44 protein-coding genes and 1 riboswitch (1 of these 45 only partly in view) are annotated in these 57,671 nt (G+C 43.4%); of the genes, 14 read left to right on the forward strand and 30 right to left on the reverse strand.

All coding sequences use genetic code 11. The features are described 5' to 3' along the window. Positions 1–447 precede the first annotated feature (447 nt). Positions 448–648, forward strand: a riboswitch (cobalamin riboswitch). A gap of 183 nt (positions 649–831) precedes the next feature. The 6 genes from DXA54_RS14215 to DXA54_RS14240 all read left to right on the forward strand — a co-directional run bounded on the left by DXA54_RS14215 (position 832) and on the right by DXA54_RS14240 (position 7,970). Continuing rightward, complete coding sequence (locus DXA54_RS14215) at positions 832–2,874, forward strand: TonB-dependent receptor plug domain-containing protein (protein ID WP_008648718.1); 2,043 nt, start codon at positions 832–834, stop codon at positions 2,872–2,874. A 23-nt stretch (positions 2,875–2,897) separates the two neighbouring features. Next, the gene (locus DXA54_RS14220; protein WP_032852546.1) at positions 2,898–4,871 is read left to right on the forward strand and encodes a YncE family protein; all 1,974 of its coding nucleotides are present in this window, start codon (positions 2,898–2,900) and stop codon (positions 4,869–4,871) included. Positions 4,872–4,907: 36 nt separating this feature from the next. Beyond that, entirely contained in the window at positions 4,908–5,693 is a 786-nt protein-coding gene (locus DXA54_RS14225; protein ID WP_008648720.1) for a DUF4465 domain-containing protein, read from the forward strand. 288 nt (positions 5,694–5,981) lie between these two features. Further along, on the forward strand, positions 5,982–7,355 hold the full coding sequence (locus tag DXA54_RS14230; RefSeq protein ID WP_008648721.1) for a tryptophanase: 1,374 nt from the start codon (positions 5,982–5,984) through the stop codon (positions 7,353–7,355). A gap of 80 nt (positions 7,356–7,435) precedes the next feature. Next, on the forward strand, positions 7,436–7,738 hold the full coding sequence (locus DXA54_RS14235) for a GNAT family N-acetyltransferase (RefSeq protein WP_008648722.1): 303 nt from the start codon (positions 7,436–7,438) through the stop codon (positions 7,736–7,738). Then, on the forward strand, positions 7,719–7,970 hold the full coding sequence (locus DXA54_RS14240) for a (4Fe-4S)-binding protein (RefSeq protein WP_243647656.1): 252 nt from the start codon (positions 7,719–7,721) through the stop codon (positions 7,968–7,970). The genes DXA54_RS14235 and DXA54_RS14240 overlap by 20 nt, the downstream gene beginning before the upstream one ends. A 161-nt stretch (positions 7,971–8,131) precedes the next feature. Here DXA54_RS14240 and DXA54_RS14245 read toward each other — a convergent pair whose 3' ends face one another. From DXA54_RS14245 to mutY, 4 genes are all read right to left on the reverse strand, one after another. Next, positions 8,132–8,764: a 4'-phosphopantetheinyl transferase family protein gene (locus DXA54_RS14245; protein ID WP_004311252.1), complete on the reverse strand. Its 633-nt coding sequence runs from the start codon at positions 8,762–8,764 to the stop codon at positions 8,132–8,134. Further along, positions 8,742–10,097, reverse strand: a complete 1,356-nt coding sequence (locus DXA54_RS14250) for a gliding motility-associated protein GldE (protein ID WP_004300642.1) — start codon at positions 10,095–10,097, stop codon at positions 8,742–8,744. Before DXA54_RS14250 ends, DXA54_RS14245 begins: the two co-directional genes overlap by 23 nt. A 77-nt stretch (positions 10,098–10,174) precedes the next feature. Beyond that, positions 10,175–10,654: a single-stranded DNA-binding protein gene (locus DXA54_RS14255; protein WP_004304191.1), complete on the reverse strand. Its 480-nt coding sequence runs from the start codon at positions 10,652–10,654 to the stop codon at positions 10,175–10,177. Between the two features lie 91 nt (positions 10,655–10,745). Next, positions 10,746–11,795 carry an A/G-specific adenine glycosylase gene (mutY, locus tag DXA54_RS14260; RefSeq protein ID WP_008774655.1) on the reverse strand — a complete coding sequence of 350 codons (1,050 nt, stop codon included), beginning with the start codon at positions 11,793–11,795 and terminating at the stop codon, positions 10,746–10,748. A gap of 211 nt (positions 11,796–12,006) precedes the next feature. Between mutY and DXA54_RS14265 the strand changes: the two genes are divergently transcribed. Then, on the forward strand, positions 12,007–12,282 hold the full coding sequence (locus tag DXA54_RS14265) for an HU family DNA-binding protein (protein ID WP_004300646.1): 276 nt from the start codon (positions 12,007–12,009) through the stop codon (positions 12,280–12,282). Positions 12,283–12,565: 283 nt separating this feature from the next. Next, on the forward strand, positions 12,566–14,140 hold the full coding sequence (locus tag DXA54_RS14270) for a ribonuclease E/G (protein WP_004304193.1): 1,575 nt from the start codon (positions 12,566–12,568) through the stop codon (positions 14,138–14,140). Between the two features lie 41 nt (positions 14,141–14,181). On the opposite strand, the gene DXA54_RS14275 is transcribed toward DXA54_RS14270, so the two are convergent. From DXA54_RS14275 to DXA54_RS14285, 3 genes are all read right to left on the reverse strand, one after another. Beyond that, the gene (locus tag DXA54_RS14275; protein WP_008648727.1) at positions 14,182–15,741 is read right to left on the reverse strand and encodes an ATP-binding protein; all 1,560 of its coding nucleotides are present in this window, start codon (positions 15,739–15,741) and stop codon (positions 14,182–14,184) included. 448 nt (positions 15,742–16,189) lie between these two features. Then, the gene (locus tag DXA54_RS14280; protein WP_008648728.1) at positions 16,190–19,192 is read right to left on the reverse strand and encodes a hypothetical protein; all 3,003 of its coding nucleotides are present in this window, start codon (positions 19,190–19,192) and stop codon (positions 16,190–16,192) included. A 373-nt stretch (positions 19,193–19,565) separates the two neighbouring features. After that, positions 19,566–20,510 carry a tyrosine-type recombinase/integrase gene (locus DXA54_RS14285; protein WP_008648729.1) on the reverse strand — a complete coding sequence of 315 codons (945 nt, stop codon included), beginning with the start codon at positions 20,508–20,510 and terminating at the stop codon, positions 19,566–19,568. Positions 20,511–20,712: 202 nt separating this feature from the next. Here DXA54_RS14285 and DXA54_RS14290 point away from each other — a divergent pair, with 202 nt between their 5' ends. Beyond that, entirely contained in the window at positions 20,713–20,982 is a 270-nt protein-coding gene (locus DXA54_RS14290; RefSeq protein WP_004300655.1) for a DUF4248 domain-containing protein, read from the forward strand. Between the two features lie 237 nt (positions 20,983–21,219). On the opposite strand, the gene DXA54_RS14295 is transcribed toward DXA54_RS14290, so the two are convergent. Beyond that, complete coding sequence (locus DXA54_RS14295) at positions 21,220–21,375, reverse strand: hypothetical protein (protein ID WP_232284337.1); 156 nt, start codon at positions 21,373–21,375, stop codon at positions 21,220–21,222. Positions 21,376–21,509: 134 nt separating this feature from the next. On the opposite strand from DXA54_RS14295, the gene DXA54_RS14300 reads away from it, so the two are divergent. From DXA54_RS14300 to DXA54_RS14320, 5 genes are all read left to right on the forward strand, one after another. After that, positions 21,510–22,133 (forward strand): hypothetical protein, encoded by a 624-nt coding sequence (locus DXA54_RS14300; protein ID WP_008648734.1) that lies wholly within the window; start codon positions 21,510–21,512, stop codon positions 22,131–22,133. Positions 22,134–22,180: 47 nt separating this feature from the next. Beyond that, positions 22,181–23,560 (forward strand): replicative DNA helicase, encoded by a 1,380-nt coding sequence (gene dnaB / locus DXA54_RS14305; RefSeq protein WP_165863247.1) that lies wholly within the window; start codon positions 22,181–22,183, stop codon positions 23,558–23,560. Between the two features lie 189 nt (positions 23,561–23,749). After that, entirely contained in the window at positions 23,750–24,244 is a 495-nt protein-coding gene (locus tag DXA54_RS14310; protein ID WP_115484021.1) for an HU family DNA-binding protein, read from the forward strand. A gap of 121 nt (positions 24,245–24,365) precedes the next feature. Further along, entirely contained in the window at positions 24,366–24,659 is a 294-nt protein-coding gene (locus DXA54_RS14315) for a hypothetical protein (protein ID WP_120079795.1), read from the forward strand. 72 nt (positions 24,660–24,731) lie between these two features. Beyond that, on the forward strand, positions 24,732–25,181 hold the full coding sequence (locus DXA54_RS14320; protein WP_004314316.1) for an N-acetylmuramoyl-L-alanine amidase: 450 nt from the start codon (positions 24,732–24,734) through the stop codon (positions 25,179–25,181). A 127-nt stretch (positions 25,182–25,308) separates the two neighbouring features. Here the strand turns inward: DXA54_RS14320 and DXA54_RS14325 are convergent, their stop codons facing one another. From DXA54_RS14325 to DXA54_RS14430, 22 genes are all read right to left on the reverse strand, one after another. After that, the gene (locus DXA54_RS14325; protein WP_120079797.1) at positions 25,309–26,664 is read right to left on the reverse strand and encodes an ATP-binding protein; all 1,356 of its coding nucleotides are present in this window, start codon (positions 26,662–26,664) and stop codon (positions 25,309–25,311) included. A gap of 275 nt (positions 26,665–26,939) precedes the next feature. Next, a complete protein-coding gene (locus DXA54_RS14330; RefSeq protein ID WP_120079832.1) occupies positions 26,940–29,507 on the reverse strand; it encodes a zinc-dependent metalloprotease in 2,568 nt (855 codons plus the stop codon). A 42-nt stretch (positions 29,508–29,549) separates the two neighbouring features. After that, positions 29,550–30,506 carry a fimbrillin family protein gene (locus tag DXA54_RS14335; RefSeq protein ID WP_004311311.1) on the reverse strand — a complete coding sequence of 319 codons (957 nt, stop codon included), beginning with the start codon at positions 30,504–30,506 and terminating at the stop codon, positions 29,550–29,552. Between the two features lie 55 nt (positions 30,507–30,561). Next, positions 30,562–32,202 carry a PKD-like family lipoprotein gene (locus DXA54_RS14340; protein WP_120079799.1) on the reverse strand — a complete coding sequence of 547 codons (1,641 nt, stop codon included), beginning with the start codon at positions 32,200–32,202 and terminating at the stop codon, positions 30,562–30,564. A gap of 9 nt (positions 32,203–32,211) precedes the next feature. Next, positions 32,212–32,937: a DUF4843 domain-containing protein gene (locus DXA54_RS14345; RefSeq protein WP_120079802.1), complete on the reverse strand. Its 726-nt coding sequence runs from the start codon at positions 32,935–32,937 to the stop codon at positions 32,212–32,214. Positions 32,938–32,949: 12 nt separating this feature from the next. Beyond that, complete coding sequence (locus DXA54_RS14350) at positions 32,950–34,509, reverse strand: RagB/SusD family nutrient uptake outer membrane protein (RefSeq protein ID WP_120079804.1); 1,560 nt, start codon at positions 34,507–34,509, stop codon at positions 32,950–32,952. Positions 34,510–34,517: 8 nt separating this feature from the next. Next, on the reverse strand, positions 34,518–37,655 hold the full coding sequence (locus tag DXA54_RS14355) for a SusC/RagA family TonB-linked outer membrane protein (RefSeq protein WP_120079806.1): 3,138 nt from the start codon (positions 37,653–37,655) through the stop codon (positions 34,518–34,520). Between the two features lie 219 nt (positions 37,656–37,874). After that, positions 37,875–39,047 (reverse strand): iron-containing alcohol dehydrogenase, encoded by a 1,173-nt coding sequence (locus DXA54_RS14360; RefSeq protein ID WP_004314277.1) that lies wholly within the window; start codon positions 39,045–39,047, stop codon positions 37,875–37,877. A 133-nt stretch (positions 39,048–39,180) separates the two neighbouring features. Beyond that, a complete protein-coding gene (locus DXA54_RS14365; protein ID WP_120079808.1) occupies positions 39,181–40,191 on the reverse strand; it encodes a lysylphosphatidylglycerol synthase transmembrane domain-containing protein in 1,011 nt (336 codons plus the stop codon). Positions 40,192–40,321: 130 nt separating this feature from the next. Next, positions 40,322–41,239 carry a phosphatase PAP2 family protein gene (locus DXA54_RS14370; protein ID WP_004304215.1) on the reverse strand — a complete coding sequence of 306 codons (918 nt, stop codon included), beginning with the start codon at positions 41,237–41,239 and terminating at the stop codon, positions 40,322–40,324. Between the two features lie 138 nt (positions 41,240–41,377). Next, complete coding sequence (locus DXA54_RS14375; protein ID WP_009040796.1) at positions 41,378–42,028, reverse strand: CDP-alcohol phosphatidyltransferase family protein; 651 nt, start codon at positions 42,026–42,028, stop codon at positions 41,378–41,380. Positions 42,029–42,131: 103 nt separating this feature from the next. After that, positions 42,132–42,599: a GtrA family protein gene (locus DXA54_RS14380; RefSeq protein ID WP_004304217.1), complete on the reverse strand. Its 468-nt coding sequence runs from the start codon at positions 42,597–42,599 to the stop codon at positions 42,132–42,134. Positions 42,600–42,613: 14 nt separating this feature from the next. Beyond that, positions 42,614–43,093, reverse strand: a complete 480-nt coding sequence (locus DXA54_RS14385) for a phosphatidylglycerophosphatase A (RefSeq protein ID WP_120079810.1) — start codon at positions 43,091–43,093, stop codon at positions 42,614–42,616. 162 nt (positions 43,094–43,255) lie between these two features. Beyond that, the gene (locus tag DXA54_RS14390; RefSeq protein WP_004300682.1) at positions 43,256–44,545 is read right to left on the reverse strand and encodes an inositol-3-phosphate synthase; all 1,290 of its coding nucleotides are present in this window, start codon (positions 44,543–44,545) and stop codon (positions 43,256–43,258) included. A 108-nt stretch (positions 44,546–44,653) separates the two neighbouring features. Further along, positions 44,654–47,206, reverse strand: coding sequence for a DUF5686 and carboxypeptidase-like regulatory domain-containing protein (locus tag DXA54_RS14395; RefSeq protein ID WP_120079812.1), 2,553 nt, complete (start codon positions 47,204–47,206; stop codon positions 44,654–44,656). Positions 47,207–47,303: 97 nt separating this feature from the next. After that, positions 47,304–48,596, reverse strand: a complete 1,293-nt coding sequence (locus DXA54_RS14400) for a sensor histidine kinase (RefSeq protein WP_087318754.1) — start codon at positions 48,594–48,596, stop codon at positions 47,304–47,306. A 54-nt stretch (positions 48,597–48,650) separates the two neighbouring features. Then, the gene (locus DXA54_RS14405; RefSeq protein ID WP_087318753.1) at positions 48,651–50,000 is read right to left on the reverse strand and encodes a sigma-54-dependent transcriptional regulator; all 1,350 of its coding nucleotides are present in this window, start codon (positions 49,998–50,000) and stop codon (positions 48,651–48,653) included. Positions 50,001–50,301: 301 nt separating this feature from the next. After that, positions 50,302–51,780, reverse strand: a complete 1,479-nt coding sequence (locus tag DXA54_RS14410) for a TolC family protein (RefSeq protein WP_015532970.1) — start codon at positions 51,778–51,780, stop codon at positions 50,302–50,304. 129 nt (positions 51,781–51,909) lie between these two features. Continuing rightward, positions 51,910–54,519 carry a PAS domain-containing sensor histidine kinase gene (locus DXA54_RS14415; protein ID WP_120079814.1) on the reverse strand — a complete coding sequence of 870 codons (2,610 nt, stop codon included), beginning with the start codon at positions 54,517–54,519 and terminating at the stop codon, positions 51,910–51,912. Between the two features lie 84 nt (positions 54,520–54,603). Next, positions 54,604–55,857 carry an ABC transporter permease gene (locus DXA54_RS14420; protein WP_120079816.1) on the reverse strand — a complete coding sequence of 418 codons (1,254 nt, stop codon included), beginning with the start codon at positions 55,855–55,857 and terminating at the stop codon, positions 54,604–54,606. A 29-nt stretch (positions 55,858–55,886) separates the two neighbouring features. Further along, the gene (locus tag DXA54_RS14425; protein WP_120079818.1) at positions 55,887–57,176 is read right to left on the reverse strand and encodes an ABC transporter permease; all 1,290 of its coding nucleotides are present in this window, start codon (positions 57,174–57,176) and stop codon (positions 55,887–55,889) included. 32 nt (positions 57,177–57,208) lie between these two features. Then, on the reverse strand, positions 57,209–57,671 hold the final stretch of the coding sequence (locus DXA54_RS14430) for an ABC transporter permease (RefSeq protein WP_008648748.1). 806 nt of this gene lie beyond the right edge of the window; the window shows 463 of its 1,269 coding nt (coding positions 807–1,269); its start codon lies beyond the right edge, outside the window; its stop codon occupies positions 57,209–57,211.

Genomic DNA, 57,671 nt, shown 5'->3' on the forward strand with positions numbered 1-57,671 from the left:
GTAACGTACGTTTGTACGTTAGGTAAATTCTATATTATTTCACGGGCTACCGTTTCAATACTTGTTTGCTAAAGTATCATTTGCTTCAAAACCATACCGAAATGAATTAGTTCAAAACCGTGCAGTAAGGAACAAAATAGGTGGATACCGCTGCATCCACCTATAAAAAACGACCAATTATGTTTCAATAAATCTGTTTCATACGTCCAACGTTGGACATAGACAAAGATACTTTTTAAAAGCTAATCTTATGTCAAACAAATAAAAAAAGGCGGGCAACTCAATACCCGCCTCTAAAATCCGCTAATTTGGTAAATTTTGTAATAAGTGACAGTCTCATTTACAAAAATACAGAAAATATCGAAGAAAACAAGTTGGTTCTTTCTCTTTCGTATCAGGACGAAAGAAAAAGAATATCCCCCAACTTGGAAAAAACAAATAAACTCCCTATCTTTGTCCCGCATTGGTTTGCGACTCCCTTACGGGGGAAGCAATTAAAAGGGAATCAGGTGTAAATCCTGAACAGTCCCGCTGCTGTAAGTTCCATGCATGTTACAAGCAATTCACTCATTGCCACTGGAGAATAATCTGGGAAGGCGTTTGTAACAGGAATAAGTCAGAAGACCTACCATGCAATTATGTTTCACTGCTTTCGAGGAAAAAGCGTTGAGTCTAATGAACCGGACAAGTCGTCTATCATTTCATTCATCACTCTAATTCAGAGAAAGTGTGTTAAAACGAATAAACTCTGCCAAGTTTATTTATGCGTGTCCGGTCGAAGGGATTTCGCCCGGACACTTTTAAATAGCAACAGACTGAAATAAGGAATAAATGAAAGAGAGAACATTTAAGAAAATGATCTTTGCAGTATTCTGCTGCCAATTCTTATCCATACCACTTTTTGCACAACAGCAAAAGGTAGATACGACACATACATATTCTATTCCTGAAATAACAGTATCAGATATCTATCAGACTCGCGAAGTACGTTCTACCGCTCCCCTGCAAGTATTCTCCAAAGACGCCCTGAAAAACCTGCACGCCCTGCAAGTATCCGACGCAGTGAAACACTTTGCCGGAGTGACCGTAAAAGACTACGGAGGTATTGGCGGACTAAAAACAGTATCCATACGAAGCCTGGGAGCACAACATACCGCTGTTGGCTATGACGGGATCACCCTAACCGATTGCCAAACGGGACAAATCGACATCGGGCGTTTCTCGCTTGATAATGTTGACCAACTCTCTTTAAGCAATGGTCAAAGTGACAACATTTTCCAGCCCGCCCGCTTCTTTGCAGCAGCAGGTATCTTGAATATCCAGACACTTACCCCACAGTTCACAAAAGACAAAAAGACCAACATAGCAGGAGCTTTCAAAACAGGTTCCTGGGGATTAGTCAATCCCTCCCTCCTGCTGGAACAACAATTCAATAAAACATGGCGCATGTCAGTCAATGGCGAATGGATGTCTTCTGACGGACATTATCCATATACACTGCGCTATGGAAGTGCAGAAGGAGATCTGTCCTCACGTGAGAAACGGAAGAATACAGACGTACAAACATTCCGTGCTGAAGCCGGACTTTACGGTAACTTCTCCGATAAAGAACAATGGCGGTTGAAAGCCTATTACTTCCAATCCTCCCGGGGACTACCCAAAGCTACCACTTTCTACAACGACCATTCTACCCAACACCTGTGGGATAAAAACACTTTCATACAAAGTCAATACAAGAAAGAATTCAGCCAACAATGGGTATTCCAAACCTCTGCCAAGTGGAATTGGAGCTATCAACGTTACCTAGACCCCGATACAAAGAACTCATTAAAGAAAACAGAAAACAGCTACTACCAGCAAGAATATTACCTTTCCGCTTCTGTACTATACAGACTGTTGAACAACCTCTCATTCTCTCTTTCCACCGACGGAAGCATCAACACCATGAACGCCGATCTAAACAACTTTGTACAACCCACGCGCTATTCATGGCTAACGGCATTCGCCGGCAAATACGTGAATGACTGGTTAACAATCTCCGCATCCGCATTAGCAACCATTATCAATGAAGATGTAAAGAAAGGCGGCAGTGCCGGCAATCACCGTAAATTAACCCCTTATGTAAGTGCCGCATTCAAACCTTTTCATAATGAAGAATTCCGTGTACGCTTCTTCTATAAAGACATTTTCCGCCTGGCAAGTTTCAACGACTTATATTACGAAGAAGTAGGAAACACACAACTAAAGCCGGAAAAAGCCAAACAATACAATATCGGACTGACATACAGCAAGAATGTATGTCCGTTCCTACCCTATTTGTCAGCAACCGTCGACGCTTATTATAATAAGGTAACAGATAAAATCATCGCTTACCCTACCAAGAACCTTGCAGTATGGAGCATGAAAAACCTGGGACAGGTTGACATCAAAGGCATTGATATTACAGGAAGCCTCTCTCTCCAACCTTGGGAAAAAATCCGCATCAACCTCTCGGGTAACTATACATACCAACGAGCATTAGACGTTACCCCCCCCGATCCAAACACGTATGAATCAACATACAAACACCAGATAGCCTACACTCCCCGCGTCTCCGCTTCGGGGCAGGCAGGTATCGAAACACCATGGATCAATCTGTCCTACTCATTCCTATTTTCAGGAAAGCGCTATGCGTTGGGACAAAACATTGCCGAAAACAGATTAGATAGTTATAGCGACCACAGTATTTCTGCAAGCCGTGATTTCCTGATAAGAAAAGTCACCACCTCTTTCAGCTTGGAAGTACTGAACCTGATGGACAAGAATTACGAGATTGTGAAATACTTCCCAATGCCCGGACGATCTGTAAGAGCAACAATAAAAATAAGATATTAAATATTATAAAATAAGATATTGACGTGAAAAGGAAATTAATATATATATTCTGGTGCTGGCTGTCATCGATCTTGTTATTCATGGCATGTGATGACATGGAAGACAAACCTTTCACATCAGGCATTATGGGTGATCCGACAGAAACAGGTACCGCTGAATTATATGTATTATGTGAAGGACTGTTCAATCAGAATAACAGCTCATTAGCACGTTTCTCTTTCGGTAATCAACAAATGGTTCGTGATTACTTCAAAGCAGTCAACCACCGGGGATTAGGAGATACAGCCAACGATATGGCTATTTATGGAAGCAAGGTGTATGTCGTAGTCAACATCTCCAGTACAGTAGAAGTGATAGATTTTCGTACAGGAACCTCAGTGAAACAAATTCAGATGCAGGCAGAAAATGGGAGTTCCCGCCAACCACGCTATATCACTTTTCATAAAGAAAAAGCATACGTATGTTCCTATGACGGAACCGTTGCGCGTATAGACACAACTTCCCTCTCCATAGATGCTATCACAACAGTGGGACGTAACCCTGACGGCATTTGTGTACAAAACGAAAAGCTATATATTTCCAATTCCGGCGGATTGGATTATTCATCAGGGCTGGGTGTAGATAATACAGTATCCGTTGTCGATATTGCCACATTCAAAGAGAGTAGCAAAATTATAGTAGGCCCGAATCCCGGTAAAATAATAGCAGGTCCGGATGAAACCGTCTATGTAGCCACCCGTGGCGGAGATATAGAAGCCGGAGATTATAATTTCGTCAAGATAGACTGCCGGACAAACAAAGTCACTCAATGTAACGAGAAAGTGCAAAACTTCGCCATCGACGGAGACATAGCCTACCTATATAATTACAACTACACCACACAGACTTCTTCTATCAAGATGTTCAATCTGAAAACAGAAGAAACAATCCGTGAGAATTTCATAACCGATGGAACTGTGATAAAGACACCTTACGGTATCAATATCAACCCTTACAGCAACAATGTATATATCACCGAAGCACGCGATTACACCACTTACGGCGACTTACTTTGTTTCAACCAACAAGGACAACTCATGTTTCGCCTAAACAACATCGGACTTAACCCGAATACCATCGTATTCAGTGACAAAGCCTCACAAAGCAATATTGACGACAATGACGATGACACGGAAAACCCTCTAGCTTTCGCCAATAAAGTATGGGAATACCGCCCTGCTCCCGGACAATTTATCAATACTACCACATCAGCATACAAGGATGGATTTACCTACGATGAAATATTGGAAGAAGCAACCCGCAGAATCCAGCAAAAATCGCTTATTACATTAGGAGGATTCGGTGGCTACATTGTTTTAGGATTCCCACAGCCCATTCCGAATGTAACGGGAGAATATGACTTCAAAGTAAGAGGTAATGCTTACTACAATTCCAAAACCGGAACAGGAAAACTGGGAGGAAGTGCCGAACCGGGAATTGTATTCGTATCCAAAGATGCAAACGGTAATGGAAAACCTGATGACGAATGGTATGAACTGAAAGGCAGCGAATACGGGAAAGATACAGAAACCCGAGAATATGAAATAACCTATTACCGTCCGAACCTAGCCAACCAAAATGTTTTCTGGAAGGATAATAAAAAAAACGAAGGATATATTCTCCGCAACAGTTACCATAATCAGGAATCCTATTATCCACTTTGGATAGAAGATGATGAAATCACATTTCAGGGAACACGCCTAAAAGATAATGCTGTCTTAGAAAATGGATTATGGGTAGGATATTGTTATCCATGGGGATATGCAGACAACCATCCCAACACCAAGGAAGGCAGTAATTTCAAGATAGATTGGGCTGTGGACAGTAACGGCACACCAGCCGACTTGGATCAAATAGATTTCGTTAAGATTATGACTGCAGTTAACCAAGACGCAGGACAAATGGGTGAAATATCAACCGAAGTCACAACCGTTGAAAACTTACATTTCAAAAAATAATCAACAATTTATTAATAACTAAAATTAGAAAAGAACATGAAAAAATTATCCTTATTATTACTATTATCAGTATTTATATTTTGTGGCTGTAGCGATGATGACGATACAAAAACATACATACTTAGCTTGCCTAATTACGAAACTCATACACTCGACATGGGCGATCAAGAAAATCCGGATGATTCATGGTCAGTAAGTAGTGAGTGGGGAACAACTAACTATAAATACAATCTGTTAACTGACGCAAGTGGAATCTTTGAATTTGACTGTGTATCTTCAACATACGGTTTCTATTCAGATAGCTTTGCATTTACGAATTGTACAGTAGAAGATTGTCCAGACTTCGCAAGCTATGATTATCGCGCTATCACCCAAAAAGGGGTAATCAATAATACATACGTTATCGTTGGAGCTGCCGGATATAAAATCGGAAAGAATTCTGATAAAGAAGCCGCAATACGATTCAGAGATCACGACAACCCTAATGAACTGGAAGACTATAGAGTAAAAGGACTATATGTAACAAACAGTGTCTATGCTTATAGCAGTATGAAAGAAGGAACTGGATATTATGGTGAAGAAGAAATATTCGGAAGCAACGACTCATTCAAACTTACTATCTACAATTATGATAAAACAATGCACGTAGATTGTTATTTGGCAGAAGGAACCAATCTCCTCGATCAATGGAAATGGGTAGATCTAACTTCATTGGGAGAAACGAAAGGACTAAAATTCTCATTAACATCTACCAAAAAGAATGAATACGGTCCATTGACACCGACCTACTTCTGTCTTGACGGTATCACTATCGAAGACTAAATAACCACTGCTCGATTGACCTCAACCTATTATATATTTATTTTTAATCAGCCTATTGATTACCAATAATCAAACTTATAATCATACTCAATCGAATGCATAATTTTAAAGAGCCGGATATCCTTTTAAGGGATCCGGCTCTCTTTATATCTTCTTACCACAAATTGATATATCACTAGCCTACGGAGAAATAATTCCATCAGCCACAACTTACAAAAAGTCATCATATATTTGTTAATCACGCAGATTTTAGCTACATTCGTCGACCTAAACTATAAATCTACAACAATGAAATTACCTTTTGCTGAATCATGGAAAATCAAGATGGTAGAACCCATCCGGAAAAGCACACGTGAAGAGCGTGAGCAATGGATTAAAGAAGCACATTATAATGTCTTTCAACTCAAATCAGAACAAGTTTATATCGATCTCATCACCGACTCCGGTACCGGAGCGATGAGCGACCGTCAATGGGCGGGAATGATGCTAGGTGATGAAAGCTATGCCGGAGCGACCTCATTCTTCAAGTTGAAAGAGATGATTACGAAACTAACAGGATTTGAATACATCATACCAACCCATCAGGGACGTGCCGCTGAAAATGTTCTTTTCTCTTATTTGGTACATGAAGGAGATATTGTGCCCGGCAACTCACATTTTGACACCACCAAAGGCCACATCGAGGGACGTCATGCCATCGCATTAGACTGCACCATCGATGCAGCCAAACAAACCCAACTAGAAATACCGTTTAAAGGAAATATAGACCCTGATAAATTACAGAAAGCCCTCACAGAATACGCTGAACGGATTCCTTTTATCATCGTCACCATCACCAACAATACAGCCGGAGGACAACCCGTCTCTATGCAAAACCTGTACGAAGTACGTGCCATCGCCGACAAATATGGCAAACCCGTACTTTTCGACTCTGCACGTTTTGCCGAGAATGCCTACTTCATCAAAATGCGCGAAGAAGGTTACCGAGACAAAACTATCAAAGAAATCACACGGGAAATGTTCTCTCTTGCCGATGGCATGACAATGAGCGCCAAGAAAGACGGAATCGTCAATATGGGCGGATTTATTGCCACGCGGCGTGCAGACTGGTATGAAGGTGCAAAAGGCTTCTGTGTACAATACGAAGGCTATCTTACCTACGGAGGCATGAATGGACGGGATATGAACGCCCTCGCCATCGGACTGGACGAAAACACCGAATTCGACAACCTCGAAACACGTATCAAACAAGTGGAATACCTGGCAAAGAAACTGGATGAATACGGAATCCCTTACCAACGTCCGGCCGGAGGACACGCCATCTTCATTGATGCGCCTAAAGTGCTGACACATGTTCCTCAAGAAGAATTCCCGGCGCAGACGCTAACCGTAGAGCTCTACCTGGAAGCCGGTATCCGTGGATGCGAAATCGGTTATATCCTTGCCGACCGTGATCCGGTGACCCATGAAAATCGCTTTAACGGCCTTGACCTACTTCGCCTCGCAATCCCCCGCAGAGTATATACCGACAATCACATGAATGTAATAGCTGCCGCCCTCAAAAATGTATATGAACGCAGAGAAAGCATCACTCATGGAGTACGTATCGCCTGGGAAGCTCCCTTAATGAGACACTTCACAGTTCAATTGGAAAGATTATAAACTTGGAGAATATTTGTTCGCGTAAAACAAAAGTGTTCCCCAAGTGTTTATATTATAATCGAACTTAATACGTAAAAATTATGGCAGAAGATTATAAATTAATAGACAACGAAGAAAAACATCGGTATGAGTTTCAGATCGATGGCAAAATAGCTGAAATAGACTATATCAAATCAAGCAATGGAGAAATATACCTTGTACATACCGAAGTACCCGCCTCATTAGGCGGCAAGGGAGTAGGCTCACAACTTGCGGAAAAAGCATTGGCAGACATCGAGCGACAAGGTCTACGCCTGGTACCGCTTTGCCCGTTTGTAGCCGGATATATTCACAAACATCCGGAATGGAAGCGAATTGTAATGCGTGGTATTCATATTAAATAAATACATATATGGGAAAAAAAATGAATATACCAATGGTGAACTGACCATTGTGTGGCAGCCTGAATTATGTCAGCACGCCGGAATATGTGTAAAGATGCTACCCAATGTTTATCATCCCAAAGAAAGACCCTGGGTGCAGATTGAAAATGCGACAACAGAAGAATTAATTGCACAAATCGGCAAATGTCCGTCAGGAGCATTGAGCTATCGACTTAATAAAAAAGAGAAATAACCCAATAGTGAAAGACTTCGCTTGAAAGGCTTTGAATTCATAAAAATGAGATTGCTTCAAAATAAAAAAATGAGGCAGTCTCATTTTTCGTTTTAGAAAGACACTACATTCGGACAATGATAACACACCGAGAAAAGAGCCTCACACATTTCCTCGTCCGTTCAATTCAATGTCCACGTCAATACAAAGTCCGGACAAATACGATAACCGACAGAATAAAGTTCTTGCTGCGCCGTAACTAACTCCTGAACCTGAAACGTCCCCTCCTCTTGAGGAATAAAATGCGTCAGCCGGAGTTTACGAAGATCAGCATCCGCATTTTCCATCCGCTTGAAAACAGCTTCCTTTGCCGACCAATGCAATAACAGCCCCCAAGTTATATCTCCCTGATAAGATTCTACTTGCTCGTCAGGACGGACATAGCGGTCGCATACCTTGTGAACCCGTTGGGCATATTGTTCAATGTCAATGCCTACCGGAACCGAAGAAGCAAGCATCACCGCCACATAACCTTTCGTATGAGAAATACTGATAAAAAAAGAATGATCTGTGAGATAAGGTTTCCCCTCGGGAGAGTAACCGATTTCCTTATCCTCCTGCAACATGGAATACAACAGAACACGAACCGACAACCATTCCATCTTACGACGTTCGGAGACAAAGCGATTCAATTCCTGCTCACAGAAAGCTCTTCGCGCACCGGGCAAAAGAAGCAATAAAGCATCCAAAGACTCTTCCATCTTCCAGACAGCCCACTGTATGCCATTCGTCTTATACTGCAGAAACGACGCCATCTTCCATTTCTTTCGGCAGAATTGTAAACTTAACTTTCAATATACGGCGACTATCCATTTCGAGCACTTCAAACTCATAATTGTGATACGTCACTTTCTCATGCAGCGCCGGGAATTCACCTTTAATTTCGAGCAACATACCTGCCAATGTATCTGCATCACCCACCACCTTTTCAAATTCGTCTTCGTCTACTTTTGCAATCTTATAGAAATCCGTCAATTGCGTTTTCGCTTCAAATATCCAGGTATGGTCATTCAAAACAACGTATGTACGCTCTTCATCATCGTATTCGTCGTGAATCTCACCTACAATCTCTTCGATAATATCCTCCATCGTTACCAGCCCGGAAGTTCCTCCAAACTCATCCACAACGATAGCAATATGAATCTTATTCGCCTGGAAGTCACGCAGCAAATCATCAATCATCTTCGTCTCCGGCACAAAATAAGCCGGGCGAATCAATGACTGCCAACGGAAATTATCCCCCTTATTGACATGAGGCAGAAGGTCTTTAATATACAGCACCCCTTTAATATTGTCCCGTGAACCGGAATAGATAGGAATACGTGAATAAGCATTTTCAATGATACATTGCATCACCTCCTTGAAAGATGTACGGATATCCAGATCGACCATATCCAGACGTGATGTCATCACCTCCTTCACGGTTTCCCCACCGAAACGGATAATTCCCTCCAGAATATTGTTCTCTTCAGAAAGCTCTGCTTTATCCGTCAGTTCCAACGCGTGCGACAGTTCATCCACAGAAATATTGTGGCTCTTCTTCACAAAATGCTTATTCAGAAAAGTTGTCGAACGCACAAGCACAGTAGCTATCGGACGGAATACCTTTTCCAGAAAGTAAATTCCCGGTGCCGAAAAACGGCAAAAGGCCAATGTTTTCTGTGCCGAATAAATCTTAGGCATAATTTCACCGAACAACAACAGGAGGAAGGTCAGGATGACGGTCAGTATCAGGAACTCTGCCAACGGAGAATGGAAAACAAACACATTCATAAAGAAGAAATTGCAGAGCATGATAATGGTCACATTCACAAAATTGTTCGTAATCAATATCGTTGCCAAGAGACGTTCGGTGTCCCCAAGAAGAGCACTTATTTTATCGTCGGAAGGATGATTGCGCTCATCAATATCATTCCGATCAGAAGGAGATAGCGAGAAAAAAGCTATTTCGGAAGCCGAAGCAAAACCGGAAGCAAGCAGGAGCACACCTGCCAGCGCTATGGCAATAATAGCAGAGATAGAAGGAGTGTTTACGGTAATACCGTTGAAAATGTCAGCCAATTGGCTTAAATAACCATCTGAGTCCAAAGAGTTTATATTTTAGTTAAACAAAAGATAATGTGCCAATGAGTTAGAAAAAATCGATTGGCACACTATCACATTATTTAGAACGGCAAATCATCTGCCGGATTATCTTGTACAGGTTGCGCCTGCGACTGCTGCGTTTGTTGCGGCTGGCCGGCAACCGGTTGTTGCTGCTGTCCCATAGCAGGCTGTCCGGAAGCAGAAGCTCCCGCACCCGGGTTGGCTCCTTTCGGAGACAACATTTCCATATTATCCACATAAATTTCGGTGATATAGCGCATAGCACCCGACTGGTCACTGTAAGAACGCGTTCTTATCTTCCCTTCCAGATACAGCTTGTCACCTTTGTGCACATATTTATCTACAATCTCCGCCAAACGGTTAGATGCAACGATATTATGCCACTCTGTTCTTTCGGGAATCTGGGTTCCATTAGCCAACGTATATCCACGATCCGTCGTAGCCAATGGGAAAGTTGCTACTGCCGAACCTGTATCGAAGTATTTCACCCGAGGATCTTGTCCTACATTTCCTACCAATATCACTCTATTTACTGACATATCTGTATCAAGTTTATGATTCTTAAAATTAAATCTGCTGCCAAAATTAAACAGAATAACAATAGGATGCAAGAATTTTAAGTATTAAAACTTAATACTTGCCATTTAGTGCTTGCAGCAGAGTTTGCACCAGCCTTGAAATAGCGTACTGCTCCAGTTCCTCCACTTTTATTTTCTGGAAATCACCGAAAGAAGTCAAATTTTCAGATAATGTTACTTCATACAGATTAGCATAAATCACCCGGTGAGACAACACATGCTTCACTTCCCTGCAAACAGAACGCACCACCGGCACTTCCCCCGATGCAAAGAATGTACGGAATTCCGGCAAAGCAAGAAACTCTTCCTCCGAAAGAGCCGTCGGAGTCTCTATCAATGGCAATTCGAACAGATTCTTCCAAATATCATTTCCTGTTCGTTTATTTATAAAGGTATACGCGCCCGCACGTACATAAATATAATTGAAGTAACGGTTGGTAGTCTTTGTTTTATGCTGTTTCACCGGAAGCTTTGTCACTAACCCCTTCGAAAGTGCCGAGCAACCGCCTGCCAAGGGACAAAACAAACAGTTGGGCGACTGCGGAGTACACTGAATCGCTCCGAAATCCATTATCCCCTGATTGTAAACAGCCGGATGCTTCTTATCCAACATCTCATCTGCCAATGCTGCAAAAAGTTTCTTTCCTTCCGTCGAATCAATCGGAGTATCTATACCGAAATAACGTGAAAGCACCCGATACACATTACCATCCACCACCGCATAAGGCATACCGTAAGCAAACGAACAGATAGCTGCCGCCGTGTACCCCCCCACTCCTTTCAGAGCCAGCACTTCCGGATATGTTTTCGGGAAAACACCATTCATGCTTTTAGCGGCAGCATGAAGATTGCGGGCACGCGAATAATACCCCAACCCCTGCCAATACTTCATCACCTCGTCCTCATCCGCAGCAGCCAAAGTCTGTACATCGGGAAAACGCTTGATAAAGCGAAGAAAATAATCATACCCCTGCGCCACCCGCGTCTGTTGAAGAATAATCTCCGAAATCCAGATCAGATACGGATCGGCAGACTCCCTCCAGGGCAGTTCACGTTTATTCTCTTCATACCACTCTACAATCGTTTTCGTAAACTCGTTCATATCCTCATTCCTAATGTATTATCTAACATTTATCTTGTATATCCTACTCAAAAGGCACACAAAAGTAACTCTTTTAGCTCTAAGAAAACCCTATGCCACTATTTTTTTAGAAAAATGTGCAGAATATATTTTTTTAGGAGCTTAAAAAGCTATATATTTGCAGTCCAAAAAATTAGCAATAACATAGTAATAATATTTTTTTTAAGGAAAAATGACTAAAGCAGATATTGTAAACGAGATTACAAAGAAAACTGGGATTGATAAGCAGACAGTTCTTACAACAGTTGAGGCATTTATGGATGCAGTAAAGGATTCACTGTCTAACGATGAGAACGTATACCTGCGTGGGTTTGGTAGTTTCGTAGTAAAGAAAAGAGCACAGAAAACTGCTCGTAACATTTCTAAAAACACTACGATCATTATTCCGGAGCACAACATTCCGGCTTTCAAACCGGCTAAGACATTTACAATTTCAGTAAAGAAATAATAAACAAGAGTATTAACCCATAAAATGTGAAGCTATGCCAAGCGGAAAAAAGAAAAAAAGACATAAAATGTCTACGCACAAGCGTAAAAAAAGACTAAGAAAGAACAGACATAAAAGCAAAAAATAATTTTTAAGTCTGGATCACACAGAAATAAAGAACAAACTTGCGAAGCTAATGTCTTTCAAGTTTGTTCTTTGTTTAAGTAGCTAACCCAAAATGAACAATTTGTCAAAAAAGTTGTTCATATAAACGAGATTCAATCAATAATAAGGAAACAAAACAGTGACAAATGAACTAGTAGTTGACGTACAGCCCAAAGAGGTCTCCATCGCCCTTCTCGAAGATAAGAGCCTGGTGGAACTTCAAAGCGAAGGAAGAAATATTTCTTTCTCTGTGGGCAATATGTATTTGGGACGTATCAAGAAATTGATGCCCGGACTAAATGCATGCTTTGTAGACGTCGGTTACGAGAAAGACGCTTTCCTTCATTATTTAGACTTGGGTCCTCAATTTAACTCACTCGAAAAGTTTGTAAAGCAGACTTTAAGCGACAAAAAGAAGCTGACCTCCATCAGCAAAGCAACCCTGCTTCCCGACCTTGACAAGGATGGAACTGTATCCAACACCCTCAAAGTAGGACAAGAAGTAGTGGTGCAAATCGTTAAGGAACCGATCTCCACTAAGGGACCGCGACTGACGTCCGAAATTTCGTTTGCCGGACGCTATCTCGTACTGATCCCTTTCAATGATAAGGTTTCTGTTTCACAAAAAATTAAATCGAGCGAAGAGCGCGCCCGCCTTAAACAACTGCTGATGAGCATCAAGCCTAAAAACTTTGGTGTCATTGTCCGCACGGTAGCCGAAGGCAAACGCGTAGCCGAACTCGACGGAGAGCTTAAAGTTTTGGTTAAGCATTGGGAAGATGCGATGGTAAAAGTACAAAAAGCCACCAAGTACCCGACGTTGATTTATGAAGAAACCAGCCGCGCCGTAGGTTTGTTGCGCGACCTCTTCAACCCATCATTTGAGAATATTCACGTCAACGACGAGGCTGTGTACAATGAAATTAGGGATTACGTATCACTGATTGCGCCCGACCGGGCTAATATCGTGAAACTGTACAAAGGCCAACTTCCCATTTACGACAATTTCGGTATCACCAAGCAGATTAAATCATCGTTTGGTAAAACAGTCTCTTACAAGAGTGGTGCCTATCTGATTATTGAGCACACTGAGGCGCTTCACGTAGTAGACGTGAACAGCGGTAATCGCACCAAGAATGCCAACGGGCAGGAAGGTAACGCACTCGAAGTAAATCTGGGAGCCGCCGACGAGCTGGCCCGCCAACTGCGATTAAGAGACATGGGTGGTATCATTGTCGTGGACTTCATCGATATGAATGAAGCCGAAAACCGTCAGAAGCTTTATGAACGAATGTGTGCCAATATGCAGAAAGACAGGGCACGGCATAATATTCTGCCGCTTAGCAAATTCGGGCTAATGCAGATTACACGCCAACGTGTGCGTCCGGCAATGGACGTCAACACGACCGAAACCTGCCCTACTTGCTTCGGCAAAGGCACTATCAAGTCGTCCATTCTTTTTACGGACACTTTGGAGAGTAAAATTGATTACCTGGTCAATAAACTGAAGGTTAAGAAATTCTCGTTACACGTCCATCCGTATGTTGCCGCTTATATCAATCAGGGACTCGTTTCTCTGAAACGGAAGTGGCAAATGAAATACGGATTCGGTATCAAGATTATTCCAAGTCAAAAACTCGCATTTCTGCAATATGTGTTCTATGATACACATGGAGAAGAAATCGATATGAAGGAAGAAATCGAAATCAAATAGACAGAAAAGGCGGCCCGGTCAAAACGAGTCGCCTTTTTGTTTTATCTATTTTCTTCAACTATCCATTTTTCAATATTACGGGTTTCCGCACTGAAGTTCACTCCTATTTTAAAGAGTTTCCGTTCATCCATCTCGAAAGGAAGAGCATAATGCTTGTCATTTATCTGCTGCAAGGCTTCTTCGGCCATACCATTCAGTTTAAATTCCATGATATAAATGAATTTGTCTGTCTGCAAGACAAGATCGATGCGCCCTTCGCTTGTATGATATTCCACTTTGGCATAGAAGCCGACCAGTTTAAAGACAATGAAAAGCACATTCTCGTAATGCAATTCCTGATCGCGAATCACTTCGTAGGTGGTATCTGCAAAGAAACTTTGCAGACGACGGAAGAAAGAATTATAATCCCCGGAACGTACTTCACGAACAAATTTCTGAATTTCAAACGGAGATTCTACCTTATTTACATTCGCATAATAAGGAAGCAGGAAACGGACAAATCCTTCTTCTACTTCACGATTCGGGAAACCTAACCGATACATTCCAAATTCTTCATCATACCCTTTAATAGTGAGATAACCACTCTGATAAATCACCGGAATGGGATTAGTAGATTCAGAGTCTATGCTATTCAATACTTGGGCGTCGGTTTCTTCATGCGTCATCCGCTCCAAGTCATAATGATGTTTTTGCAGCAATTTCACCAGATAGGTCGGTGTGCCCGTTTCAAACCAATAGCTGCCAAATTCTCTATACTTAAAAGCATTGAGCAAACTAAACGGATTGTACATGCCGATTGAATTGTGTGTAAAGTGATAGCCGTCATAACATTCTTTCAATTCTGCACAGAGTTTATCATACGTCACACCGCGTACGTCCGCAAATTCATGAAGCTCGGCATCCAAAGTATCATGAAGTTCCTGATCGCTAACCCCACAGATTTCAACATAATCTTTTCGCATGGATATATCGTCCAAGTTGTTCAAGTCACTAAACACACTGACTTTGCCAAACTTTGTCACACCGGTAAGGAATGCAAACTTGATGCAACCGTCCATTGTTTTAAGCGCTCCATAAAAAGGCTTTAATGTATTCCGAAATTGCTTTTGCAATTCTTCATTACCGATGGCTTGCAACATGGGTTTGTCATATTCATCGACAAGAATAACCACACGTTGCCCCGCCAACTTACAGGCGCGCTCTATGATACCGGCAAAACGCAAAGAAAACGAACGTTCGGACGGCTCGGCACCATATAGTTTTTCCCATGCTGTCAGCGATTTATCAAGTATATTATCCAGACTTTCGGATGTATCATATTTCTCGATATTAAGGTCCAGATGCAGTATAGGATATTTTATCCAGTCCTTTTCCAGTTTTTCCACAGCCAGCCCTTCAAACAGTTCTTTCTTTCCTTGAAAATAGGCCTCTAAGGTGGAGACGAGCAGACTCTTTCCGAAACGGCGCGGACGACTCAAGAAGTAATAACTTCCAGTCTTTACCATTTGATACATCAGTGCTGTCTTATCAATATAGAAATAACCGTCATTACGAATTTTTTCGAAATTCTGAATGCCGATCGGATAAATTTTATGGCTCATATTCTCTTCTTTTATTAATCAATGCCTTTCTTGCAAAGATATATATTTTTAATAGAACTCTTTGTCATAGCAGGTTAAAAGATTCTTTTCAATCATTCATTCTGCACATTTCCCCGGAAACTTAGGGACGATAAAATAAGGGGATGATGACTGCACAAAATTACGAAAAGCCCGGACTTTCGCAAGCTCGGGCTTTCTGTATCTTGGGGACGCCTCCTTTACCTATAGGGAAATGGGCGACTAGCAATTGATTCTAGTACAACAAAAAAAGACGTTCCAAGAGTAAAGATAAAAGGGATACCAGTGGGAAATGTGGGGAGGCATCCCTTTCTTTTGATAGGAACAAAGATGGAAGGATGGACTTTCACAAGCTGTGTCCTTCGCTTTGTTCCGGGGTAAAAAATATCTTTTCACACATAGGTGAAGAAGGGTTTATTTTCAATCTCTATTATTGAGCACCTTTCTTAAAGGTCACTGTAAACTCTGTTCCATTACCGGCTACATCTCCCCATTTAGAAGTTGCTTTCAGAACAACCACTGCCGAGATGTCACTACCAATAATTTCCTGTGCGGCAGTAGTAGTATTCAGTTTCACTTTACCGTTATTCTTCAATTCATCAGCATCAAAATACTTCTTGAAGTCATCCGCAGATTTCGGTTCGAAACTGATAGACAGGCCGTATAACGCAAGGGCATCTTTAGCAGTAGAAACATCAAATTGACCACTAGCATTAGTCGGCCACATTTCTTTACCTCTCGAGTCTTTCCAAGTGAAATTGTAACCATCCTTTTCACTTTCAGTCTGTGGATTGAAAGCTTTTGACAATTCTATTTCATCAGCCTTAGTTGAAGTTTCTTTAAGACGAATCTTCGGAAGAGTTAATGTACCATTCAATTCATCAACAGGCATAAGCATATTTACTACATTCTTGTTATCAGCAGGAGCAATTGATTTACCATTAGATGTCACACCAAATGTCACTGAAATCGGATTTGCTTTACCTTCTTTCTTATAAGAATAGTTAACAGTACCAGCAGTAATAGTATAAACGTAGGAACCACCATCTACACTTCCTACACCTGCCGGAGAAATTGCAGGTGCAATAACAATCTCACCGGCAGTTTTTCTCTTGTTAAGATCCGTAAAGACTGAAGCCTCATAAGCCTGTGTCAAGTTTCTTGTTAATTTCACAGATGACACGTTATCACCACCTTCACGTGACATAATCATCATTTCCTGACCCGGAGTAGAGTTCAATAAGTTCCAATCCCAAACGAGTTCACTAGCTGCAGTTGCGCTGACCTTAATATCGGCACTAACTGTTACAGTCTTGTTATCCTTTGTCAGGATTACAGATACTTTATCGATGCCATTTTCACTAGTTGTCACATAATTTGCAGGCACTTTGATTTTAACGGCATTACTTTCCAGTATCATGCAAGGTGTTACAGCGTTATCAGCAGGATCAGACACACTGGTAGCACTATTCAAATCTGCAACAGGTGATCCTGTTGTACCAAGTGCTGCTAAAATAGCACTTAATCCAGCCAGATTATCGGCACCGGTACCATCAGCTGTAAGCGTGTATACCTTTGCAGCGCTGTTCCATTTCAGTTTATCGAATGTGAGAGCTACAGGAGCACCCTTACTTGTTAGAGTAACTTGAGCATAGGTAGTACCAGTTAAGTCTGTTGTTCCGCCATCACGAGTAACTGTAATAGTAGGAGTAACCTGACATACATTACCAACCGCTGCATCTGCTTTAGCTTTTAAAACACCTTCTGTTAAAGTGAAATTACCTTCATTCATTCCAGATTTAGCATAGGTAACTTTAAACTTAGACAAGTCAATACCCAGTTCGTCTACTGTTTTCTCTACTTCATTGGTAGATGTTCCGTCAGCGTCTGGAGTTACAGTAAACACATAAGCACTTCCTGCCGCATAGTCGATCTTATCATCTGCGTTTTCTTTTATAAGGCTGTTCGGTTCAGTACCACCTGCCCATTTATAATCAATCTTATTGATATGAAGTGTCTGTTGAGTCATTGCAAAATAATCAGAAGAGATATCTGAATATTCTGTTTTATCATCCTTACCTATCACAGTCAGAGCTACGGCAAACCCTTTGCCTTCGATAGCGCCTGCTTTTTTCAAAGTCACCTCTATCAAATTAGGTTCATTAGCTACTGCTTTTACAGCACCTACCGTGAATACACCAGCGGCACGAGTCAACACTTGAGCATCTGTAGTAATTGTATATTTACTATCCGCTTTAGTCAGCTCTGCAACTGCTGAAGCCGGAGATACACGGAATCTTACTTTCTTTTCAAGGGTATTACCTACTTCGTGCCAAGTTTGGGCAGTATTAATTCCCGTAGTATATTGAGATGTTTCAGCGACTTTCAATGATGTAAATTCTACAATTCTGTCTGCTGATTCCGGCACATACACAATGCTCTGAATCATACCTTTGATAGCGTCGATTTCTTTCTGAAGAGCATCTTGCATCTTCTTCAATTCGCTATCTTTTGTTTGCAATTCAGTAGCAATAATATCCTGCACCTTTTTAGTCAGAGAATTATCACCAGTGGGTGCAAGCAATGCAGCCAAGTCGTTCTTTGTATCATTAATTTGCTTGATAATGGCAGCATAGTCTGCATATTTACCTTCTCCGATGCCTACGTAAGCATCGATAGCTTCCAGCAATTCGTCCAATTTACCGAAGTTAGCCGCTACAGCATCACGGTCTTTATATATATCATTATATATGGTAGTAATGATAGTCTCCAACGACTGTTCTGTACCGAACGGGAATTTGACATCCTTAACCGTTGCGGCGATCTGTGACTTGATAGCTTCCGATACATACGTAGCTAACTCGCTCGGCGTACCCCCTGTAGTGAAAGCATCCCTTATCTGTTGGTTTACCAACTTTACCAAACCCGTCTCTTCATAACCGGCTAGCGACCCGTTTGCTGCAAACTGTTTTTCCGCAGTAATCAAATGATCCAATGTTGATTTAGCAGTTTCGAGATCAGTAATCTTCTGTTTCAATTTAGCAATGTAATCATCACCTCCTAAAGCTTCTTTCAAAACTTTCAACTCATTTTGAGCAGTAGCCAATTTACCTGCCAAGTCTGCCGCATTTTCACCTACAGCAGTTTTCAACGACTCTTTCAAATCTGCAATCTGCTGCGTCAATGATGTTTCGGAAGACGGATCATTCACGAGTTTTTCCAGTTTCGCCAATTGGTCTTTCAATTCCTTGCTTGCTTTATCAACAGCCGCATTCATGTCTTCTGTGCTCACAGGACTGGTCGATGTGATTTTATCAACCTGCTCCTGCAAGCCTTTAATGTCATCATCGTAATCTTTACAACTCGTTACAGTTGTACTGACTGTAAGCGTCAATGCCCCGAAAAGCATTACCCTAACAAAATTTTTCTTCATAACTACTTAAAAATTACATTAATAATATATTATTAAACACTAAGTTTCAATAATAGACCGCCCGTTACTTCGTAGGTAACGGAGAAACCTTTGTTCCTGCTCTTTTGGAGTAGTCAATACGGAAAAATGAAACAATATGCGATTACATTTTTTACCCCTGCTTCTTAGAAGCGGCAGAGGGGCGGGAGACCTTTTGCAAAATTTAGAAGTTAACAAAGCCCTAATACAAAGAATCCGCTTGTTTTATTTGGTTAATTCCTGTTTTGAGTAGTTTATTAGAAAAAATGTATGATTTCGTTTGGTTGTTTTAAGAAATATGCTCATATTTGCACCGATATTTCAACCCGTTACCTACGAAGTAACAGGATAAAAATCAAGCACTTAGACCTACCACAGATCGTTTTACAAAATCAAGTACTTGTATATTTGCTTCATCAATTTTCTTATTTCGGAAAGGCTTCAAATAAGTTTCCGTCACAGTGATAGACGAATGTCCCATCGCTTCGGAGATAATACCCGGATGAATTTCGCAATAATACGCAGTCGTAGCCCAGGTATGGCGGGCGGTGTACGAGCTCAACCGGTCTTTGAGTCCCAATGCCTTTCCTAATAATTCCAACTGATAATTAAAATTGCGCAATGCCAGTTGATATTCCCTATACGCCTTTGGCGAACCTTCGTCACTATGAAGAATCGGGAACAAATAAGGCGACTGTTCCTCCCGATTCATATACTTTTGCAAAAGAAACATCGCTTCCGTCGTCAACGTCACAGACAACGGACGCCCCGTTTTACGACGACGATAACTAATCACATTTCCCCGCAGATCACTCTTACGCAAATAAGCCAGGTCGACAAAAGGCAATCCCCGAAGCAGGAACATAAGAATGAACAACTCCTGCGCACCCTTCATGGCAGGAGTGATGGCGTCCGACTGCAACAGACGGGCAAACACCTTCTTCATATCCTCCATATCCAGTGCCCGGCGGCGGTCTGCCCACGTACCTGTATATACGGAGCGAAAAAGATGCGGTACGTATGATGCCTTCCGAAGATCGACAGCGCGATTGTAAACCGCACGCAACGTGCGAAGATACGTAGACACCGTATTCCAACTACACCCACGTGCACGAAGACTACCCTCAAAATGCTTCAGCCACTCCGGAGTGATTTCCCGAAACGACAAACGATCGGAACCCTGAAAAGTAAGAATCGCATTCAACGTACTTCTGTATACATGAGCAGTCCCTAAATTTCCACTCTGCTGCAAATCAACAGCCACTTGTTTCATAAACAAAGTAAAACTTTCCTTTTTCATTAAAAATAAATTAATAATTAATATTTACTTTTCCCACATTTTACTTTAGTAAAATACAAAAATATATCTTCAAAAATTTACATACATAAAATCTAAAAAATAAAAACTAAAACATTTACATTAATCATCAAAGTAAATTTCATACATTTGCACAATTTTTCAAACAATATATTATTTTAACCATTTAAAGTATAAAAAAATTATGAACAACAATGAACCAGCTGCCGAACGCTACAGCATTAATGGATTCAAGTATTTCTCCGAATTGGCGAAGGAGTATTTTCCCGATCTGGCAAACGCTTCTTCCGCCAGCAAAAAAATGCGCAAACGCATTAAAGCAAACAAAACATTGAACGAACAACTGGTTGCTGCATATTACACCAGCCAAACAATCGATGTCAGTCCTGAAATGCAGCTAATCATCTACCGACACTGGGGACCTCCCCACATTGACTTGCCGACAAACGTTTAGCGCGTAACAGAAAACGAAAACACGGACAAGAAATAAAAGGAAAATCGATCTATATATTTTTAAATATATCATTTATCTTTTATTGTTTATTATGTATTCCACTTTGCGTTCACCACTTTTTTTCAAAACAAAGATAACTACCAATCATATAGCTATTTACAGAAAGAAAAAAGCGTTCCACAAAGCGTTCGGCAAAAATGACCGTTTTTTCACTACAAACAAGACCTTCGAATCCCCCTAAACGAAGGCTTTGTTTTTTCTCCAACAGAAGCTCCACCAGTCACAAACAGAAGCTCCACCAACCACCAACAAAAGCTCCGCCAACCACCAACAGAAGCTCCGCCAACCACCAACAGAGCATCCGTTCCATCCCCACTCCTTCCCCGGCTTCATGAAAGAAGAAAAAAAAACAGCGATTTGCGCATCGCGGCACCCTTTATTCATCCACACCCGTCCGCACGGAACCACACCCCTTGCGCATCGCACAGGAACGGCGTACCTTTACAGAAATTTAAAACGATAACCCAATGAACAATTTCAATTTTCAAACCATGATGGAACATGGTTTTCTCATTATCCCCAAGGCCCTGCTACAACAACAAATAGAAGACCCGAACATAGAAGCCGGAGAAATAGAAGCGCTCCTGAAAATCCTGATGAAAGTCAACTATTCGGACACGTTATACAGCGACCGGCAGCACAAAGACTACCTGTGCAAAAGAGGCGAAAGCATGTTCAGCTACCGCGACTGGAGCCGCATTTTCCGCTGGTCTGTCGGAAAAACCTTCCGGTTCATACACGCCCTTGCCATCCTGGGGATCATCGAAATCGTCCCCCATCCCAACAACCCGTCCCTGCATATTCGTGTCGTCGAATACGACAAATGGGTAGGAGCCCCCGACAGCGGCAAGCAGAAAAAGAAAGCCGTCAACGAGAAGTTCCGCCTGTTTTGGAATGAGTTTCACAGCATCACGCAGCTTCCCAAAGAAAACATCGCCAAAGCGCAACGCGAATGGAAAAAATTAAGCGACAAGGAACAGCAACTCGCCATCGACAAGGTAGAAGATTATTATTTCCACCAAACAAACATCAACTACCTGCTCCACGCTGCCAGCTATTTATCCAACAAAGCTTTCCTAAACGAATACTGATAAAACGAATCCCAATTAAACGAAGACTGATTAAACAAACACTGATTATGAATACCGAAAACAGAGTTTCACCACAGGCTCCCGAAATAGAAGAAGCCATCATCGGCGCCTGCCTGATAGAGCAGAGAGCTATACCACTGATAGCCGACAAGCTGCGCCCCGAAATGTTCTATGTCCTGCGCCACCAACTGATCTACGCCGCCATACTGGCTATGTACCACGCCGGAATGAAGATAGACATCCTCACCGTAAAAGAAGAGCTTTCCCACCGCGGAAAGCTCGAAGAGGCGGGCGGAGCGTTCGGCATCACCCAGTTGAGCAGCAAAGTGGCGACTTCCGCCCACCTCGAATATCACGCGCAGATCGTACACGAGAAATATCTACGACGCGAAATGATCTTGGGATTCAACAAACTACTCGCCTGCGCGCTAGACGAAACGATGGACATCGACGACTCGTTGATGGACGCGCACAACCTGCTCGACCGCCTGGAAGGCGAATTCGACCACAACAACCACATGCGGGACATGGATGAACTGATGACCGCCACCATGACCGAAGCCGAAGGACGTATTGCCAACAACATAAACGGAGTGACCGGCATCCCTACCGGACTGGCAGACCTGGACCGCATGACGTCCGGACTCCAAAACGGCGAACTAGTGGTAATTGCCGCCCGTCCCGGCGTAGGAAAAACGGCATTCGCACTACACCTGGCACGAAACGCAGCCATGGCAGGACATGCCGTAGCCGTCTACAGCCTCGAAATGCAAGGAGAAAGACTGGCCGACCGATGGCTGACAGCAGCCAGCGAAGTCAGTGCCCGCCATTGGCGGTCAGGAACCGTCAGCCCGCAAGAGCTTGCAGAGGCACGCACAGCAGCCGCCGACCTCAAACGCCTGCCGATACACGTAGACGACAGCACCTCGGTCAACATGGAACACGTACGCTCCAGCGCGCGACTGCTGCAATGCCAGCATGCATGCGACGCGATCATTATAGACTACCTGCAACTCTGCGACATGACAACCGGCCAAAACAACCGCAACCGCGAACAGGAAGTGGCGCAAGCCACCCGCAAAGCGAAGTTGCTAGCCAAAGAGCTAAACGTACCGGTGGTACTGCTTAGCCAGCTAAACCGCGAATCGGAAAACCGCCCCGCAGGCCGCCCCGAACTGGCACATCTCCGCGAAAGTGGCGCAATCGAGCAGGATGCGGACGTCGTGATATTACTCTACCGCCCCGCCCTCGCACGAATAACAACCGACCGCGAAAGCGGTTACCCTACCGAAGAACTAGGCATAGCAATCATAGCCAAACAACGCAACGGAGAGACGGGAAACGTATACTTCAGGCATAATTCGGCAATGACAAAAATCACCGAATACGTTCCACCGCTGGAATACATGCTGAAACATGCTAAATAGATACAGATTCACTCCGATTCCATACAATTTTATATTACAATATAAAGCTGTATGGAATTTCTTTTTTTATTTCATTATTGATATAAAATAAATAGCAAAATACTTGACTTTCCCTTTCAAATTTCGTATATTTGTAATGTCAACAACGACAGAAAATATTATTACTTAAACCTTAACTTTTTTAATTGTATGAATGTATTAGTGGAGCGCTATCAGCGCAGAAAGTATGTGAATCAGCCGAATTCACAGATGTTGTATTATGTACGCCAGAAATCGGGCACAGTGAGAGTGATGGACATCAACAAGCTGGCCGATGCCATCGAAGCGAACTCATCGCTTACAGCAGGAGATGTGAAGCATTCCATCGAGGCTTTTGTTGAGCAGTTGCGCCTGTCGCTCACCCAGGGAGACAAGGTGAAGATTGACGGATTGGGCACGTTCCATATCACGTTGAGCAGCGAAGGGGCTGAAAAGGAGAAGGATTGCACGGTGCGCAATATCCGTAAAGTAAATGTTCGTTTTGTGGCAGATAAGGCGCTTCAACTGGTGAACACGAGTCATGCCACTACCCGAGGCGAGAATAATGTCGATTTCATCCTGGCCGGAAAGGGTGACGGAGAAGACGCGGATGGTGGAAACAGCGGTAGCGGTGGAAGCGGAGAAGCTCCGGACCCGGCAGCTTAATCATTAAAAACAGTGCCGCATGGGTATTACAGAGTGATTTCTACAGTTACTCTCCATGCGGTTTCTGTTTTCTTCTACATTTATTTTTTAATTCTCAATTTTCAATCCTCAATTTATTAAAATGCTCGATAAAATCATAGAGATCATTATGACGATCCTGCCCTTTCTGGGCAGTAATCGCAAAAAGCGCAAAGTAATGGCGCAAGAAGTAAAAGAGTTCAGCGAACTGGTGAAAAACCAATATACTTTTCTGATGCAGCAATTGGAAAAAGTGTTGAAGGATTATTTCGACCTTAGCTCGAAAGTGAAAGAGATGCATACGGAGATATTCTCATTAAGAGATCAGCTGGCACAGGCTGCTGCCTTACAATGTATTAATAAGGAATGTGCACAACGTAGTGCAGCAGAGGCATGATAATGATTCAATTAATGCAAATTATGGAACCTGTGCAATTTACAGAACCTATTCAATCTATTTAATCCATTCATGAGAACTATAAACCTGATAGTAATCCATTGCTCCGCTACGCGCGAAGACAAGAGTTTCACAGAATATGACCTGGACGTCTGTCATCGCAGACGAGGATTCAACGGAACGGGTTATCATTTCTATATCCGCAAGAACGGGGATATAAAATCTACCCGTCCGATAGAACGAATTGGTGCGCACAGCCGCGGTTTCAACAAAGAAAGTATAGGTATCTGCTATGAGGGCGGACTCGATTGCAAAGGACAACCGAAAGATACCCGTACCGAATGGCAGAAACATTCGCTCCGGGTATTGATTCTCGCTTTATTGAAAGATTATCCGAATTGCCGGATCTGCGGACATCGGGATCTAAGTCCCGACCTGAACGGAAACGGCGAAATAGAACCGGAAGAATGGATCAAGGCCTGTCCCTGTTTTAATGCTGAAACGGATTGGGATAAAGTCTAAAAAAAAATAGCTTTATTATAATTTAGGCACGGATAACACGGATTTCACGGTTGCTTTGTACAAGCATAGCACTAACCGTGAAATCTATGTAATCCGTGCCTAATCTTTAACTTATGATTTTGCTAGACTACGCGTTATCAAAGGTTGTTTCAAACCGACGCAATATGCTGTCTAATTTTCCAACGAGGTAAAAAGGCAGATTTATCAATTTGAATTCTTTTCCGTCTGCCGTCTTTACCTCATCCACAGCATAAGGCTGCGACCATATTCTGACTGCAACAGTCTGATTAGAGTGATTCATAAAAGAATGTAAGGAACGTAAGTGGGCGTTATGCCCTGATTTGACTTCAATGGGATAAACCATAGAATCCTGCACCCACACATAATCGACTTCTGCATTAGAACCACTTTTATTACGCACCCAGAAACAACGTTTCTGACTGACTTTATCTGTCAGTGTCAACAGTTCTTGCGCTACAATCTGCTCCGCTATCATACCACGCCAAGCATCCATTATATCTTTTGCTCCCAAAACCTCTTTCTGTACCTGTGCCGCATAATTCACCAATCCTGTATCTAGCCAGACCAGTTTGGGCATACGCTTTATTTCAGGAGTGGCCGGAACTTCCGTTGCCGTAGTCGGATAAACTAATTCCAGCAACATCGCCTTTTCCAATAAACGAAAGGCCTCTCCCACTTCCCGAGCATTATAAGACGAACCAGCAAATCCTCCTAAAGTTATAATTTGTCCGGCTTTATGCCATCCTTCTTTTAATATAAAGCGAATCACTTCCGGAAGTTGTTTTCCCAAAGCATATTTTTCCACATCATCCCGGTAGCCTTGCAAAAGAGTTTCATAAGTGGACTCCAAGGATAAAATATCCCTGCGCTCCGCATAGAGTTGCACAACTTCCGGCATACCTCCAATCAACGTATAGATATTAAACAATAACATCAAACGATCATGGAAAGCGAGAGTGATTTCAGGCTTATCTAAAACGGATAATAAAGGTTCTTCTCCAACAGCACCCAGAAACTCACGAAATGAACAAGGACGCAATGCCATATATTGCACCCTTCCCACCGGAAATGAAACACGTACATCTATCAGGTTTTCTAATAATGAACCGGCAGCAATTACATAAATATCAGGTAATTCTTCATAGAAATAGCGTAATAACGCTACTGCCTTTGCTGAATTTTGAATTTCATCAATAAAAAGTAATATAGTTCCTTCATTCCTTATCTTTCCACAATGTGCAAAAAATAAAGGCATCAAATCTTTTAGAGACACATTCAACTCAAATAAGGATGCTGCCTCCCGTTTCTCCAAATTCAAATACAGGTAATTGTCAAACTGCTTTCCAAATTCGTTGACTACCGTTGTTTTACCGACTTGCCTTGCTCCACGCAATATCAAAGGCTTTCTATGCGTATCATCTTTCCATTTTTCCAGATGAAATAATATATCTCTTTTAAACATAAAACCACAAATTTATTGATTTTCAGCAACAAAGTTATAAAGAATTTCCAAAGATGGGGCAAAACACCATTGATTTTGTTTCAAAGATGGGGCAAAATCCTATCGTTTATGTTCCAAAAATGGGGCAAAGCCGCCTAATACTGTCGTAAAGATGGGGTAAAAAGAACGTATTTACAATCAGCTAATCTACAAATTAGACGACTTACCATGTACTAACTCCAATCGTACATCGTAAATCGTCTAATCGTAAATGAACTTAATCGTAAATTATTTTTCTACTTCACGTCGAATGCAGCATCAATCAACGCTTTCAAGTTCAGATAATGACTTCTGTATATTCCACTGGAAGCATTTGCCGCATTGGTCAGGTCTCTTCTAAGATCAGTCAACTGTCCGCGTGCAATAGTCGGTGCTTCAGAAGGGAAATCGAAAGCTACGAGCGAATAACCACCCAGACTTCCGAGCGAACCGGAACTGTTCTTCGGTTTATCAAGCATTCCAATCAACGCATTGACATAAGTCTTTTGCAAACTACGTTGGGAAGCATCCGGTTTCTTTCCTCCTTGCATATCGCTCCAGATACTCTTCTTCAAATCACGGAACAAATCGTTGGCTGTGTATGCCTTCACTCCGTTGACCAGTTCGTTGTCCGTCATCTTATCGAGTGTGCGGCTGCTAAGCAGTTGTTTCAATGTACTGCTCTGTACACGGTAGATCGAATTGAAAGTATTGATACCAGTTCTTTCGAACAGTTTATCATCCATCAGCCAGGTCGGTGTGGTAAACAGTTCCTTGTTCAGGAAGTCGACCGCTTTCTTCTGAATATCCTTCGGAACATATTCCACCGCTTTCATGTCTGTCTGTTCCACAGAAATCGGATTGTGGTAGATACCGGCCACATTGGTAGCCACATGGCCCATGTACAAGTCGAATTGTCCCACCACATTCTGATACAAACGGACAGCTTTCATATAACCCTCATTCGGTTCATAAGTCCAGTTCATGATTTCAGGCATCACACGTTTCAGGTTTTTGATTCCATACGAGCTTGCCAGCATGGCATCATCTCCCAAATCTTCACTCTGGTTGCGGGGATCGTTTCTGTCGAGTTCCGTTCCGAACGTATAGCGTTTGTCCTCCCGCAGCTTCTCAATGATCCACTTATTCAAATGAGGTATTTCGGCTTCCGCCGTTTCATATTCAGGCATCCAACGATAGCCCCATTCAATCGCCCATTTATCATACATACCGATACGGGGGAATATTCCCGAACGTGAAACGTTGTCTTCCGGCTGTGCCACATAGTTGAAGCGTGCATAGTCCATGATAGACGGTGTATGACCGTTGGCTTCCACCCATATTTTGTCTCTAAGTTTCTCTACCGGGACGGTATTGGAAGAACCGAAGTTATGACGCAGTCCTAATGTATGTCCCACCTCGTGGGAAGATACAAAACGTACCAGTTCGCCCATCAGTTCATCGTCGAACATCGGTTTGCGTGCTCCCGGATCAATGGCTCCTGCCTGCACGATGTACCAGTTGTAAAGCAGGCTCATCACATTGTGATACCAGTTGATATGCGTTTCAAGAATTTCACCGCTGCGAGGGTCGTGCACGTGAGGTCCGCTTGCGTTCGGAATATCGGAAGGCTTGTACACGATAGCCGAATGGCGGGCGTCTTCCAAGCTCCAGGTAGGATCGTCCGTCGGTGCTTCTTTGCCGAAGATTGCATTTTTGAATCCTGCTTTCTCAAAAGCGGCTTGCCAGTCGTTCACTCCCTGAATAAGGTACGGAACCCATTTCTTCGGAGTGGCAGGGTCGATATAAATGATAATCGGTTTCTTTGGTTCCACCAATTCGCCACGCAGGTATTTCTCGCGGTCTTCGTCTTTGGGTTCGAGACGCCAGCGGGTGATATTCGCTTTATACTTCACTCCTTGCGGATTCTCGTCAAAATCCTTATAGCTCACAGCAAAGTAACCTACCCGGTCGTCGTGCAATCTCGGTTTCATCGGTTCCTTGGGAAGTAATAGCATAGAGCTGTTCAGTTCGTAAGTCAACGGAGTGGTAGAGGTGGCAAAGAAAGCTGCCAGCAGTTTCTCAAGTCCACTGCCTCCTCCTTTCTTCCGCTGGAAGGTACGCACGGTACGTATTTCGATGTTTTGCGGAAAGGCTTTCAGTGTGTCGATATAACTGGCGTCGTCTACCATGCTGCTCGCTCCGATGTTGTCTTTCACCCGGCTGGTGAATGAAAACATTTCGTTGTCCTTACGGATATAGTCGGTCATGTCGATCACGTAGTTGGTAGTTTCTCCTTCTTTGCGGACAGTTTTCAGCGGGAAGGTGGCCACAATGGGTTGAACATTGGAGTTCAATACGGCCTGATACATGCCCAGTGTATCAGCAGAATGTTCGAGATAAGAGATTTCACGCACGAACAGTTTGTCGCCGCGTCCTTTCTCGAAACGGATCACTTCGTCGCTGATGTAATCTCCCGGATAGCCGACTTTCCGCTTCTGCGCGTCTACCGGTGCTTTCACAACTCTGTTCACAATCAAAATATCACGTCCGAAAAGAGAGTCGGCTATTTCGAAAAAATATTTACCATCTACATAATGCACTTTGAAAAAGCCGTCCATTGTTTTGGCTTTGCCGGTGATTACTTTTGCGTAAGGTTGCAGAGCATCTTTCTTACTCTTGGCAATGGAGTCAGCCTTGGCTTTATCCACCGCTTCCGTCTTGCTCTTCTTTTTCTTCTTTTTCTTGAAGATGTCCGTCGATTGTGCTCCGGCCAATGGGATAATCATTGCCAGAATCATCAGAATTGAAACTAATTTCTTCATGCTTTCTTTTTTAATATTTATATACAGATACAAAGATAATAATTATTCGATACCGGCAATGCCATACATATTTAAGTTGTTGATACTAGACATCTTTTCATTCGGTTTGCCTGAAATAGTATATTCCTGTCCATCAATTGTCAAAGTAAAATTATAGGTATAAGTTAGCCCTGTTTCAAAAGGTACGGCAATCATCATATAACAGGTCTCCAAACTGGCACCAAAATACCCGGCAGTTATCTCGAAGCCGCCATTAGGAAGATTATAAGTAATACTGTTTATCGGAGTACCGGAAATTTTACCTGTCGACAAATCTACAGTTGCTCCATCTTCGTAGGCAATCGGATGGTCACAGCTCACCACCACTTTAGTAAATTTCTTACCGACAAAAGAATCCGGGCATCCCGCACCCGGTAAAGTGATTTGAGAAAACAATGGTTTGAATTCTCCCAAAGAAACAGTTGCAGCAGAATAGCTAGATGTAGTAGCCGAAGCATAAGCAAAGCTATAATTACGATGCGGCATAAACTCTGATTCATAATACTCCTGCACAGCTAAGTTGGGCAAAGCGACAGCCTTATAATCTTGTGAAGCTGCGTTATAGGGCGTATAGGCATAAATAGTGTGATCGCCACCCTTAAATCCTGCAGCAAGTTCGGAAGAAGGATTCAGCGTAATATCTTCAGTCACACGACTATCACGATCATATACTATATACGTTTTACCATCCAATTCTGTAGTAGTAGCCACCGCTACTTCCGACGGAGCATACGGCAAGTTTTCCTGCGGTTTGCCATCGGACAACACATATATTCCTATCTTGTCCGCTTCAATCCATCCCTGGCTTCCATGGGAATACACATTATAAGCACCGGAAACAGCAATTTTCCCCACTACGGGAATATCTGCATCTTCTTCTTCACCATCGTCACTGCTGCAACTTACTGAAGACAATACTAAAGCTACACAAGCAGCAAAATAAAACAGTCTATTTTTCATACTTTTCTCGTTTAAATGATTAATTATTTACTGATAGGTTATTTTCTTTTTCCAATTAATATTCTCCTTCATAGTTCGTGCACCATACCATGCCTTTCACATCGCCAAACCCGCTAAAAGTCTTCAATTCCAAATCGGGAGCAAAACCTTCGAAGAGACGTACCATCTGGCTCGTGTTTACATCGATGATGGCGATATCCCCATTTTCCTGCGAAAGTGCCAGCCGGAAATTCGGATCAGTGCTATTTCCCCCATAGCCATAAAACTCACAAACAACAGGACTTCCACTGATGCCGGTGATACGGCTGCCCGCTGTGTAAGCCAGCATATGGCTGCGCATCTGCATACTGTATATATAGAGATTCTTATCTCCGTCGGTAAAGTAGAAATAAGGGTTCTTTTCAAAATTGGAGGACATCTTAATGACACTTTGCGGAGTCAATAAGGAGCTGCCGCTGAATCCGTATTGATCCGTACCGGTTATCAGGTGAGAGTTATTATCCATGTCTTTTACGGCAAACTCGTGCAAATCATAATTTCCGGTTCCCTGCACGTCAATCAGCGACACGTAGTTTGACCAAAATGTCAGCCCGCCGTTGGAGGCTACATCTTTCTTTTCGTAAGCGCCTATTGCCAGGCAGTGGGTTCCCGCTCCCATATTGTTCACCCGCAACACACCGGAGGGAACTTCCAAATCCTGATCGTATGTTTTGAAGTAGACGATGGCAGGAGTATAAACTGCTCCCCACTGCGGATAATGTGTAATGCCGATAAAACGGGCATTTTGCTCATCATACAAGATACAACGTTCTTCGTCGGCACACCAATAAGTGACGTTGTGGAACGGTGCGAAACAGGTGATACGGCTACCTCCCTCAAACTCATACGGCATGGCGCCGTACTTCCCGTAATAAGGAATCGCTTTATTGTCAGTGCCTACGGCACGGATATACACTTCCCCCTGTTCGGAGCAAATCACGTAATATTCTTCTTTGAAAGCGAGGTCCATTATCTTCAAATCATCCGGTTCTTTACGGTTCTCGAATTCGCCGGCAAGCCACATGTCTTTTTGCAACGAATTACCGTCCAGCGTGACACTTCCACTGCCCTGATTTATCAGGACTTTCGGTAAGCCCGAAACGTAGGAACCGGAGATAGAGCCTAATACATAATAGTAGTAGATTCCCTGCGGATCTGTACCTAAACCACCTTCGATGGTGCTCTCCACATTGTGCGTCACCCGAAAGGCCGGATTGATGAAAGACAAGGCAGATTTTCCGTCTCCCTTATCGGAAAGAATCATCCAGCCCCAGTCGAAACTATTCTTTCCCGTCAGGGTGTATTTATTGCTGATATACGTTTCGTTCGTTTCCTTATTGATTACTTTCAGTATCAGTTCGTATGTCCCGCCTTTCTCGAACTGGTATTTCAGATGATAGCCAGTGTAGATCAGTTCACGGTTCAAGTACCATTGGACGGTGAAAAGTTCGTCTACGTTCCCGATGTCCGTTGAGAAGTTGATGGGCGCATCCATCTCGAAAAGGTCGCCTACCATAAACGTGTAGTCCGATGAAGCGGAGTTCACAAAAGAGACTTTGGTAGAGTTTGTATAGTCATAGTTTCCCAAATCGTCATAACAGCCGGTTATCACGAGAAGCTGCAGGATTGAAATGAATAGTATTGTTTTTCGCTTCATAGTTTATTGTCAGTTATCGAGAATGGTTTCATACAGCGGTGTCACTCCATCTGTATCATAATATTGGTAATTGCCTTGCTGCCACTGGTCTTTCCACCAAGCCTTGAAGTCGGCTATCAGATTGACAAACTCAATGCCGGTGTATTTATCCAATGATTCGAGTATCTCGCCATCCATGAAAATGATAAAAACACGGTATTTCATATCCGAGTATACTCCCAGATTGGCCGCTGAACTCTGGCTCCACCACACAGGGCAGGAAATCCGGTCGGTCACTTGAATCGTGACGTATTGATATTCTGCCGGGCCTACCAGACAGTTTTCCACTGCATCCAGCGAAAGGGTAAGTGTATATTCTGTGTTGAGCAGTGCTTCATTACGATAGACGGTGACTTCGTAGGTGTCTTCTGCCAGTCCTCTATGGAAGATGCCGGAAGTCAAAGGGGCATAATCGATGCCGGAACGGGCGGTGCTCTTCTCTCCCACTGCGGAAATATCACAGGTAGCATTTTCTTCGAGCAGGTAGCCAAGAAGTGTCATTTTCACTTTCACGGTTCCTTCCCGAAGCAAGGGTGCATCCGTAGCAAAATTGAATGTTATTTTCTGGGGAGACTTATCGTTCATGTAAGTAAAATAGACGTAGTTGTCTCCATGATAAACTTCCAGTTGCTCTTCGCTGCAGGAGGCGAAAACAAGCAGCAGGCAGAAGGTGGTATATGTCAATATTCGTTTCATCTTATCCGGGCATTAGTTGGTTGTTTCACTGGTAGGCAATGGAAGTACAAAAGAACCTGTCATGTTGATTTCTCCTTCCTCGTCGGAATCGGGTACGGTGGAGAGGTTCATCCGTTTGTAGGTGTAGAAGGTTCCACCTTCGCCTATCATTTCTTTCCGTATATCGAGCAGTATTTCGGCATCCAGTTGTTCACGGGTGCTGACTGTCAGACTAAGGGTACGTTCAGCTCCACGGGCTTTTCGAACTGTTTCGAGGTAGTTGATTCCTTCGGTTATCTTGCCATTATAGCTACTGATCTCCGCCAGGATATGACAGATTTCACTGAACCGGATCACTGGTATCATCGGATTCTCCATTGCTTCTACTACTGATTCGACGGAAGGGTTATACTTCAGTGTGTAATACTTCGACTGGGTTTCATTGGTAGTCCCGATCAGGTAGGTGAGCCGATAGTCGGTATATACGCCCGTATTGTCCGAAGCAAACAGGGAAGGGATATTTGCCAACGGCAAACGGGTGGTTGACGAAGAAGAGGAAGAGCCCCATACGGCCTGTTCATAATCCGTAGCCAGCTGTTTCTTGTACAAGCCGAACAATATGTCGTGGGAGACTTTTGTATATCGGGAATTGAGATTGCAGGTAATGTTCTCTCCTTCTGTAAAGCCTATCCACCGTTTCTGCTGGTAATAGGTGTTGTAAAGTTCTTTGGCGGCTGTCTCGGCATTCTTGTAGTAGGCAGGACCGGCATAGATGCAGACACGGGCTTTCAACCCCAGCAATGCCAGATAGTTGAAGCGGATGCCACGATACCAGAAGAATGCTCCCATATCGTCTATATAGGAACCGGAGTTGAAGCGGTAGCGGGCATTCCATTCGGGAGTAGGTTCGTACATTTGTGAAGCATACATCGCTTCGGGATGGTATTCGGTGTCAAATTTCCGCAGAATGTCTTCCGCTTCGAGCAGGTCTTTCAGGACTTTCTCGATAAAATCGGTAACGGTACATTTTTCTACCACTGCGGCTTCGTATTTATCGCGGTAAGGAAGATAGGCGCCCGAAGGATTGGTTGCCGTTGCAGGAGCAAACAAGCGAAGTAGGTCAAAATGCATCATGGCTCTTAATGACAAGGCTTCGGCGTAAATGAGGTTTTTCTCTTCTTCTCCGTATTCGAACAAAGAGATGTCCGTGGGCCGGATGTTCTCGATGAGCTTGTTCAGGTTGGCTATCACTTTATAGCCTTTTTCCCAGATAGCTGTCACGACGGGTTCGGTGTCGACCGTGTTATAGATAAGTTCGGAAGCGTCGGCATACATCGGAGAGATGGTTCCCGCCTTTTGATTGTATTGCTGGGAGATGGCACTAAGGAATCCCCAGCTTAGTTGCTTACCGTAAAGTTCGTCGGACGCCAGATTGGTGTAGATACCATTCAGGGCATTCCGGTAGCCGAAACCGGTGGAAAACAGATCGTCGTCGGCTATCGCATTTTCTGGTGTTACGTCCAGCCAGGCATTGCAGGAAACGGCTAACATTCCTGTCAGGGCTATTAGTATATGGCTGATTAGTTTCTTCATTTGTATGGTTAGAATATGATGTTAGTAGTCAGATTGAATGAACGCGAATAAGGATAATCCAGTCCCCGTTCCTGACGGATGGTAGACCAATAGAACAGGTCGTTCATCGTGAACGAAAGACGCAGGCCGGACAGATGGAGTTTCTTTAATTGTTCGGGACGGAAATTGTAGCTCATTGTCAATGAACTCCATTGCAGGGTATTGTTTTTCTGTACAAAACGCGAAGATGCGCCGGTGGTGACATTACGGTCACGAATATCTTTCATGGTGGTTATGTCTCCCGGTTTCTGCCAACGGTCGAGCAATACCCGCTTATCTACATTGTCATTTTTAATGTCGGCATTCTCTACATAGGAGACGAGGGTATTGTTGTAAGCATCTCCACCAAAAGTATAGAGGAAAGAAGCAAACATGGATAACTGTTTATAGGACAGGGTATAACCGAATGAGCCTTGTCCCTTGGGAGCTGTATCGCCAATAATGGTCCATTCGTCGGCAGACCATACATCGGTAACGTCACCATTCCGGCGAAGGTAGATTTCTTTGCCGTTTGTGGGGCTGATTCCCAATGACTTCATCCCGTAAATAGAGGTCAGAGAGGCTCCTTCGTAATATTTCAGGTATGTTTTAGCATATTTTGAATCGGAGCTGCTTTCGGGGTTATATCCGCTGAACAGTTCTTCCACTCTTTTATTATAGTCGCGCATTGCCTGGGAGATTTCAATAATCGTGTTTTTGTTTCTTGCAAAGCTGCCGTAGAGCTGGAAGAGCCAGTTTCTGTCACTGTAAAGTCGTGCCCGCAGTTCCAGTTCGACGCCGGTGTTTTTCACCTTTCCCATGTTTTCTTTGTAGGAGGTGAATCCGGTAGAGGAAGGGATGGTATAATCGGTTATCAGGTCGATGGTACGCTCGTCGTAGGCAGAGGCTTTCAGATAGATTTTATCGTGCCACAGTCCGATTTCAACTCCATAGTCGAGGGTGTATTTACGTTCCCATTTCAGGTTCGGATTTCCCATCTGATAGAGGAATACACCGTAGCCTGTGGGATACCAGCTGTCTGTTTGCAGCTGATACATATCTTTGGCCGAATAGAGGGAGAAGTTGGTCTTTCCGGTCAGTCCGTAGGAGACACGGAACTTCAACATGGAAAAGAGTTCATTCGACTTCATAAAATCATAATTATGAATGTTGATTCCTGCTCCTGTTGACCAGAACATGGACCATCTTTTATCGGAACCGAATTCGGAAGAACCGTCGATACGTCCTGTAAGGTCGGCGAGATAGATATTGTTGTAGGTGTAGTTGGAAGTGAGCAAGGCTCCTACCAAGCGGGTGGTATTATCGGAGCTGCTGGGCTTTCCGTATACTTCTGCCGCATAGTTTGAAGAGACAAGGTCGCCACCCGGAAATCCCCGGTAACGTGTTTCGGAAGCAGTGCTCTGCGTTTGTCTCATGTTGGAGGACAAGCAGATATTGAGATTGTGTCCCTTGAAGGTATTGTTGTACATGAGTGACAGGCTTCCGTCTATCACTGTTCTCTTTTGTGTGGATTCTGTTTTTTCACCATTGATGTTGCCTGTACTGGCTGAATAACTGGCCGATGCGGGATCTTTGTACAGATCACCGGTAGAATTTCTCATCAGGACGGAAAACTGACCGCGCAGACGCAGACCGTCGGTGATACGCCAATTCAGACTAAGATCATCGGTTACTTCATCATAACCGGAATGGTCGAAGCTGTTGTAGAAGTTGATTTCGTACAATGGATTTACTTGTGTGCCGCTAGCCCCGTCGAACTTTTCGAGACGGCGCACATAATCGCCATTTTCATCATACAGACGCATATAAGGAAGTAAATGGGAGTAATCGCTGAATGAATTGAAGGGGACATCTGTACTTTTGTTATAAGTGTAGGTCACTTTGTTCTTTATTTGTAGTCCGCCAATGCGGTAGTCTACATAAAAAGCGGCATTGGCATTCTTACGGGAAGAGTGTTTCATCACTCCTTCCGTTCCTCTGAATCCCAGTTCCACTCCCCAGCGCACGTCGTTTTCTCCACCGTCTATGAAAACGGAGTGCTTATGGTTCAGAGCCGTGCGCAGTCCTTGAGAAAGCCAATAGGTATCGACACCTGTCAGTACATTATTGAGTCGTTGGTAGTAACCGTTGGTATAGGGGTCTATTTCCGGGGTGTTGCTGTTATATAGTCCTGCCAGGCGTTCGGTTTCCAGCTTCTCACGGGCGTTCATCAGATTGTAGGAGGATAAATCCGGCAGTTCGGCAGAAAGTACTCCGGAATACTGTACACGGAACTTTCCGGCTTCAGGCGCACGCCGTTCAATGACAATTACTCCGTTGGCCGCACGTGAACCGTACATGGCAGTGGCGGCAGCATCTTTCAGGATATTGATGCTGTGGATGCTATTCATATCGAGGTCGTATATCTTTTCTACATCGACTTCAAAGCCGTCCAGTATGAAGATAGGCAGGTTGGAATTACCGCTTAGCACTTCCCGCGAAATGGAGGAGGTGGAGGTCTGCCCAAGTGTCGTTTCTCCGATACCGGTCTGACCACGCAAGACGAATTGAGGCAGGCTGTTGGGATCGGAACCAGCAGCCAGATTCTCCTGTATTCTGAAAGAGGGATCGAAAGTCTGAATGGCCGAAATCAGGTTGTTCGGGTTGACTTTTAACAGGTCTTCTTTCTCTATCTTTGTGGTATTTCCAGTGAAACTTTCTTTCTGTATGGAGTTATAGCCGGTTACAATCACTTCCTGAATACTTTCGGTAGCTTCTACCATCTGCACATCGACTTTCTGCCGGGAAGTGACTTTGATTTTACGGGTTTCAAAACCGATGTAGGAATAGATAACCAGACCGCCTTTTTCGGGCAGGGTCAATACATAGCAACCGTTTATATCGGTAATTACACCAGTAGAATGACCATCCAAACGAATCGTCACTCCTACCATCGGTTCTTTAGAGAGTTTCTCAATCACCCGGCCATAAACATAATTTCCGTGTGGAGGAAGAAGATATGTCTCTTTTGAATTATTTTTGTTTTGGGCTATTGCATTAGTAGATAGTGATAAAATGTATACAAACAATAAGATTCTATTCAAAGCCCCGGAATTTAGCTTTTGCATAACGGATATATATAGTTATTACACCCGCAAAAGTATTCTTATATGATAGACGGAGCAATCACGAATTTTAGGTATTTTACACAACTATTATACCAAAATATAATTAAAGCAAAATCTTTTTGCTTCTGTTTAGGTATTAATCAATAGCAAAAAGAATAACTGCATCATTTATCCTCTATCAAAAGGCAAATGATGCAGCTGTCGGTTATATCTGTTTTTTTATAATGCCAGACGGTATATCTCTTTGCTGTCCTGTTTCGCTAATTTGACATAGTTGCCTACCAATTCACCTTTATTCCGGTGCAGACTATCTGCAAGGCGGTCGATGTCGGGATTCTCAATGCCAAGTTCTTTGAAGGTCACAGGCAGGCCGATGGAAGTAAAGAAGGATTTCAGACGGGAAATTCCTTCAAGGGCTACCGCCTTTTTATCGTCTGATTCTGCCACTCCCCACACTCGGATGGCGTATTGGGCTATCTTATCCACATTGTGTTCTGTCATCCATGTCATCCAGGCAGGGAAGATTACGGAGAGTCCGGCACCATGAGTCACGTTATAGATGGCGCTGATTTCATGTTCGAGGAAGTGGGAAGCCCAGTCCTCTTCACAACCTACACCACAGGTTCCATTGTGGGCGATCGTTCCGCACCACATCAGATTGGCACGGGCTCCGTAGTTTTCGGGGTCTTTCATGACGGTAGTTGCCTCTTTGATGATGGCAAGCAGGGTACCTTCGCACAGGCGATCGCCTATTTCTACATCTTTCGTGTTGGTGAAATAGCGTTCCATGATGTGTGCCATCATATCGGCAATGCCGCAGGCGGTTTGGAAAGGAGGAAGTGTGTAGGTCAGCTCGGGGTTCATCACGGCAAAAACAGGACGTAGTACACCGGGAGCACGGAGGCTTAATTTCTGTAAGCCATCGACTTTCGTGATGACGGTGTTACCGGAACCTTCGCTTCCGGCAGCAGGAATCGTTAACACAACGGCTACTTTCAATGCTTTCGTCACAATGGCTTTTCCGATGTAGAAATCCCAGAAATCTCCGTTGTAAGGAACTCCGGCTGCAATGGCTTTCGCCGTATCAATCACAGAGCCACCACCAACGGCGAGCATCATGTCTACGTTTTCTTTCCGGCAGAGGTCGATTCCTTCATACACTTTCGTGTCTATCGGGTTAGGCTGTACACCACCCAGCATGCAATAGGGAATACCTACTTCCTGCAATGATTTCTCAACACGGGCCAACAAGCCGCTACGTATCACGGAACCGCCACCATAAACAATCATTATTTTGCGTGCACCGTATTTCTGTACTAACACTCCGGTCTGCGCTTCCGTATCCCGACCGAACACGAATTCAGTAGGGCTGTAAAAGATAAAATTATTCATTGTCGTTTTCTTTATAGGTCTTTTCGTCAGTCTTTTCTATAGATCCAAATAGAACTCCTTTGACAAGTTTTTCTATAAGTTCTTTTATAGAGCCCTTCATAAGAGTCTTTATAGATCAGACAAAGTTATAAATTTAAGCAGAATATCTTTCTTTTAATTGTTTAAAATTTCCTACTTTCATTAGTACAAGTCCGATTACAATCCAGACCATTTCGCGTACACGGGTAATCAAAGCGGCATAGACTCCGTAAGCTCCGGAAAGGGAAAGGCCGCCTACGGCGAGGGCAAAGCCACCTTCACGACCTCCCAATTGCATAGGCAGGAAAAACAGCAGATTAGCAAGTAAAGAAGAGAAAGCCGCAATCAGGCAGCAGTCAGCAAAGCTGACATGGGTGGTCAGCACGTTCAGTATCAGCCATATTTCAAGACAACTGACTACACGGGCGGTATATTCCAGTAAGAGGGCGCTATAAAAGGTTTGTTTCTTTTGTTGGTGGAGAAGGGCAATTTGTTTGTCTATATTCTCCAACTTCTCTTTATGCGCGTTAGCAAAATGAAATACTTTCTTTTTCAGAAAAGGAATACGACCACCCATACGGACAAAAGCCACAGCCATCCCCTGCCGATAGCCTTTCATAAAAAGAATAACAATCAGCAAGCAAAAGACAGTAATAGCTCCTAAGATTATCCCCATCATCCACCCCACCGGATAGAGACAAACGTAAAGCAACACTGAACTTAACCAAAAGCAAAAGTGGGAAAAGATATGCATCATCACATAAAGAATCACGGAAGAGGTGGCGCGTTCTATTCCTATATAGGGTTTCAGCTCCATAATGCGATATGGTTCGCCTCCCATCAGCCCAACAGGAGTCACGTAATTAAGCGCAAAACCTGTTACTGTGAATTTGTAGAGCCGGACAAATGAAAACCCCGTCTTACCACCACTACGGATGATGATGTACCACGATACTGTATTAATAAGGTAGACAAACAGCCATAGCAACAAAACCAAAGGTAAATATACCCCTGCACGCTTCAAATTCAGCCAAAGCTCCTGATAATCCATATCAAAAGTGAATATCATTATCAGAACGGCAATGATACCAAAAGCGAGAAATATATTACGGTACTTGTTCTTCACTATTTGTGAGACTTATATCTATTTTTTATATGGGTATATATCTGCTTTTATATGGGTATATATCTGCTTTTATATGAGTATATACTTGCTTTTTGTATGGGTATATATCTCACTTTATTCACATATAATCTTACTTTATATACGTATAATATCTTTCGAAGAATCTTTTGAACGCCGGGATTCTCATCAATATGTATTCGAATATCAGCCAACCGATTAACGCGCAAGAGATGCCAAGTAATACATCAATGATATAATGATGGCATGAATAAATAGCTGTTCCCCAAATGCCGACCATGATAATAGAGAAAAGAGTAACCACATACCACCTGCATTTACCAATAATGGCATACACCAATGCAACTACCATATAGGCCGCATGCAGTGAAGGCACTGCCGCAAAAACATTAGCATTACGCCCGTAGATAGAATCAAAGATGGTTACTCCGAAGAATGCATCAAAGCGTCCCAATCCTGCAACATTACCCGGTGTGTTTAATATCGGTTCGAAACCGTAGTTGATGGCATACCAAGGCGGAGCGGCCGGATGAATATAATAACCGGCAAAACCAATCAAATTGACAAACAAGAATACTAACGCAAAGCGAAGGTAGGTTTTTCTTTCCTTCTTGAAATACAGGCAAAGACCGAACAGGATGGGAACGGGAACCCAACAAAGGTAGAAGATTCCGGCAAAAACGTCCGCTATCGGCCAGTTGTGTGCAGCGAAGTATTCGCAAGGAGTAACCAGAAGACCATTATCCATTACTCCGAAAAGAGACTTTTCGAGATTATACAGTCCGGCCACATCAATTGGGTTCACTTCGTAGTTGGGGCAAATACGCATCCAGTCATACGAGATTCCAAAAATGGCGAAAGGTAACAAGGCCACAGCCAACTTACGAGTAGGTAATCCGGCAAAAAATAAAACTAAATAGAGTACCGCCATTAACAGGTGCTCGGAACGAAGCCCGATAAAGATACTTGTCAGCAAAAGGAAAAGAGCCATAATGACTGTCACAGTCAGGACTTCTCTCTTCGACGGCATTTGAATATTCTTTATCATTATAATGTTTTGATTAGACAACTAGACTATTTACTATTGGACTATTTACTATTGGACTATTTACGATGTACTATTTAGGATGTACGATGTAAATAGTAAATCGTCCAACAGTAAATTAATTCATTCTTTCATCACTTTGTAGCAATGTCTCACACGAGCAAATGCCGTGATATTGGCAAACAGGGCAACAAAAGCCAGAGGAACAATCATAATCAGGATTGGTTCGAAAACGGTGATATCTTTGAAAACGCCACAGAACAAAGCTCCGAGACTGGTCAGCACTACGCGTTCCGGACGTTGCATGAATCCGACTTTACATTCAATTCCTAAGCCTTCGGCACGGGCACGCACGTAGCTTACCATCAGTGAGCCGATTAGTGCCACAAATGCAATGAGTGCATAAAGGAAATAATCTTTCATTGATAAATAGTAACAGATACCAAAGAAAGTCATCAATTCACTATAACGGTCGAGTACTGAATCGTAAAGCGCACCGAACTTGGAACTCATGTTGCCTAGGCGAGCTACACGTCCGTCCATCATATCGAACAGTCCGGCAAACAAAATCACACCTCCTGCCCAGCCGATAATGGCCAAATCGTTCTGTCCGCCATATATGCCGGCATATACAAACATACCTGCCGCTACTACATTCAGGATAAATCCGGTAGTGGTGATAAAGTTAGGAGTGATTCCTATTTTAATCATTCCGCGTATCAGGGGATTGATAATCTTATAAATCAACTGTTGTAAATAATCTCTGTAATTCATCTGTTTAAATCTGTTTATAGCTATTTTTATCTAAATCTTCTGTTTTCTCAATCTGTATATATCTAATTCTTTCGTTTTCTCATCAGTCTTTTCAATCCGTTTTTCAGTTTCTTTTTCCGAACAAACTTCTTATATCTATATTCCGGTAAACAAAAAAGCGTTGCATATTATAGTTCCAGAACAGTGCCACGATGACTGCCACTACCACTTTAGGAATAATGAAAAAATCTCCGAAATACAGGCTAAGCGTGTCGCGTACCCAGGGAATCTTCGCTAATGATTCCGTCAGTGCATACGTGCCCCACGTGTTTAACCAAACGCTGCAAATCCATACAAGGATAAACTTTGCAGCGACATTCGTTTTTTTTCCTTTCGATTTAAAGGTCCATTTATAGTTGATAACACAATTGACGATTCCTCCATAGATAGCCCCCGCCAGGGTGGCATATACATAGTAGACTTCAAATAGCCTGACCAGAAGAATCGTAACGAGAAAGTCTGCAATAGTTGCCATTTGAGCAGAAAGCTGCGCCCTCAAGAACATGAAGATGCCACCTTTCTGGGAAATCATCCGTGCAACTCTTTTCAGCCAATCACCCATCTTGCTCCCACTAACAAAATAAAACTATACACTCCCGCCAAAACGTCGTCCATCATCACACCTACTCCACCTTTCAGGCTTTCCATACGGCGTATGCCCAACGGCTTGGCTATATCAAAGATACGGAACAGGGCAAAAGCCGCAATCACATACCAGAACCAACGGTCGTCATTGGGAACAGCCAATAACGGTATCCACACTCCTACCATCTCGTCCACTACCACACGCGAAGGATCTTCTCCCCAATAAGTTTCCAGCTTATTGGCAGCCCAAATGCCGGCGAATGTAAATACAATCACCAAAGCGGCAGTCAGCCATAATACCCAAAAGAAAGGAAGGAGAAAATAAAGTGCAATCCAAATGATAGAAGCCAGTAACGCCCCAGCCGTGCCGGGAGCAAAAGGAGAAAAACCGGAGCCAAAGCCCGTGCCTATAAAAACAGGTAGAAAGGGAGGACGCTTCATTTATTACTAATTACTAATTACAAACTACGAGTCGGTTGTGTCACGAGTCCCCCAAACGAATGGGGAATTTGTACAATAAAAAAGTAAAAGTTGAGGTTGAGCATCCACCAGTCTTTATAGGATGGTAAATCTCAATCTCAACTTATTATTTGGGGTTACTGATTAAGCTAAGTAATCAGGTTCTTTTTCACCAATCATGTTACGCAATGTCTGTTTTACCATTCTCCATTGTGTAAACAAGTCGTGTTCGGGCTGATGTTCGAAATCGTGCATCGGGCTCTTGCAGAAGAATGACAACCAAGTCTGGATGCCACACATGCCTGCACGCATTGCCAAGTCGCTGAACAACACAAGGTCAAGAGCGATAGGAGCTGCAAGGATAGAGTCGCGGCAAAGGAAGTTCACCTTGATTTCCATCGGGTAGCCCATCCATCCGAAGATATCGATGTTATCCCATGCTTCTTTGTTGTCTTTGCGGGGAGGATAATAGTTGATACGTACTTTATGATAAACATCTCCGTAGAGATCCGGATATTTTTCTGGTTCGAAGATAGTGTCGATTACAGACAGCTTGCTGACTTCTTTTGTCTTGAAGTTGTCCGGATCATCGAGCACTTCACCGTCGCGGTTACCGAGGATATTGGTAGAGAACCAACCGTTCACACCCAGCATACGGGTTTTGAACATCGGAGCCAATACGGTTTTCATCAGTGTCTGACCACTCTTGAAGTCTTTACCGGAGATAGGTACATTCTTTTGTTTAGAGAATTCCCACATAGCAGGAGTATCCACACACAAGTTAGGAGCACCCATTACGAACGGAGCGTCTTCCGCAATCGCAGCATACGCATAACACATACTCGGAGAAATCACGTCTGTATTGTTTTCCTTCATTGCTTTCTCTAAAGCAGCGAGTGACATGTGCTCGTCAGACAGCGGAATGTAAATTTCAGTACTTGCAGCCCAAAGCACCACTACGCGTTCGCAGTTGTTAGCAGCTTTGAAGTCGCGGATATCCTGACGAAGTTGTTCTACCATTTCCCAACGGGTAGCAGCCTTCTTCACGTGTGTACCGTTCAGACGTTTTGCCCAGTTGTGATCGAAAGCAGCCGGCATCGGTTTGATAGCTTCCAACTCTTCTTTTACTCCATTCAGGTCTTTTTCTTTCAAAACCTCGGCGTACATAGCAGCTTCGTATGCGTTGTCCGGGAAAATATCCCATCCTCCGAAAACAATGTCTTCCAAATTCGTCAAGGGCACAACGTCCTTGATGAGTTTTTCTTCGTTGTTCTCCATGCGCATTGTGGCTAACTGTGTAATAGATCCTATCGGTTTTGCCAGTCCCTTGCGAGAGGCTAGTGTACCTACAATCATCGTGGTAGCTACCGCACCACCCACTCCAACTACCAGTACGCCAAGACGCCCGGTAGCGGGTTTAATTTCTTGTTTCATTTCTATTCTATTAAAATTAAACTAAAATTGATGCAAAAATAAGATTAATTAATTACTAATACAGTCTTTATTTGTCATATAAACATTGCAATTAGCAGGATTTAACTTTTAAAAGGTCATGTGGAGACTTATTCTCAAGCCAGATCTGTCAATCCCGGGCGAATCACGATAAGTGAACCTCCAGATATAGTCCAAACGTAACACCTTGAAAATGTTTTCGATACCTACACCCGCCTCCACATAAGGTGTTTTTCCCATTGTTTGTGTGTTCTCTATCGGAAAAGCGAACAAACCGTCACTCAAAGCCGGGTTGTTTTTATCGCTCAAATGTCCATATAATCCACGACAGGAAACTATTTCCCTCCATTTTAGTTTTTTCAACAACGGTACCCGGTTGAACAGCCATCCGTTGAGGAAATAAGTAACATCCCACGAGAAATATTCATCGTTCATAAACTCCATCGCATTCATCAACGAGTAAGATTCCGGTTGAATGGTATAAGAAAGGTTGGCATTAGGCATGATAAGCAACGGGAAAGGTACTTTATCCCACACTTTACCTGCTTTTAGTATAACGTCCGTATAGCCGAACGCGGAAAACCAGAAGCGTTTCTGAATACCGGCTTCGGTATGATTGTAAGTGTAATCGCTGCCCAACACTCCTTTTCCGGCAATGGTATGCGACAAGGTAAACACCGGTGCATCCAACGATACGGGAAAACGGTTCCATTGAGTCTGGAAGAATTTCTCATTCGGAGCATAACGCAACTTCAACTCTGCGGCACTGATAGAGAAATCTTTTACCGGGGTGTAGGTATCTCCTTCTTTCTTTAAAAAAGGAATCAGGTAGGAGGACTCATCTTTCCGTGTACGTGCTGTCAACTGGAAAGAAAAGCCGGAATAAAACTCATTGGTATAGGTCATCTCCGCCTGCCGGAAATAGCCGATACGGTCGTCCTTCTCACGTTTCAAGGCCAGGAACACATTGTCTTTGCTTGTATACAGGTAATTTTGTCCGTACTGGTTCACATCTGATTCGTAACGCAATTTCAATGAATGGATGGGAAATTCGTTGGCGTATTCTTTCTTCTTCTTGAAAGAATATTCCAGTTCCGCCAATCCTTTCACTCTTTCATCTTTAAACCCGTAAGCCACATATCCTTTGCCAAACAGGTGCGGATTGAGCCAGGCGGTAGTCATACCTCCGGCACGGATACGGGGACCTTCCAATGTGTTACCGCTGATAGTGGCATTCATCGGGCCGATATAGAAAAGTGGCGCTTCTTTGGAGGTGGGAATATATCCCGTAAAGAGAATGGAAAGCACTTTTTCCGTCCAGTAATATACCGGATAACTGCGTAATTGTGTCATCAGGCGGTCTACGGAGTTTTCCTGCTGGGAGATGGCGGCTTGCGGACGATTCTCCGCCCAGAATGTTTCGGGACGCGACAGGGCTTCCGTCTCTTCAATAATACGTTCGGGTTTGGTGAAGGCTTTGTCGGCTTCAGCAGTCGGCGTAAAGGTGTAGTTGCTGTAATCCGCTACCCGGCGGGCAAAAATACCGTCCTGTCCTTCGGTCAGTTTAAACTCAACAGTGATACTTTCATGATCGAGCAGGCGTGTGCCGTCTTCAGCGCGCTTAAATTCCTGTTCGAGCAACATGTAGTCTACAAAGTTCAGGTTTATCTTTTTGGGAAAGTTGAATACGGCACGTTTAACAAAGTAAGTAGAGTCGAGCGTCACATACAGGTGTCCGTTGAAACCGAAAGACTCGGAATTAAAAGGCGTGAAAGCAAGGTCTGCACAAGGCTCTCCGGCAATCTGCAACGTGTCCATCAGGTAATATTTATAAAAGCCTGTGCCGATACGGGACAAGGGACTGACAAACTTATTCGTAAACAGGGAAATGTTGTTTTCGTAGATATCGACGTCTTTAAAGACTTCATTGATGGCTGCCTGCATCCCTTGTTTAGAAAGAAACTCATCGACACCGGCCTGTTTGCGTCCTTTCACCCATTGCTTCTCGGAACGGGGAGATTTCCGGTAATAGTCTGTGGCAAGCAGTTCACGGGCTGATACCGTCAGAATCGGTTTACCGGTAACGGCAGAAGTATCTACATATTCTGTCAGGAAATCAAATTTACGATATAGCCATTTTTTCTGTTTCTCTTCATCGAAGTTATTCAACGCAAAGGTGGTCTTTTCATAACGTTCGCGTTGCCAGAAGTCTTTCTCGTAGGGAGAGTAGTTGTCACGGCTTTCAATCATACGGCGGACAAATTCCACAGCAGGATTATCTTTCTTCCGGTAGTGCTCACGTTTGGGTTTGACTACCACTTCACCAAGCGCGTATTCGGTAGGCGCAAGCGCTACTTTATAGGATGCATTACGGGCAGGGCGAATGGTGCGGACATAGTCATTATAACCGATTACAGAGATTACAAGCACTGCTTCGGAGCGGTGGGTTTTGAAGTAAAAGCGTCCGTCGCTTCCGGTAGTAGTTCCTTCGGTCGTGTCTTTTAAGCGTACAGATGCATAAGGCAAAGGTTCTTTGGTCAGAGAATCAGTCACCACCCCTTGTACCACATACTGCGCACTGAGCGGAATACTGATAGCCAATAAAAGAAAGAGCGTTAATGTGCCTTTTTTCATTAATCTCATACCTTAAATCCTATTGAATTGAGCGGGGCAAAGGTAGGAGTGATTTCAAGACAAAAAAAGGTCTATTTGACGGAAGAAATGTTCTTATTTGACACAATTAGGGGAAAGTAATACGGAATCGGGTCAGTCCGTCGGCATAGGTTCGCAAAGAGAATGTGCACCCATGACGCATCAGTACTTCGCGAATAAAGATGAGTCCGATTCCCTGACCGTTCGGTTTGGTAGAGAAGAAAGGACTGAACAGTTTAGCTTCTGTTTCTTTGCTGATTCCCTGACCGTTATCTATCACTTCAACAGTGGCCGGAGCGAAGGTGCGGACTATTATTTCCCCATCGGTCTCAATGCTTTCCGCTGCATTTTTGATGATGTTTACGAGTACTTGCTCAAACAAAGCGGCATCCAGCATCACATCTTTCAGACTTTCGTCCATTTCCATGCGGAGTGTAATGCGACGGTCATTACACATTCCTTCCATAAACCGCTTGCAGGTGAAAACCAAATCATTCAGATTGACAGAAGAAAGTGTCGGTTCGGGGATTTTCACCACATCGGCAAAACGGGTGATGAAACGACTCATCGAGAAACAACGGTCGGTACATACACGCATCACGTCGCAGATGTCTTCCATTCCTTCTTCACTGGAAAGGGCTTGTTCTACCGTATCCAGTGTGGAAGTAATGCCAGCAGTCGTGTTGTTCACTTCGTGGGCAATCATGCGGATCACTTTCTCGTATGCTTTCTTTTCCGCTTTCATCACTTCGTCAGTGAGGGTTTCTACCAAATAGAAGGGATGCTGAAATCCACGATCAATGAAAGAAGAATGAGTACACCGGTAGATATTCGAGTCGTTCAAACGGACGGTTACCTTCTCTCCTTTCGGGAGGTTGGCCAATTCCACCGCTAACGGAGAATCAATCTCTTTCATCTTCTTGCCTTGTACGTCTTCCAAACGAACACCCAGCATTTTCAAAGCCATCGGATTCAATTCCGAAAGGTCTTCATCAAGGGAAGTTATAATCACTCCCATCGGAGAAGCTTTAATCAGCAAATCAAGAAAATTATTCTGTTCACGCAGGCGGAGACGTTCATTCTTGAGCTGTTCCATCATGCGGTTGAAGATATTCACCACACGATCGGCCTCATATTGGCCTACAGGGCTAAGACGGCTACTAAAATCCTGCTCACGCAACAGTTCCATACCGCTTCCGATTGTATTCAACGGCTTCACAATCTTACGATAGAAAAAGGTCAGATAAATGAGGATGAAAAGTATCAGCCCCTCCCCTATGTAGAAAAAGATTGTATTCAGTTGACTGGAAAGGAACAGCAATACACTACCTAATGCCAGCAGCAGAAAGACTAGTATGTAAAAGAATCCTTTTATACGCACGTTATCTGTGGTTAACGGTTAATCTTAATATTATTAGGCACGTGTCTAAATTTATCACATTGTTATATTATATTTTTCGAGACGGCGGTAGAGTGCTGCACGGCTGATACCCAATGCCGTAGCTACCTGACTCAAATTTCCTTTGTAACGGTCCAACGCCTGGAGAATGGTCTGGCGTTCTATTTCATCCAAAGTCATACCAGCCAGAGCTGCGCCTTCGGTCACTCTTGCGTCATCGTGGCGAATATACTGCGCATCAAAGTCGGAAGCATCAAGCAGCGGTTTACCACTTACCAAAATGGTACGTTCCACCAAGTTCTTCAATTCACGAATATTCCCCGGATAGGGCAAACGGCTCAAGAATTGCAGGGCATCGGCAGAGAACTCCGTACGGGGCAATCCGTTGGTTACCGCCTGACGGTCGGCAAAATGACGTGCCAGCAAAGGAATATCTTCGCGACGTTCGCGCAAGGCCGGCAGTTTCACTGTTATCAGATTGATACGATAGAAGAGGTCTTCACGAAAAGTACGTTCGCCCACCATTTTGCGCAAATCGGCATTGGTGGCTGATACTACCCGGATATCCGTCTTGCGCGGACGGCTGTCGCCGAGCACTTCAAATGTCTGATCCTGCAATACACGCAGTAACTTCACCTGGCACGAAAGGTCGAGATCACCTATTTCATCCAGAAAAATCGTCCCTTTGTTTGCCATTTCGAAACGTCCGATACGGTCTGCGGAAGCATCGGTAAAAGCTCCTTTCTTGTGCCCGAACATTTCACTTTCGAACAGGCTTTGGGAGATACCTCCAAGATTCACTTTCACAAAGGGGTGTTTGGCTCGCTGACTGTTGATATGAATGGCCTCGGCTATCAATTCCTTACCTGTTCCGCTTTCCCCTGTAATGAGGACAGAGGCATTGGTCTTTGCTATGCGGGCAATCGTGTTCAACACATCCATTAATCCCTGGCTACGTCCGATGATGTGGCTGCGGTCGAAAGAATCGCTCTGTTCCTGCGTTGGTTCCTGTGGAGTGCCCGAAAGTTGGAGTGCCGTTTCGATGCGTTGCAACAAGGCGGCATTATTCCAGGGCTTCGTTATGAAATCAAAAGCTCCCGCCTGCATTCCTTGTACGGCAAGTTGGATACTTCCCCAAGCGGTCATCAATATCACCGGTGTTTCGGGACGGAATATTTTTACTTGTTTGAGTAGGGTCAAACCCTCCTCACCCGTTGTAGAAAGAGTGAAGTTCATATCCATCAGGATTAAATCCGGAGCTATGGAACGTACTACTTCCATAGCTTCCCGTGGACCGGGAACGGTCTGTGCTTCATATCCTGCCCGCTTCAACATGAAGCTAAGCGAAGAACGTACTGCGCTGTCGTCGTCAATTATCAGAATCATAGTTAAAATTGCAAGATTCCTCTACCAAGAAAACTTCTTCTGTTTTTTCAATCTTCCAAGAAGAAGTATTTCTTTTTTTATTTCTTTCTTTATTTATAATGGGGGATGAATTTTTCTGTATTATTTACGTATTTTTCATTTCCCGAGTGTTAAAATCGAGTTTCAAAGGTACTATAAATAGTTCGTAATACCAAATGAATCAGGCATAAATACGCAATAGTCTGTTTGCAGACTTGAAAAACTTTTCCCATAATCTCCGGCAAGTTCCTCCATAAGATTCAAAAGCTTTTTCCTAGCCTTTTTATTGCCGGATGATTTCATCAAAATCAGCTTCAAGTTCGGTATTGGTACGAAAATCCCATAGCGTCAGACTGCGAATCTGATAATAATAATACCAATAATAATAAAGTTCGGAAATATGTTTCTGTCTCGCATCATCTTTAGAGTTCTGCGCATCATTCAAATCCAAGGTATTGATTTTACCTATCAGGAAAGTTTCAATACTTGTTTTATATCGTTGTTGGGCAATTGCGTCGGCTTCTTTGGCTATGTCCAACTGTTGTGCCTGATTATTGAAATGCTCCACCAACAGAAAAATGTCCTGGTTGAAGTTTATCTGTTCCTGACGAATTTTTGAAAGCACTACATCCCGATTACTCTTGGCTACCCGGACTTTCCCACGGCGTTTTCCCCAATCGAGAATCGGAATCTTAACGCCTACCTGAACAATCTGATTATCCTGCAGGTTCCTGTAAACGGCCGGAAAATTCCGGTTCTCACCCGTATATCCTACGCTTGCAAACAAATCGACACTACGCAAATTTCCGCGTGCGGTAGCTACCTCATAATCGGCTTCCAACTGGCGGCGACGGATATTCTGTGCAAAAGAATTACGTTCCAATGCTTTATTTAACACCTGATTGTACTCCATCCTCGGGCCATCCACAGCTTCGGGAAGAACCGGGTTTAGTACTTCATCCTCTCCTACTCCCAAAAAGGCACGGAGCTGGAACATCTTGGCATTGAGATCACTCTCTGCTTCCGTCAATGCAGCCTTCGCATTCAAAGCGGAGAGCTTCAACTGCAAGAGTTCATTCTCGGAAATCTGCCCCATTTTGCGTTTGGCAAGGGCTACTTCATAAAGGTGGTCGGCATTTGTCTGGTTCTGTTTCGCCGTGCCAAGATTTTCTTTTGCCAACAAAAGATTAAAGTAATAAGTGATAGCACGCATCGTCACTTCTTCGGTAGCAGTGATAAAAGCTGCTTTCGCTTCGGCATAACGAACCGGTTCGATGCGTCTGTTCCACTTTATATTATTGACTCCAAAGATGGGTTGTGTAAGTTGTAATGTGACAGGAACCGACATAAAATGCCGGTCTCCTCCGGTTCCCAATTGCTTGATATAGTCGAGAGAGGAAGTCAGCGAGAGTTTACCACCGGTAAGCCAGATATTTTGATCGATAGAAAGATCACCGGTAAGCCCCAATGTGTTATTACGGACGAAACCGTAAGAACCGTCCGAATTTTGATAGGAACTATACGATTTGTTATAATTAGGCAGGGTTCCGGTCAGGTTGACTTCCGGCAGAAGATCGGCACGAAAGGTACGAAATTCCCAATAGGCCGTTTTCAATTCATTCAAGGCAACAGCAGCGTCAACAGATTGAATACGCGCCATAGCAATAGCTTCATTCAAGGTTATTTCCCTTTCCTTCTGTGCCGACAATGCCAACGGCAGGCAAACGGCAGCAAGAGCAAACAATATACTTTTCTTTTTCATTATACACAGTATTTTCCACTATGAGAGAATCAAACGATGTGCCAAAAAAGTAAAGTTTTTATTATCAACAGATTAGAAAATAAGAAAAGTGTCCATTTTCGGACACTATGCCCAAAAGTGAACGTTCGATTATTCGCAGTAGTTAGGAAGGCGCACAGTGAAACGAGTGCCTTTACCTACTTCGGAGGTGACGGAGATGGTACCATTCAGACGTTCGATGATGGTCTGACAAATACTTAATCCCAAACCTGCTCCTTGGGTGAAATTATCGACTTTATAGAATCGTTCGAATATATGACGGATACCTTCTTCAGAAATACCGACTCCGGTATCCTCCACAAAGATGCGGGTGTAGCCGGGAACCTCATCATCTTCATAGCCGAAAGTAATGAAACCGCTGCTCGTAAATTTAGCAGCGTTATTTATCAGATTATTCACGACTTGCTGCAAGCGTACATTATCTGTCGTGAGATATTTCTTATCACTTTCGGGCATACGCAACACCAGTTCTACTCCCGGTGGCATATTCAAGCGTTGAGAATCATGGACGGTCTTTAATAACAGCGGCAGGTTATGCTCGGCGAACATAAATTCCATGGTTCCCGATTCGATACGTGACAAATCAAGAATATCATTAATCAAAGCTAGCAACAGGCCACAATTCTTATTAATGGTTCCGATAAACTGGGCAATCTCTTCGCTTGTAAAACCACTCGTATCGCTTAGCAAATCGGAGAAACCTACAATCGCATTCAACGGAGTCCGAATCTCGTGACTCATGTTGGCAAGGAACGCCGATTTCAGTTTGTCAGCCTGGAGGGCTTTATCACGTGCTTCCCTCATCTCCTGCTCGGCAGTCTTATATCGCTGGATACTCTGGCAAACACCTAATATATTGTACAATGAATCTTGTGTCAATCCCGTGATTACGGAAGAACGATATTCCCACCATTCATACTCTCCGTTGACATTCCGCTGACGGAAATTCAGACGGGTATTGGAATCTTCTCCTGTCAATGCTCTATTAAATAACGGACTTATTTCCTTCAAATCATCAGGATGGATAGTGCGATCCATTTCATCACGGGAGATGGTAGTAACCGATTCATCGTATCCAAGACGTTTCAAGAAACCTTGCGGGAAAATGAAACAGTTGGTTTCCATATCAAACTGCCACGGATAGATGGAGCTTTCGTCTACTGCCATATCAAAAAAACGCTTCTGCATTTCTTCATTCGAAATATTCCGTGCGGAAAGTGCCATACCGGTAATCGTATCCTTTGAACGGATCGGGACTATTTCCCCCGACACCGGGAAGTATTTATCACTATGCACTTCTTTCATGAAAGCTCCCTGGGGTATCTTCACACTTTCTCCTTTTGAAGCTACCTGCTTCAGCATTTTATGAAGAATGTCCTGACCGTTATAATATATCTTGAAGATGCTGCCTGCCATCATTCCTTCATAAAAACGGCCCCCTGACTCATACGGCAAATGCAGCATTTGTAATAAGGAGCGGTTTGTGAAATGAATGTGCAAATCGGTATCATACGTTATCACACCATCACGGATGGAATGAAATACATTATCAAACTCATTACGCTGTTCCACAAGTTTATTCTGCACGAGCAGACGAGTCTGTGCCTGAATCCGTCGTTTGGACTCACGCCGGTTGGCACGCATCAACCACACGATAGAAGCTATCAGCAACGCCAGGATAGACGGATAGAGCAGTATAAAAAGGTATTTATATTTTTCCCAATACGGTTCGTTGACGATGGTTCCGCTAGAGGATACTTTATCAGGGTCAATATGAAAATAATCCAACTGTTTATAGTCATAGATGAATCCCTGCGTGATTTCTGTCACTCCTATTTCTTGGGGAGATGTACCTTTTAAGACTAAAGCAGCCCTTTGAGCTGCCGATAATGCTGAAGCATAACTATCGGAATCGTATGCACAGAATACGCCATTAGTTAACCCCACATTCTGACTCGAAAATACGGGAGCTTTTGAGTTTTTGCCAACGAATGAAAGGAAAGGCGACCATTTAGGAGCAACCACCAGACGTTCGTAGCTGTTACGAGGGTAACAAATAGCAGCAATGATGTGACTCGTTGTATGATTTTGGGTATTATAGACTTTCATTCTATAATCCGGATTGTCTTTTTGAAAGATTTTCCACTCTTCTTCAAAATCTTCAAGGCCTTTGTTACTCAAAAAGCTGTTATCTATCACACATACCACTTCTTTCCGCTGGGGAAATATCTTTTGCGCCTGACGCAATATGACATCAAAATCCGGATTGGCAGTGAACCCGCAAACATTGGGATGAGTAGCAATCAGCTCCATATCAGGATACTTAATGCCGAAAAACACGACCGGTATCTGCAAAGGCAACGAATCTCCACAGGCAAAAAGAGTATAGAAAGCTTCATCACTTGCTGTTATAATCAAATCGGTCTGCCTGTCACGAGCACGCTGACAAAAACGACGCATAATTACTTTCTCGGAGTTGAATGCCCAAAAATCGGCATCAAGATACTCCGTTGTTATATTCACCTTCAGGCCACTTTCTTTAAATCCTTTGACCAACCCCTGATTAAGGTCGCTATGCCAAGGAGTCTGTGAGGTGTATGACTGTATAAACAGGATATTGTATGTACGTTCCGCTGCTGCCGCCTGAATAAGAACAGCAAAAAACAGAACGATAAGCAAACAATAGTAGCGTCGATTCATATAATTAAAGCCTGCGGTGTTTTCAATATTATGCCGACAAAGATACGTTAAATCTATTGAGAACAAACAGATAGCCCAAGTTTTTTATTCTTCGCGCAACGCCTCGGCAGGGTGTATGCGAATTACCTGACGAGCAGGAAACCAAATGCCAACGAGAATCATTAAAGATATCAGGAAATAGGTTATGACAAATGTAATAAGAAAACGCACTACTCCCCACTCCATATACCCTTCAGTCAACTCCAGATGGCCGATATTATAACAGATGACGGCGGCAGGCAAAGCAGCCAGAGTCAATAATAGCAATCCTTCTTTATTTAAACGTTGCCAAAGCTGCATCCGGCTGGCCCCGACTGCTATACGAAGCGCAGACTCGGCACGACGGTGCTGCGTACGGAACCAGAAGGTGCCGACAATGCCCAACAGGATATTAAGCAATAAGAAGCCCATCATCCAGAAACGTACCTGTACCTGATTATAACTTCCTTGCTGGAAGTCATTCCGCAGATCTTCATAATCATGCACTTTCAGGATGAATAAGTTACCGACACTCAACTGGTTGGCGGACAATTTCATCAAATGTTCCGCAAAGTCTCTGGAAGTCCCCGGTTTCACCCGCAGACAAACTTCTACACTCGAAGGATAAAGTTCATCGTCAAGTTCGACCATTATCTTTTCAGGAAGTTCAATGGCTACATACCGATCACTGTAGTTAGGCCAGAAGTCATTGTAACGCACCTTCTTCGAAACTCCCCCTATCTTGTACACTTTCGTAGAATCATCCACATCGACCATTTCTTTACCCAACAGCGTACGATCGCCTTTATAATCTTTGGGCAAGAAATTTTCACCAACAACGACATTGCCATTCCTTAAAGCTTGCACCAACGGCTGATAACCACGCCCATCAGCACTTTGATAACGAAAGACCTGAAAAAAGTCAGGGGTTACCGAACGCCGTAGCGGATTACTAACTAATGTATCGATACGTAACATACTACCGGAGTTACTCCCGATATAGGGACGCGCATTATTGGATATTGAAACGGCCTCCACTTCCGGCAATCTCCGGAGACGATTGGTCAACTCGATAATATCTTGTCCTAAAGATGTACTCTTTTGTTCTTTCGAAAGATAGGAATTACTCTTGTCGTTTTTCAGGCTTAGTTCCAAATAATACGTATCGGTAATATCAAATCCTACCGGTTCGTAATAAGTACGCGCTGTCACATACGTCCAGTCGACCACATACCACAGGACCACAAAAACAATTAATAGTTCTGACCACAACCATCCGTTTGACCGGCGCTCGTTCCATATTTGTTTTAATAGTTGCATTTTCTTTAGAATTTAGATGAGTTGAAGAATTATCTTTCGTTAATAGCATCCACAATATTGGTGCGAGTTACTCTCCATGCCGGAATGGCGGCACTTAATAAATTGAGTAGGAAGCAAGCCAGAAATGCCAGCAGGAATACGGTAGGATCGAACAGTAAGTCGACACACATGGTCCGCAAATCCTCCACACCATTGGATACAAAGTCTACGGAGAAAAGCATTCCTCCCAAAAGGAAAGCGGCGACATAACTTAATACAAGTCCGAGAATTCCTCCGAACAGGGAATAAAGCATGTCTTCGGATAGTACCTGCATCATAAGCTCCCGTCTGGGGGCACCAAAGGCTTTTCGCACTCCTATTTCGGAGATACGCTTACGCATGCGTGACAAAGTAAGTCCGGACAAGTTGACGGCAGGAACAATCAATAAGACAAGTAATGTCAGTATGTATTGCCGTACTGCTTCTTTCACAGCAGGAGGATTGTTGGCGGAATAGCGTTGCGCGGCTACGAAATAAGTATCAGGCTGTCCGCGATAGAGTAAATCGAAATTGGGATGCCCTGCCATAAAGATAGCCCGCAAGCGGTCAGCCTCCTGACGAATAGCCGGAAAATCGTCTTTTGATTTAGCCAGTATATAGACGGCAGTCATACCCATGATATTGTCATCGCCCCAAGTGGCTGTGAAGGCACTTGTTGAACTCAAAGGAATCCAAACTTGTGCATAGGCGTACTTCGCCAGTTTAGAGACCGGACGTACCACTCCGCAAACAATATAAGCCGAATGATTCAGAAGGAATGTTTTTCCAACCACTTCTGACGTTCCGAACAAACGGCGAGCCATATCTTCGGAAATCACAGCTTTTGCTGCTCCGGCATCAAAATCGGCATTATCATACGGTTTACCAGATAGAAACTCAAATTCAAATATTTTCCAGAAAGCATCGTCTGTTTGCAACACACTACAACTTTCCATCTCACCTGCCGGTTTAGCAGCCAGCATTGTTTCCTGCCAGATATTGGTTATGGAAACAACTTCGGGAATTGTCATTGCTTTGAAACAAGCCTTTGCCGTATTGTATCCGATAGGGCCATTGCTTTGCCAATTCACGTTGGACTTACTTTGAAGTCCGGCAAACCGGAAAATAAGCATCCGGTCACGATGGGTTTCCGGTGCAAAGGGAGCAATAGTCGCACGTAAAGTAATCACAATTACCATTATCATAGCAATAGCCAAAGCTGTACCAATAATGGAAATAGAAGAAAGCAGTTTATTTTCTCCCAACAGATGGAATGCTTGTTTAAAATAGAGTTTTATCATGATCGTTACCAGTATAAAGTTCAGTATATTTCTTACTCGTCTCTTAGTGCTTCGGCCGGTTGCACTTTCATTGATTGCAGAGCCGGATACAACACGCCAAGAATAATCATTATCGCCATCAAGAGATATGTCAGTAAAATGGCTATCAGGAAACGGGGTACTGCAAATGCCATTTGTGATATATCCACCAGTTCAGTATATCCAATATTGAATGCAATCAATACGGCAGGAAGAGCCGACATGCTTAACAGTAACAAACCTTCCGTAATCAAACGATAGAATATGTTTTTCCGGTTAGCTCCCATCGCCATGCGTAAAGCAACTTCTCCCCGGCGTTGCTGGGTACGGAACCAGAAAGTGCCGATCACTCCCAGAAAGATATTCAACAACAGGAAAAAGAGAATACAGAACTGGGTACGTAATTCATTATCATTGTCTATCTCACTGGCTGTCCGGACTTTGCTTAATGGAGTGACATCAAGTATATAAACATTC

Origin of the sequence: Bacteroides sp. OF03-11BH (assembly GCF_003604005.1) — a bacterium.
In the GTDB taxonomy this organism is placed as follows: Bacteria; Bacteroidota; Bacteroidia; order Bacteroidales; family Bacteroidaceae; genus Bacteroides; species Bacteroides ovatus.

What these genes read in the sequence shown, in the direction of transcription:
- DXA54_RS14215 (WP_008648718.1), top strand. Translation starts at nt 832, where the DNA reads ATGAAAGAGAGAACATTTAAGAAAATGATCTTTGCAGTATTCTGCTGC.
- DXA54_RS14225 (WP_008648720.1), top strand. Translation starts at nt 4,908, where the DNA reads ATGAAAAAATTATCCTTATTATTACTATTATCAGTATTTATATTTTGT.
- DXA54_RS14230 (WP_008648721.1), top strand. Translation starts at nt 5,982, where the DNA reads ATGAAATTACCTTTTGCTGAATCATGGAAAATCAAGATGGTAGAACCC.
- DXA54_RS14235 (WP_008648722.1), top strand. Translation starts at nt 7,436, where the DNA reads ATGGCAGAAGATTATAAATTAATAGACAACGAAGAAAAACATCGGTAT.
- DXA54_RS14245 (WP_004311252.1), bottom strand. Translation starts at nt 8,764, where the DNA reads ATGGCGTCGTTTCTGCAGTATAAGACGAATGGCATACAGTGGGCTGTC.
- DXA54_RS14255 (WP_004304191.1), bottom strand. Translation starts at nt 10,654, where the DNA reads ATGTCAGTAAATAGAGTGATATTGGTAGGAAATGTAGGACAAGATCCT.
- mutY (WP_008774655.1), bottom strand. Translation starts at nt 11,795, where the DNA reads ATGAACGAGTTTACGAAAACGATTGTAGAGTGGTATGAAGAGAATAAA.
- DXA54_RS14265 (WP_004300646.1), top strand. Translation starts at nt 12,007, where the DNA reads ATGACTAAAGCAGATATTGTAAACGAGATTACAAAGAAAACTGGGATT.
- DXA54_RS14275 (WP_008648727.1), bottom strand. Translation starts at nt 15,741, where the DNA reads ATGAGCCATAAAATTTATCCGATCGGCATTCAGAATTTCGAAAAAATT.
- DXA54_RS14280 (WP_008648728.1), bottom strand. Translation starts at nt 19,192, where the DNA reads ATGAAGAAAAATTTTGTTAGGGTAATGCTTTTCGGGGCATTGACGCTT.
- DXA54_RS14285 (WP_008648729.1), bottom strand. Translation starts at nt 20,510, where the DNA reads ATGAAAAAGGAAAGTTTTACTTTGTTTATGAAACAAGTGGCTGTTGAT.
- DXA54_RS14290 (WP_004300655.1), top strand. Translation starts at nt 20,713, where the DNA reads ATGAACAACAATGAACCAGCTGCCGAACGCTACAGCATTAATGGATTC.
- DXA54_RS14295 (WP_232284337.1), bottom strand. Translation starts at nt 21,375, where the DNA reads ATGAAGCCGGGGAAGGAGTGGGGATGGAACGGATGCTCTGTTGGTGGT.
- DXA54_RS14300 (WP_008648734.1), top strand. Translation starts at nt 21,510, where the DNA reads ATGAACAATTTCAATTTTCAAACCATGATGGAACATGGTTTTCTCATT.
- dnaB (WP_165863247.1), top strand. Translation starts at nt 22,181, where the DNA reads ATGAATACCGAAAACAGAGTTTCACCACAGGCTCCCGAAATAGAAGAA.
- DXA54_RS14310 (WP_115484021.1), top strand. Translation starts at nt 23,750, where the DNA reads ATGAATGTATTAGTGGAGCGCTATCAGCGCAGAAAGTATGTGAATCAG.
- DXA54_RS14315 (WP_120079795.1), top strand. Translation starts at nt 24,366, where the DNA reads ATGCTCGATAAAATCATAGAGATCATTATGACGATCCTGCCCTTTCTG.
- DXA54_RS14320 (WP_004314316.1), top strand. Translation starts at nt 24,732, where the DNA reads ATGAGAACTATAAACCTGATAGTAATCCATTGCTCCGCTACGCGCGAA.
- DXA54_RS14325 (WP_120079797.1), bottom strand. Translation starts at nt 26,664, where the DNA reads ATGTTTAAAAGAGATATATTATTTCATCTGGAAAAATGGAAAGATGAT.
- DXA54_RS14330 (WP_120079832.1), bottom strand. Translation starts at nt 29,507, where the DNA reads ATGAAGAAATTAGTTTCAATTCTGATGATTCTGGCAATGATTATCCCA.
- DXA54_RS14335 (WP_004311311.1), bottom strand. Translation starts at nt 30,506, where the DNA reads ATGAAAAATAGACTGTTTTATTTTGCTGCTTGTGTAGCTTTAGTATTG.
- DXA54_RS14340 (WP_120079799.1), bottom strand. Translation starts at nt 32,202, where the DNA reads ATGAAGCGAAAAACAATACTATTCATTTCAATCCTGCAGCTTCTCGTG.
- DXA54_RS14345 (WP_120079802.1), bottom strand. Translation starts at nt 32,937, where the DNA reads ATGAAACGAATATTGACATATACCACCTTCTGCCTGCTGCTTGTTTTC.
- DXA54_RS14350 (WP_120079804.1), bottom strand. Translation starts at nt 34,509, where the DNA reads ATGAAGAAACTAATCAGCCATATACTAATAGCCCTGACAGGAATGTTA.
- DXA54_RS14355 (WP_120079806.1), bottom strand. Translation starts at nt 37,655, where the DNA reads ATGCAAAAGCTAAATTCCGGGGCTTTGAATAGAATCTTATTGTTTGTA.
- DXA54_RS14360 (WP_004314277.1), bottom strand. Translation starts at nt 39,047, where the DNA reads ATGAATAATTTTATCTTTTACAGCCCTACTGAATTCGTGTTCGGTCGG.
- DXA54_RS14370 (WP_004304215.1), bottom strand. Translation starts at nt 41,239, where the DNA reads ATGCCGTCGAAGAGAGAAGTCCTGACTGTGACAGTCATTATGGCTCTT.
- DXA54_RS14375 (WP_009040796.1), bottom strand. Translation starts at nt 42,028, where the DNA reads ATGAATTACAGAGATTATTTACAACAGTTGATTTATAAGATTATCAAT.
- DXA54_RS14380 (WP_004304217.1), bottom strand. Translation starts at nt 42,599, where the DNA reads ATGATTTCCCAGAAAGGTGGCATCTTCATGTTCTTGAGGGCGCAGCTT.
- DXA54_RS14385 (WP_120079810.1), bottom strand. Translation starts at nt 43,093, where the DNA reads ATGAAGCGTCCTCCCTTTCTACCTGTTTTTATAGGCACGGGCTTTGGC.
- DXA54_RS14390 (WP_004300682.1), bottom strand. Translation starts at nt 44,545, where the DNA reads ATGAAACAAGAAATTAAACCCGCTACCGGGCGTCTTGGCGTACTGGTA.
- DXA54_RS14395 (WP_120079812.1), bottom strand. Translation starts at nt 47,206, where the DNA reads ATGAGATTAATGAAAAAAGGCACATTAACGCTCTTTCTTTTATTGGCT.
- DXA54_RS14405 (WP_087318753.1), bottom strand. Translation starts at nt 50,000, where the DNA reads ATGATTCTGATAATTGACGACGACAGCGCAGTACGTTCTTCGCTTAGC.
- DXA54_RS14410 (WP_015532970.1), bottom strand. Translation starts at nt 51,780, where the DNA reads ATGAAAAAGAAAAGTATATTGTTTGCTCTTGCTGCCGTTTGCCTGCCG.
- DXA54_RS14415 (WP_120079814.1), bottom strand. Translation starts at nt 54,519, where the DNA reads ATGAATCGACGCTACTATTGTTTGCTTATCGTTCTGTTTTTTGCTGTT.
- DXA54_RS14420 (WP_120079816.1), bottom strand. Translation starts at nt 55,857, where the DNA reads ATGCAACTATTAAAACAAATATGGAACGAGCGCCGGTCAAACGGATGG.
- DXA54_RS14425 (WP_120079818.1), bottom strand. Translation starts at nt 57,176, where the DNA reads ATGATAAAACTCTATTTTAAACAAGCATTCCATCTGTTGGGAGAAAAT.